This is a genomic window from Pantoea sp. KPR_PJ (assembly GCF_041386365.1).
Classification (GTDB): domain Bacteria; phylum Pseudomonadota; class Gammaproteobacteria; order Enterobacterales; family Enterobacteriaceae; genus Pantoea.
Genome location: NZ_JABMIK010000006.1, coordinates 57,672 through 115,342 on the forward strand (window position 1 = coordinate 57,672; position 57,671 = coordinate 115,342).

Annotated in this window: 42 protein-coding genes and 1 other RNA gene (2 of these 43 cut by a window edge); 12 read left to right on the forward strand and 31 right to left on the reverse strand. The window is 58.2% G+C overall.

Going from position 1 to position 57,671, the window contains the following annotated elements; all coding sequences use genetic code 11:
* Positions 1–623, forward strand: the 3' portion of a protein-coding gene (locus tag HP564_RS13835; protein ID WP_371243933.1) for a serine protease. Its footprint begins 4 nt before the window's first position; 623 of the gene's 627 nt are visible here — the last part of the coding sequence; its start codon lies beyond the left edge, outside the window; the stop codon is at positions 621–623.
* A gap of 127 nt (positions 624–750) precedes the next feature.
* On the opposite strand, the gene lysS is transcribed toward HP564_RS13835, so the two are convergent.
* Together lysS and prfB are read right to left on the reverse strand one after the other, a co-directional pair.
* The gene (lysS, locus tag HP564_RS13840) at positions 751–2,271 is read right to left on the reverse strand and encodes a lysine--tRNA ligase (protein ID WP_371243935.1); all 1,521 of its coding nucleotides are present in this window, start codon (positions 2,269–2,271) and stop codon (positions 751–753) included.
* A gap of 9 nt (positions 2,272–2,280) precedes the next feature.
* Positions 2,281–3,379, reverse strand: a protein-coding gene (gene prfB / locus HP564_RS13845; protein ID WP_371243937.1) for a peptide chain release factor 2 whose coding sequence is annotated in 2 segments (ribosomal slippage) — positions 2,281–3,303 and positions 3,305–3,379 — 1,098 coding nt in all. Because the reading frame shifts where the segments join, the coding sequence is not laid out codon by codon here.
* Between the two features lie 256 nt (positions 3,380–3,635).
* On the opposite strand from prfB, the gene HP564_RS13850 reads away from it, so the two are divergent.
* Positions 3,636–4,019 carry an Rpn family recombination-promoting nuclease/putative transposase gene (locus HP564_RS13850; RefSeq protein WP_371243939.1) on the forward strand — a complete coding sequence of 128 codons (384 nt, stop codon included), beginning with the start codon at positions 3,636–3,638 and terminating at the stop codon, positions 4,017–4,019.
* Here HP564_RS13850 and recJ read toward each other — a convergent pair.
* Genes recJ through xerD form a run of 3 tightly spaced genes read right to left on the reverse strand, consistent with a single transcriptional unit; the run spans position 4,016 to position 7,381 of the window.
* Positions 4,016–5,749: a single-stranded-DNA-specific exonuclease RecJ gene (recJ, locus tag HP564_RS13855; protein WP_371244254.1), complete on the reverse strand. Its 1,734-nt coding sequence runs from the start codon at positions 5,747–5,749 to the stop codon at positions 4,016–4,018. The two genes, HP564_RS13850 and recJ, sit on opposite strands and share 4 nt — an antisense overlap.
* A 6-nt stretch (positions 5,750–5,755) precedes the next feature.
* The gene (gene dsbC, locus HP564_RS13860; RefSeq protein ID WP_371243941.1) at positions 5,756–6,466 is read right to left on the reverse strand and encodes a bifunctional protein-disulfide isomerase/oxidoreductase DsbC; all 711 of its coding nucleotides are present in this window, start codon (positions 6,464–6,466) and stop codon (positions 5,756–5,758) included.
* 21 nt (positions 6,467–6,487) lie between these two features.
* Complete coding sequence (xerD, locus tag HP564_RS13865) at positions 6,488–7,381, reverse strand: site-specific tyrosine recombinase XerD (RefSeq protein ID WP_371243943.1); 894 nt, start codon at positions 7,379–7,381, stop codon at positions 6,488–6,490.
* A gap of 102 nt (positions 7,382–7,483) precedes the next feature.
* On the opposite strand from xerD, the gene fldB reads away from it, so the two are divergent.
* Entirely contained in the window at positions 7,484–8,002 is a 519-nt protein-coding gene (gene fldB / locus HP564_RS13870; RefSeq protein ID WP_371243945.1) for a flavodoxin FldB, read from the forward strand.
* On the opposite strand, the gene HP564_RS13875 is transcribed toward fldB, so the two are convergent.
* Positions 7,997–8,425, reverse strand: coding sequence for a protein YgfX (locus tag HP564_RS13875; RefSeq protein ID WP_371243947.1), 429 nt, complete (start codon positions 8,423–8,425; stop codon positions 7,997–7,999). The two genes, fldB and HP564_RS13875, sit on opposite strands and share 6 nt — an antisense overlap.
* On the reverse strand, positions 8,400–8,666 hold the full coding sequence (gene sdhE, locus HP564_RS13880) for an FAD assembly factor SdhE (RefSeq protein ID WP_371243949.1): 267 nt from the start codon (positions 8,664–8,666) through the stop codon (positions 8,400–8,402). The genes HP564_RS13875 and sdhE overlap by 26 nt, the downstream gene beginning before the upstream one ends.
* A gap of 216 nt (positions 8,667–8,882) precedes the next feature.
* On the opposite strand from sdhE, the gene ygfZ reads away from it, so the two are divergent.
* A complete protein-coding gene (gene ygfZ / locus HP564_RS13885; RefSeq protein ID WP_371243960.1) occupies positions 8,883–9,866 on the forward strand; it encodes a tRNA-modifying protein YgfZ in 984 nt (327 codons plus the stop codon).
* A gap of 41 nt (positions 9,867–9,907) precedes the next feature.
* Here ygfZ and HP564_RS13890 read toward each other — a convergent pair whose 3' ends face one another.
* Complete coding sequence (locus HP564_RS13890; protein WP_371243962.1) at positions 9,908–10,561, reverse strand: hemolysin III family protein; 654 nt, start codon at positions 10,559–10,561, stop codon at positions 9,908–9,910.
* A gap of 174 nt (positions 10,562–10,735) precedes the next feature.
* Between HP564_RS13890 and HP564_RS13895 the strand changes: the two genes are divergently transcribed.
* A complete protein-coding gene (locus tag HP564_RS13895; protein ID WP_371243964.1) occupies positions 10,736–11,455 on the forward strand; it encodes a MurR/RpiR family transcriptional regulator in 720 nt (239 codons plus the stop codon).
* Between the two features lie 112 nt (positions 11,456–11,567).
* A complete protein-coding gene (locus HP564_RS13900) occupies positions 11,568–13,007 on the forward strand; it encodes a 6-phospho-beta-glucosidase (protein ID WP_371243966.1) in 1,440 nt (479 codons plus the stop codon).
* Positions 13,008–13,039: 32 nt separating this feature from the next.
* Here HP564_RS13900 and HP564_RS13905 read toward each other — a convergent pair whose 3' ends face one another.
* From HP564_RS13905 to HP564_RS13940, 8 genes are all read right to left on the reverse strand, one after another.
* Positions 13,040–13,792, reverse strand: a complete 753-nt coding sequence (locus HP564_RS13905; RefSeq protein WP_371243968.1) for an SDR family oxidoreductase — start codon at positions 13,790–13,792, stop codon at positions 13,040–13,042.
* A gap of 56 nt (positions 13,793–13,848) precedes the next feature.
* Positions 13,849–16,722, reverse strand: coding sequence for an aminomethyl-transferring glycine dehydrogenase (gcvP, locus tag HP564_RS13910; RefSeq protein ID WP_371243970.1), 2,874 nt, complete (start codon positions 16,720–16,722; stop codon positions 13,849–13,851).
* Between the two features lie 82 nt (positions 16,723–16,804).
* A complete protein-coding gene (gcvH, locus tag HP564_RS13915) occupies positions 16,805–17,191 on the reverse strand; it encodes a glycine cleavage system protein GcvH (protein WP_371243972.1) in 387 nt (128 codons plus the stop codon).
* Positions 17,192–17,213: 22 nt separating this feature from the next.
* On the reverse strand, positions 17,214–18,308 hold the full coding sequence (gcvT, locus tag HP564_RS13920; protein WP_371243974.1) for a glycine cleavage system aminomethyltransferase GcvT: 1,095 nt from the start codon (positions 18,306–18,308) through the stop codon (positions 17,214–17,216).
* A 439-nt stretch (positions 18,309–18,747) separates the two neighbouring features.
* Positions 18,748–19,950 carry an FAD-dependent 2-octaprenylphenol hydroxylase gene (gene ubiI / locus HP564_RS13925; RefSeq protein ID WP_371243975.1) on the reverse strand — a complete coding sequence of 401 codons (1,203 nt, stop codon included), beginning with the start codon at positions 19,948–19,950 and terminating at the stop codon, positions 18,748–18,750.
* A 13-nt stretch (positions 19,951–19,963) separates the two neighbouring features.
* Positions 19,964–21,142 (reverse strand): 2-octaprenyl-6-methoxyphenyl hydroxylase, encoded by a 1,179-nt coding sequence (gene ubiH / locus HP564_RS13930; RefSeq protein WP_371243977.1) that lies wholly within the window; start codon positions 21,140–21,142, stop codon positions 19,964–19,966.
* Positions 21,139–22,461 carry a Xaa-Pro aminopeptidase gene (pepP, locus tag HP564_RS13935; RefSeq protein ID WP_371243978.1) on the reverse strand — a complete coding sequence of 441 codons (1,323 nt, stop codon included), beginning with the start codon at positions 22,459–22,461 and terminating at the stop codon, positions 21,139–21,141. The genes ubiH and pepP overlap by 4 nt, the downstream gene beginning before the upstream one ends.
* A gap of 51 nt (positions 22,462–22,512) precedes the next feature.
* Positions 22,513–23,091 carry a YecA family protein gene (locus HP564_RS13940; RefSeq protein ID WP_371243980.1) on the reverse strand — a complete coding sequence of 193 codons (579 nt, stop codon included), beginning with the start codon at positions 23,089–23,091 and terminating at the stop codon, positions 22,513–22,515.
* A 170-nt stretch (positions 23,092–23,261) separates the two neighbouring features.
* Between HP564_RS13940 and zapA the strand changes: the two genes are divergently transcribed.
* The 3 genes from zapA to HP564_RS13955 all read left to right on the forward strand — a co-directional run bounded on the left by zapA (position 23,262) and on the right by HP564_RS13955 (position 24,483).
* Positions 23,262–23,591 carry a cell division protein ZapA gene (gene zapA / locus HP564_RS13945; RefSeq protein ID WP_371243982.1) on the forward strand — a complete coding sequence of 110 codons (330 nt, stop codon included), beginning with the start codon at positions 23,262–23,264 and terminating at the stop codon, positions 23,589–23,591.
* 39 nt (positions 23,592–23,630) lie between these two features.
* A non-coding RNA gene (ssrS, locus tag HP564_RS13950) (6S RNA) lies at positions 23,631–23,814 on the forward strand.
* A gap of 75 nt (positions 23,815–23,889) precedes the next feature.
* A complete protein-coding gene (locus HP564_RS13955) occupies positions 23,890–24,483 on the forward strand; it encodes a 5-formyltetrahydrofolate cyclo-ligase (protein ID WP_371243984.1) in 594 nt (197 codons plus the stop codon).
* 77 nt (positions 24,484–24,560) lie between these two features.
* Here the strand turns inward: HP564_RS13955 and serA are convergent, their stop codons facing one another.
* Entirely contained in the window at positions 24,561–25,799 is a 1,239-nt protein-coding gene (gene serA / locus HP564_RS13960; protein ID WP_371243986.1) for a phosphoglycerate dehydrogenase, read from the reverse strand.
* 280 nt (positions 25,800–26,079) lie between these two features.
* Positions 26,080–26,739: a ribose-5-phosphate isomerase RpiA gene (gene rpiA, locus HP564_RS13965; RefSeq protein ID WP_371243988.1), complete on the reverse strand. Its 660-nt coding sequence runs from the start codon at positions 26,737–26,739 to the stop codon at positions 26,080–26,082.
* A 226-nt stretch (positions 26,740–26,965) separates the two neighbouring features.
* On the opposite strand from rpiA, the gene HP564_RS13970 reads away from it, so the two are divergent.
* Entirely contained in the window at positions 26,966–27,871 is a 906-nt protein-coding gene (locus HP564_RS13970) for a LysR family transcriptional regulator ArgP (RefSeq protein ID WP_371243990.1), read from the forward strand.
* Positions 27,872–27,937: 66 nt separating this feature from the next.
* On the opposite strand, the gene HP564_RS13975 is transcribed toward HP564_RS13970, so the two are convergent.
* The 6 genes from HP564_RS13975 to epd form a co-directional block, all read right to left on the reverse strand.
* On the reverse strand, positions 27,938–28,672 hold the full coding sequence (locus tag HP564_RS13975; protein WP_371243992.1) for an oxidative stress defense protein: 735 nt from the start codon (positions 28,670–28,672) through the stop codon (positions 27,938–27,940).
* 142 nt (positions 28,673–28,814) lie between these two features.
* On the reverse strand, positions 28,815–29,438 hold the full coding sequence (argO, locus tag HP564_RS13980) for an arginine exporter ArgO (protein WP_371243994.1): 624 nt from the start codon (positions 29,436–29,438) through the stop codon (positions 28,815–28,817).
* Positions 29,439–29,563: 125 nt separating this feature from the next.
* Positions 29,564–30,436, reverse strand: a complete 873-nt coding sequence (gene mscS, locus HP564_RS13985) for a small-conductance mechanosensitive channel MscS (RefSeq protein ID WP_371243996.1) — start codon at positions 30,434–30,436, stop codon at positions 29,564–29,566.
* A gap of 187 nt (positions 30,437–30,623) precedes the next feature.
* The gene (gene fbaA, locus HP564_RS13990) at positions 30,624–31,703 is read right to left on the reverse strand and encodes a class II fructose-bisphosphate aldolase (RefSeq protein WP_371243998.1); all 1,080 of its coding nucleotides are present in this window, start codon (positions 31,701–31,703) and stop codon (positions 30,624–30,626) included.
* Positions 31,704–31,804: 101 nt separating this feature from the next.
* Complete coding sequence (gene pgk / locus HP564_RS13995) at positions 31,805–32,968, reverse strand: phosphoglycerate kinase (RefSeq protein ID WP_371244000.1); 1,164 nt, start codon at positions 32,966–32,968, stop codon at positions 31,805–31,807.
* Positions 32,969–33,019: 51 nt separating this feature from the next.
* On the reverse strand, positions 33,020–34,039 hold the full coding sequence (gene epd, locus HP564_RS14000) for an erythrose-4-phosphate dehydrogenase (protein ID WP_371244001.1): 1,020 nt from the start codon (positions 34,037–34,039) through the stop codon (positions 33,020–33,022).
* 336 nt (positions 34,040–34,375) lie between these two features.
* On the opposite strand from epd, the gene HP564_RS14005 reads away from it, so the two are divergent.
* Positions 34,376–35,068, forward strand: a complete 693-nt coding sequence (locus HP564_RS14005) for a polymer-forming cytoskeletal protein (RefSeq protein WP_371244002.1) — start codon at positions 34,376–34,378, stop codon at positions 35,066–35,068.
* A gap of 44 nt (positions 35,069–35,112) precedes the next feature.
* On the opposite strand, the gene tkt is transcribed toward HP564_RS14005, so the two are convergent.
* Entirely contained in the window at positions 35,113–37,104 is a 1,992-nt protein-coding gene (gene tkt / locus HP564_RS14010) for a transketolase (RefSeq protein ID WP_371244004.1), read from the reverse strand.
* A 272-nt stretch (positions 37,105–37,376) separates the two neighbouring features.
* Between tkt and HP564_RS14015 the strand changes: the two genes are divergently transcribed.
* Positions 37,377–38,135, forward strand: coding sequence for a M48 family metallopeptidase (locus HP564_RS14015; protein ID WP_371244005.1), 759 nt, complete (start codon positions 37,377–37,379; stop codon positions 38,133–38,135).
* 41 nt (positions 38,136–38,176) lie between these two features.
* On the opposite strand, the gene HP564_RS14020 is transcribed toward HP564_RS14015, so the two are convergent.
* The 6 genes from HP564_RS14020 to HP564_RS14045 all read right to left on the reverse strand — a co-directional run.
* Positions 38,177–38,584, reverse strand: coding sequence for a YidB family protein (locus HP564_RS14020; RefSeq protein WP_371244007.1), 408 nt, complete (start codon positions 38,582–38,584; stop codon positions 38,177–38,179).
* Between the two features lie 52 nt (positions 38,585–38,636).
* Positions 38,637–39,557 (reverse strand): agmatinase, encoded by a 921-nt coding sequence (speB, locus tag HP564_RS14025; RefSeq protein WP_371244009.1) that lies wholly within the window; start codon positions 39,555–39,557, stop codon positions 38,637–38,639.
* 187 nt (positions 39,558–39,744) lie between these two features.
* Positions 39,745–40,965, reverse strand: coding sequence for an HlyD family type I secretion periplasmic adaptor subunit (locus HP564_RS14030; RefSeq protein WP_371244011.1), 1,221 nt, complete (start codon positions 40,963–40,965; stop codon positions 39,745–39,747).
* Positions 40,962–43,142, reverse strand: a complete 2,181-nt coding sequence (locus HP564_RS14035; protein WP_371244013.1) for a type I secretion system permease/ATPase — start codon at positions 43,140–43,142, stop codon at positions 40,962–40,964. The genes HP564_RS14030 and HP564_RS14035 overlap by 4 nt, the downstream gene beginning before the upstream one ends.
* Entirely contained in the window at positions 43,139–44,590 is a 1,452-nt protein-coding gene (locus HP564_RS14040) for a TolC family outer membrane protein (RefSeq protein ID WP_371244015.1), read from the reverse strand. Before HP564_RS14040 ends, HP564_RS14035 begins: the two co-directional genes overlap by 4 nt.
* A gap of 76 nt (positions 44,591–44,666) precedes the next feature.
* Positions 44,667–57,671: the 3' portion of an Ig-like domain-containing protein gene (locus HP564_RS14045; protein ID WP_371244017.1), read on the reverse strand. Its footprint extends 3,030 nt past the window's final position; 13,005 of the gene's 16,035 nt are visible here — the last part of the coding sequence; its start codon lies off the right edge, out of view; it ends in the stop codon at positions 44,667–44,669.

Here is a 57,671-nt window from a genome sequence, read left to right on the forward strand (position 1 = left end):
AGCGGCTAATCATCCTGATTGCGCTTGGCCTTAGCGGCTGTTCTGTCGGCCATTATGAGTACAGCAGCGAAGCACAGAAGCGTGTTGATATGACCTATACCGGTATTCCCACTGCGCTGGGACTGGGCACGCTGGGCACCACTATTCCACTGACGGCAGAGTACAGTCTGACCGCCGCGCACGTGGCGAAATTCTCGCTTTATCGCGTGAAAGCCTGGCACCCCGACTGCGATCTGGCCGTGGTTTACCATAAAAATGCTGAGGCTAACCTGCCACCGCGGTTCCGCAACAGTCACATCGGCGAGAAGGTGAATCTGTACGGTTACAGCTTTATTAGTGCGATGCCGGTCAGCTCCAGCGGCGAGAACCTGATTAATACCTCGCTGGCTAATAGCTGGAACAAGGCAACCTGCGTGGTGGTAGCAGCCAATGCGGGCGTGGTAAAAGGCATGTCGGGAGGGGCGGTCTATAACGTGTCGGACGATACCCTGACCGGGGTGATTGTGGGCTACAGCCGCCGTATCGACGACAACCAGAGTGGAAAAACGCTCTACCGCGACGTCGCGCTTTATGTGCCTTATGCGCGCTTTGAGGCCTGGCTGAACGGGGTATTGAAGTCGTGAGGATGTAAAAAGGCCGGAAAGCCCGGCCCGGATAGCGGTTCGCCCAGTGATGACGCGACGGGCCACGCCCGCCGCGTGAAGGCGGATGCGCTGCTGAAAAAACCGTCAGCGCCAGCCGCCGTCTTAATTACTTCGCCGTCGGACGCAGCGCCGGGAACAGGATCACGTCGCGGATGGTATGGCTGTTGGTGAACAGCATCACCATACGGTCGATACCAATGCCCAGCCCCGCCGTTGGCGGCAGGCCGTGCTCCAGCGCGGTGACGTAATCTTCGTCATAGAACATCGCTTCGTCATCGCCCGCATCTTTGGCATTCACCTGCTGCTGGAAACGCTCCGCCTGATCTTCCGCGTCGTTCAGCTCAGAGAAGCCGTTGCCAATTTCACGTCCACCAATGAAAAACTCAAAGCGGTCGGTAATGTCCGGGTTCTCGTCGTTACGGCGCGCCAGCGGTGAGACTTCAGCCGGGTATTCGGTAATGAAGGTTGGCTGAATCAGATGCGCCTCAGCGGTCTCTTCAAAGATCTCCGTCACCACACGTCCCAGACCCCAGCTCTTCTCGATTTTGATGCCGATTGACTGGGCAATGGCCACCGCTTTGTCGAAATCATCCAGATCCGCCAGGTCGGTTTCCGGGCGATATTTTTTGATCGCTTCGCGCATGGTCAGCTTTTCAAACGGTTTGCCGAAGTCAAATTCCTGCTCACCGTAAGGCACTTTGGTGGTGCCAAGCACGTCCTGCGCCAGCGTACGGAACAGGCTTTCCGTCAGCTCGATCAGATCTCTGTAATCCGCATAGGCCATATAGAGTTCCATCATGGTGAACTCAGGGTTATGGCGCGGTGAGATGCCTTCGTTACGGAAGTTACGGTTGATTTCAAAGACGCGATCGAAGCCACCCACTACCAGGCGCTTGAGATAAAGCTCCGGTGCAATACGCAGATACATATCGATATCCAGCGCATTGTGATGCGTAATAAACGGACGTGCCGATGCACCGCCCGGGATCACCTGCATCATCGGGGTTTCAACTTCCATAAAGTCGCGGCCTACCATGAACTGACGGATGCCAGCCATGATCTGCGAACGGACTTTAAAGGTGTTGCGCGATTCGTCGTTGGCAATCAGGTCGAGATAGCGCTGACGATAGCGGGTTTCCTGATCGGCAAGGCCGTGGAATTTGTCCGGCAGCGGACGCAGCGCTTTGGTCAGCAGGCGCAGTTCGTGACAGTGAATCGACAGCTCGCCAGTTTTGGTTTTGAACAGCTTACCGCGCGCGCCCAGGATGTCACCGAGATCCCACTTTTTGAACTGCTCGTTGTAGATCCCTTCAGCCAGATCGTCGCGCGCAACATAAAGCTGAATGCGGCCGCCAACGTCCTGCAGCGTGACAAATGACGCCTTGCCCATAATACGACGGGTCATCATACGACCAGCAACGCTGACTTCAACGCCTAAATCTTCCAGCTCTTCGTTGCTCTTTTCGTCATACTGCGCGTGCAGCACGTCTGAGGTGTTATCCCGGCGGAAGTCGTTAGGAAACGGCACGCCGTTTTCACGCAGCGCGCTGAGTTTTTCGCGACGCGCTTTCAGTTCGTTATTTAACTCAAGGGCGGCATCAGCGCTCTGCGGTTGTTGTTCAGACATGTCGGTTCCTTATAGCCCTGCTTTTAAACTTGCTTCAATAAAACGGTCGAGATCGCCATCCAGCACCGCCTGGGTATTGCGGGTTTCAACGCCGGTTCGCAGATCTTTGATGCGGGAGTCATCCAGCACATAAGAGCGAATCTGGCTCCCCCAGCCGATATCAGACTTATTGTCTTCCAGCGCCTGTTTCTCAGCATTTTTCTTTTGCATCTCAAGCTCGTACAGCTTTGCCTTCATCTGCTTCATCGCCTGATCTTTGTTTTTATGCTGAGAGCGGTCGTTCTGACACTGGGTGACGGTACCGGTCGGAATATGGGTAATACGCACCGCCGATTCGGTACGGTTAACGTGCTGACCGCCCGCGCCCGATGCGCGGTAGACGTCAATGCGCAGATCCGCTGGGTTGATGTCGATATCGATATCGTCATCCACTTCCGGATAGATAAACGCAGAGCTGAATGAAGTATGACGGCGACCGCCGGAGTCAAACGGACTCTTACGCACCAGACGGTGTACGCCCGTTTCGGTACGCAGCCAGCCAAACGCATAGTCGCCTGAAACGCGAATGGTCACAGACTTGATGCCCGCCACTTCGCCTTCTGACTCTTCGATGATTTCGGTTTTAAAGCCTTTGGCTTCGGCCCAACGCAGATACATACGCATCAGCATGCTGGCCCAGTCCTGCGCCTCGGTGCCGCCGGAGCCCGCCTGCAGATCGATGTAGCAGTCAGCGCTGTCATACTCGCCTGAGAACATGCGGCGGAATTCGAGCTCGCCCAGCTTGCTCTCAAGCTGATTTAGCTCGGCAACCGCTTCGTCAAACGTCTCTTCATCTTCGGCTTCTACCGCCAGTTCAAGCAGACCCTGCACATCTTCCAGGCCCTGCGACATCTGATCCAGCGTTTGCACAATCGCTTCCAGCGAGGAGCGCTCTTTACCCAGCGCCTGCGCGCGTTCAGGCTCGTTCCAGACGTCTGGCTGTTCCAGTTCGGCGTTTACTTCTTCAAGGCGTTCTTTCTTGGCATCGTAGTCAAAGATACCCCCTAAGAACGTCGCTGCGCTCGGTGAGGTCCTGAATACGGTTTTTGACCGGATTAATTTCAAACATGGCTTTGGCGTCTTTTCGCTAAATGTCGGGATGTAAACCCCGCAGTCTAACTGAAATAGCCGTGAGTTTGTAGGGTTTCAGTCGCGTGCCGCTTGCGCCTTTGCACGGTAAAAACGGCGGAACACGGCGCACTTTTACGGGTTTCGCTGAAACGGTACCTCATGGTCTGGATGATGCGCCACAGCGCGATCATTTGCACTCCCCGAAGGTGAGAAAGGGCGTGCTGGCCTGCCCGCAACAGGAAAAACGCAGAGAGATGAAAAATGGCAGCGAAAAGAGCATAACGCCGCACGATGCCCTCTTTAAAACCTTCCTTGCCCATACGCATATGGCGCGTAATTTTGTTGAGCAGCCTCTTCCCGACGGGTTGCTGCGCATCTGCGGCCTCGCCACGCTGCGCCTGACGTCAGGCAGCTTAAAGGAGGAACTGATGACGATTGCAGAACAGCTAAAGCAGACAGGGCGCGAAGAAGACCGTCAACAGAGGCTTGCGCAAGGAGTGAAGAAAGGCCAGCGCGAAGCCACGCTGGCCATAGCGCGCAACATGCTGGCCCGGAGCATTGACGTCTCGCTGATGCAGGGTATCACCGGGCTGTCAGCGGCGGATTTGCAGCAAGTTCACCACGAAAGCCAGTGCTAATTTAGCGGCCAGAGATGATCGATAATCAACTGAACCGATCGGTTGCCGCGAAACTCATTGATGTCCAGCTTAAACGCCAGTTCGACCTGGCGCACGCTGCTGTCGGGCCATAATGTGGTGTCGACGTTAAAAGCGATACCATCAATCAGCGGACCACCGCCCAGCGGCTCCAGCATCACCTTCAGGTGACGCTCGCCCACCAGACGCTGCTGCAACAGTTTAAATTTTCCATCAAACGCGGGCTCCGGGAACGCCTGTCCCCACGGCCCCGCCTCACGCAGCAGCTCAGCAGTCTGCAGGGAGAACTCGCCAGGCTGCAACACACCGTCTGACCAGACAACGCTTTGCAGCGCCTCTTCGCTCAGCCACTCACCCAGCAAATCGGCAAAGCGCTGGCGGAATTCATCAAAGCGTTCCTCCTTCAGCGACAGGCCCGCTGCCATGGCGTGACCACCAAACTTCAGCATCATGCCGGGATAAAGCGTATCGAGCCGCTCCAGCGCATCACGCAGATGAAGGCCAGGGATCGAGCGGCCTGAGCCTTTTAAGGTGCCGTCACCTGCTGGCGCAAAGGCGATGACCGGACGGTAAAATCGCTCCTTGAGGCGTGACGCCAGAATACCCACCACTCCCTGATGCCATTCGGGATGATAAAAGGCCAGCCCCAGCGGCAGTTCAGTCTGCTTGCGCTCCAGCTCCATGCACAGCGCCAGCGCCTCGCTCTGCATACCCTGCTCAATCTCTTTACGCGTCTGGTTTAGCGCATCCAGCTCGCTGGCCAGCATGCGCGCCTGGCTAATATCGTCAGTGAGCAACAGCGCCACACCCACGGACATATCATCCAGTCGTCCCGCCGCATTCAGGCGTGGCCCCAGCGCGAAGCCGAGATCGCTTGCCACCAGCTGGCGCGCATCACGGTTGGCAATCTCCAGCAGTGCGCGAATACCGGGACGGCATTTGCCGGCGCGAATACGGCTCAGCCCCTGCCATACCAGGATGCGGTTGTTGACGTCGAGCGGCACCACGTCAGCAACGGTACCGAGCGCAACCAGATCAAGCAGCTCCGCCAGGTTAGGTTCAGCACGCGTTGCGCCAAACCATCCCAGCTTGCGCAGATGGGCGCGCAGCGCCATCATCAGATAAAAGGCGACGCCAACGCCTGCCAGCGCGCGCGATGGAAATTCGCAGTCGTCCAGATTGGGGTTAACAATCGCGTCCGCCTCAGGCAGCGTTTCGCCAGGCAGATGGTGGTCTGTCACCAGCACGGGGATACCATACTGATGCGCACAGGCAACGCCGCTGTGGGAAGAGATACCGTTGTCCACCGTCAGGATCAGCTGTGCGCCGCGTGCGTGCGCCTGCTCGACCACTTCCGGACTCAGGCCGTAGCCATCGTCAAAGCGGTTGGGCACCAGGTACTGCACGTTGTGGCCGCCCATACTGCGCAGTGCCAGCACCGTCAGCGCGGTACTGGTGGCGCCGTCAGCATCAAAATCGCCCACCACCATGATGCGACGCCCGTCGAGCAGCGCCTGATGCAGCAGCTCAACCGCCTCGTCCACGCCTTTCAGCGTGGTAAACGGCAGCAGGTGTTTTGCCCCGCGCTCCAGCTCCGCCGCGCTGCGTACCCCGCGCTGCAAATAGAGTCGTTTAAGCAGCGGCGGAAGCGCTGCCGGGAGCCGATCCTCGACACCGATTTCACGCCGCCGCAGTTCTACCGATTTTATCACTGACAATTAGCCACCGCGCTTATGCTGATCTAATACCTGTTTGAGCTCCTGCGGCCCCTGATAACCCGGAATCATCATGCCGGAATCGGTCAGAATTGCAGGCGTGCCCTGAATGCCGTAGAGAATGCCCAGCTTGTAGTGCTGGTCGAGCGCAATGTTGCAGCTCTCCGGCGCGCTCATCTGCGGCGCGTTGCCCTTCATCGCTTCATCAAAGGCTTTATTGCGATCGGCGGCGCACCAGATTGCTTTCATCGCCTTCTCTACCTGACCATTCAGTCCCTCACGTGGGAAAGCAAGATAGCGAACCGTGATACCCAGCGCGTTGTAGTCGGCCATTTGCTCGTGCAGCTTGCGGCAGTAGCCGCAGGTGATATCGGTAAAGACAGTAATAACGTGCTGCTCTTTTGCCGCCTTATAGACGATCATTTGCGGTGCCAGCGCCTCAACCTTTTTGTCGAGCAGCTGATTGGTGACGTTGACCGGCTGCGCACCGCTGACGTCGTAGAGCGGGCCCTGAATCATATGTTTGCCGTCTTCGGTCACATAAATAACGCCGCTTTCGGTCAGCACTGTTTTAAAACCCGCCAGCGGCGAGGGGACGATTTCCGTCTGTTGCAGGCCCAGTTTTTTCAGGGATTGTAAAATAGCGCTATCATCGGCCTGAGCTGCGTTGCTGAAAGCTCCAGCCAGCAGAGCCAATAGAATAAATTTTTTCATTTATATTCCTTACTATCCGCGTCAGGCGCGCGGATGATGCTGTTGATGCAACTGACGCAGTCGCTCTGTCGCAACGTGCGTATAAATTTGTGTGGTCGAGAGATCGCTGTGTCCCAGCAACATCTGTACGACACGCAGGTCGGCACCGTGGTTCAACAAATGGGTGGCGAAAGCGTGGCGCAGCACATGTGGAGAGAGTTTTTCACTGTCAATGCCCGCCAGCACGGCATAGTGCTTGATGCGGTGCCAGAAAGTCTGACGCGTCATCTGCTGCGCGCGGCTGCTGGGAAACATCACATCCAGCGTCTGCCCGTTAAGCAGCCACGGCCGACCATGCTCAAGATAGTGCTCCAGCCAGTAAACCGCTTCTTCTCCCAGCGGCACCAGACGTTCTTTATTGCCTTTACCGATAACGCGCACCACGCCCTGACGCAGGCTGATATCGCTCAGCGTCAGTCCCACCAGTTCAGAGACGCGCAGACCGGTTGCGTAAAGCAGCTCCAGCATGGCTTTGTCGCGCAGTTCCAGCGGAATATCGGTCGCAGGAGCCTGTAGCAGCCGCTCAACCTGAGCCTCAGTCAGATCTTTCGGTAATCGTTGCGGCAGCTTCGGCGCGGAGAGTAGCGTACTGGGGTCGTCGCTGCGGATTTTTTCGCGGTAAAGATACTGAAAGAGGCGTCGCATCGCGCTCAACAGCCGTGCCGAACTGCTGGCTTTAAAGCCGCCCTCCAGCCGTTCAGCGAGAAACTGCTGTAAATCCGCCGTTTGCAACGTCAACAGCGTCAGTTTGTGATGCGTCAGCCAGTCAGTCAGGGTTTTCAGGTCCTGCCGGTAGGAGGACAAGGTATTTTGCGCCAGATTACGTTCAATCCAGAGCGTGTCCAGAAACTGTTCTGTCAGGTCGCTGTCTTGCACGGTATCTCCGCCGTTAAGGTGAAATCGTGCTCATTATGCCTTAATCCACCCTGCTTCTGGTACAATTGCGCCAAAGTCAGTCCTACTCAGAGCATTATCTGTATGAAAATTGGTCTTTTTTACGGCTCCAGTACCTGCTATACCGAAATGGCTGCCGAGAAAATTCGCGACTTTATCGGCGCTGAACTGGTCACGCTCCATAATGTGAAAGATGACGATCCGCAGCTGATGGAGCAGTACGATTTGCTGATTTTAGGTATCCCTACCTGGGATTTCGGCGAGTTGCAGGAGGACTGGGAAGCGATCTGGCCACAGCTGCCCACGCTTAATCTGCGCAATAAAATCGTCGCGCTCTACGGCATGGGCGACCAGTTTGGTTACGGCGAATGGTTTCTTGATGCGCTGGGCATGCTGCATGAGCTGCTACAGCCGATGGGCGTGAAATTTGTTGGTTACTGGCCGCTGGATGGCTATGAATTTACCAGCCCGAAGCCGCTCAGCGCCGATGGAAAACAGTTTGTAGGTCTGGCGCTGGATGACGTTAATCAGTTTGACGTCACCGATGAACGCATTGAACAGTGGTGTGAGCAGATACTGACCGAAACCGCTGAGCTGCTATAGCCTGCCGCTGGACGCTTTTTCCGTGCCGTGCAGCAGGCGCGCGCGGAACTGACGCCAGCGGCCAACTGACATCATATCCTGAAACAGCCACATCCTGAATATTCGTCCTTGTTCACTGCGTAATACCAGTAACGCCGCGCCCGGTAGCCAGCGAATCGGAGCCGTGATGCGCCATTGCACACCTTGCCAGCGCCAGCTGCCGTCGCTCTTACGCTGCAAAATCCCCTGCCGCTGCGCCAGCCGTCGCTGTTGTTGCACACCTTCCCGAAAAGTCAGCAGCAGCAGCGGCATTTTAATCAGCCAGAACAGCGCGGGCAAAGGCGCAGTGGCCACCATCAGCAGCGCGCCAGCCGTAAACGCGCCGTGCAGCATACGTGCCAGGCGCGAGGGTCGTAGCTTACAGTGCCACGGGGCCGCGTTCACGGTTGCGCTGCTGGATAACCCGGATGATACGCTTGAGTTCGGGATCGGCGGGTTCACCGTGGTCCATCATCCAGTTGAACAGATCGGGATCGTCAGCCTTGAGAAGAGCAACAAACGCCTTTTTGTCCGTGTCGTTAAGGGTGTCATATTCATACTTGAAGAAGGGCATGATGGCGACATCCAGCTCCAGCATGCCGCGACGGCAGGCCCAGTGAATGCGCGATTTTTCATGAATGTCCATGTGTTTTATTTCCGCTATTCAGACAGTGCGGCTAGTGTAACCTGGTTTTATTGTGCCTGCAGGCGTGCATTGCGCGGCTGTGCGATGCGCCGCACAACCTGAGCCAGCATGAGCGCCCCACTCGCGATTTGTGCGCCCGAGCCCGCAAACCTGTTGCAAAGCCAGTGCGCTCTTTTAACATTGAACTCAGGATTCACCTTCTAATCAGGACAGCCAATGCCTATTTTTAGCTTACCGCCTCGCCAGCCTGTGGCCTCTTCTCGTCTGCCGTTAACCCTGATGTCACTGGATAGCTGGGCGCTCGTGTCGGTGCAGGGTGTCGACAGTACCGCCTATCTGCAGGGCCAGCTTACGCTGGATGTCGCTGCGCTGGGATCGGATCAGCATCGCCCGGCGGCGCACTGCGACGCCAAAGGTAAAATGTGGAGCAATCTGCGTCTGTTCCATCGCGCTGAGGGCTACGCCTATCTGGTGCGCCGCGAGCTGCGCGACCAGCAGCTGGCTGAACTCAAGAAATATGCGGTCTTTTCTAAGGTAACGCTGGTGCCTGACGATGAAGCGGTGCTGCTTGGCGTGGCCGGTTTCCAGGCGCGAGCCGCACTTACCAGCCTGTTTGAGAGTCTGCCGGACAGTGAACATCCGGTCGTGCAGCACGGAGAGACCTCACTCCTCTGGTTTGCCACGCCCGCAGAGCGTTTTCTGATTGTCACTACTCGCGATCGGGCGCAGGCGCTGCAGAAGAAGCTGGCTGATGATGCCCAGCTTAACGACAGCGTGCAGTGGCTGGCGCTGGATATTGAGGCCGGGCTCCCGGTGATTGAACCCGCCACTACTGCGCAATTGATCCCCCAGGCGACCAATCTTCAGGCGCTGGACGCTATCAGCTTCAAGAAAGGCTGCTATACCGGCCAGGAGATGGTGGCTCGCGCCAAATTCCGCGGTGCAAACAAGCGTGCACTCTACTGGCTGGCAGGTCAGGCAAGTCGGGTTCCCGCCGCGAACGATTCGCTGGAGTTACAGATGGGCGAGCGCTGGCGTCGTACCGGTACCGTGCTGAACGCTGTCCAGCTTGAAGATGGTGAGGTCTGGGTTCAGGTGGTGATGAACAACGATCTGGAGCCGGACAGCGTGCTGCGGGTGGAAGGGGATGACAACGGACGTCTGCTGATTAAGCCGCTGCCCTACTCGCTGGAAGGCTGATTCTCATCTGCAACCTTCCCTGCCGGGAAGGTTGCAGCTGCTCACATGACGTAAAAGTAGATGGCACAGAAATGGCAGGCGCTGCCGCCCAGCACAAAGCCGTGCCAGATGGCGTGATTATAAGGGATGCGTCGTGCCACATAGAAAACGACGCCGAGCGAATAGACGATGCCTCCCGCGGCCAGTAGCCACACGCCCCCTGCCGACAGCTTCAGCGCGAGCTGGTAAATAACAATCAGCGACAGCCATCCCATGCAGAGGTAAGTCACCAGCGACAGCGCCTTAAAGCGGTGCGCAATGGTGAGCTTAAAAATAATGCCCGCCAGCGCCAGGCTCCAGATCACGACCATTAACCCATGCGCCAGCGGCGACTTCAGCCCCACCAGCAAAAAAGGAGTATAGGTCCCGGCAATCAGCACATAGATTGCACAGTGGTCGAGTTTTTTCAGCCAGCGCTTAGCGCCGTGATGAGGGATAGCATGATAAAGCGTTGAGGCGAGAAACAGCAGGATCATACTGCCGCCGTAGAGACTGTAGCTGGTGATGGCGGTCGCGGTGGCGCGCATCTCAACCGCCTGCACCAGCAGCAGTACCAGTCCAGCAATGCCAAACAGACAGCCCACACCGTGACTGATGCTGTTGGCGATCTCCTCAGCCAGGGAATAACCCGGTGCAAGTAAGCGATTTTTCATCATGTAACGTCCTGGGTCTTGCGGTAAGTGGAGATTTTCTGACCACCAGCATAACCAGGAAAATTTTCAGTGTACACTTGTACGCTTAAATTAATCTGTGAGTGCGTGTTACAGACAGGCCAGCCTGCAAATCTGGTACACTGTCCGCCGATCTTTTTTCAACGAGCGCATGCAACGATGTTCTCTCATCACGATCTTGCCAGCCTGAACGATCTGGAAATGCAGGTCTATCACGACATCATTAAACAACCGGAAAGTGTCAGCTATATGACCATCCGCGAGCTGGCAGAGCGGGCCGGCGTCTCCACCACGACCGTGCTGCGCTTCTGCCGCAAAATGCAGTGCGACGGCTGGTCTGAATTTCGCATTCGTTTCCGTCTGGCGCAGCAGCAAAGGCAACCCGTTCAGGTCAACAGCGGCGTCAGTGAGATGCTGAGTTTTTTCAAAAGTATTCATAACGATGAATTCAGCGCGCTTATTTCGCGCGCCGCTGAAATGGTTAATCAGTCAGAACAGATCTTTTTTATTGGTGCAGGCACCTCAGGTAGCCTTGCGAAATATGGCGCGCGCTTTTTCTCTAACGTCGGTAAATTCAGCCATTACATTGATGATCCCTATTATCCCGTCAGCGGTAATGTAGACAGTCATACACTGGCTATCTTGCTTTCTGTTTCTGGCGAAACGCCGGAGATACTGCGCCTTGCCAGCCAGTTCAGCCTGCACCACTGCCGGACCCTGGCGATTACCCACTCGGAAAGCAGTTCACTGGCAAAAATGAGCGATTTTACGCTGGCCTGTCATGTGCCGGTGATCCGCCTGAATAATAATTACGATATCACCACGCAGGTGCCGGTGATGTATATCCTTGAAGCTATCGGCCGTCTGCTGATTAAATAAAACAGGCTGTTTTTGCCGCGTAACATATTACCCGGACGCGTCGGTGTTATATCGTGACTTCATTGTTTGCTTTGCTACACTCGCGGCAATCTTTATTTGGCTGCGAGGAAATATGCAAAACGCATCAGGCTTTCCACAGAACTTTTTATGGGGCGGCGCGGTAGCAGCGCACCAGGTTGAAGGCGGCTGGGATCAGGGCGGCAAAGGCGTAAGCATCGCTGACGTACTGACCGGCGGCGCGCACGGCGTTAGCCGAACGATTACCGACGGCGTACAGCCGGGCAATCACTATCCTAACCATCAGGCGGTTGAGTTCTATTCCCGTTACAAAGACGATGTCGCGCTGTTTGCCGAGATGGGCTTCAAATGCTTCCGCACCTCCATTGCCTGGACGCGTATTTTCCCCAATGGCGATGAGCCAGAACCGAACGAGGCTGGTCTGCAGTTTTATGACAATCTGTTTGACGAACTGCTGAAGTATGGCATTGAGCCGGTTATCACCCTTTCCCACTTTGAGATGCCCTATCACCTGGTAAAGCAGTATGGCGGCTGGCATAACCGCAAAGTCGTGGAGTTCTTTGTGCGCTTTAGTGACGTAGTAATGCGCCGCTATCAGCATAAAGTGAAGTACTGGATGACCTTCAATGAAATCAATAACCAGCGCAACTGGCAATATCCCCTGTTTGGTTACTGTTGCTCCGGGGTGGTGTTTACCGGGCATGACAGGCCAGAAGAGGTCATGTACCAGGTGATGCACCACCAGTTTGTCGCCAGTGCCAAAGTGGTAAAGCTCGGACATGACATTAACCCCGACTTTCAGATCGGCTGCATGATTGCCATGGTGCCCGTCTATCCTTACTCCTGCCATCCTGATGACGTGATGCTGGCGCAGGAGGCGATGCATCAGCGCTATGTATTCAGCGACGTGCAGATGCGCGGCTACTACCCGGCCTACACGCTAAAAGAGTGGGCGCGCAAGGGCTACCATATTCAGATGGATGCGGATGATGCCGAGACGTTACGCAACGGCTGCGCCGACTATGTTGGTTTTAGCTACTACATGAGCAACGCGGTAAAACATGACGCCAGCGGCGTTGACGACCCTATTACGGGCTTTGACGGCGTAGTGAAAAATCCGCACGTGGGCGCATCGGACTGGGGCTGGCAGATCGATCCGGTTGGGCTGCGCTATACGCTGAATGCACTCTATGAGCGTTATGAAAAGCCGCTGTTCATCGTTGAGAACGGCTTTGGTGCTATTGATAAAGCTAATGCCCAGGGCGTGATTGACGATGATTACCGCATCGACTACCTGCGTGCACATATCACAGAGATGAAAAAAGCGGTGGTACAGGATGGCGTCGCGCTGATGGGCTATACGCCCTGGGGCTGCATCGACTGCGTCTCCTTCACCACCGGCCAGTATGACAAGCGATATGGCTTTATCCATGTGAACAGGCACGATGACGGCAGCGGCGATTTTGCCCGCTCGCGCAAGAAGAGCTTTGGCTGGTATCAGCAGGTGATCGCCAGCAATGGTGAAACCCTCTGAAAGATTACGGCCGCAGGAATGCGGCCCGTTTATTAACGACCGCCAGCGGCGTCAATAAAGGTGCCGGTAATATAGGAGGCGGCCTCGCTTGCCAGCCAGACGATGGCCTCGGCAATCTCTTCGGCTTCCCCGCCACGTCCCATCGGAATGACGCCAGCCGCAGCCGCTACCCGATCCACACGTCCCGGCTCACCGCCATCCGCATGCATATCGGTATAGATAAAACCGGGCCTGACGCTGTTAACGCGAATGCCCTGCGCGGCAACTTCCAGCGACAGGCCTTTTGTCAGTGAATCCATTGCCCCTTTCGACGCAGCATAATCGACATATTCTCCCGGCGCGCCGAGGCGTGAAGCTGCGGAAGAGACATTAACGATAGAGCCGCCCAGGCCACCGTGGTGTGTGCCCATGCGTCGAACCGCCTCGCGACAGCAGAGAAATGTGCCGGTAACATTGGTGGCAAAGATGCGTTGCAGGCGCTCCGCGCTGAGATCCTCCACGCGGCACTGAACCGAAAGAATACCGGCATTGTTCACCAGCACGGTGAGCGGCATCGCTTCTGCATCCAGCCGTTTGAACAGTGCCATCACCTGCGCCTCATCGGCGATATCTGCCTGAACGGTAAACGCCTCACCGCCCTGTTCGCGGATCTGCGCTACCACCCGCTGCGCCTCGTCAGCACGCTGGCGATAGTTGACCGCCACGCGATATCCCTGCTGCGCCAGCTTTAGCGCCGTCGCGCGGCCAATTCCCCGGCTTGCGCCGGTCACCAGTGCCAGAGTCATCTGTTTCTCCATAAAAAGGACCGGATAACCGGCCCTGTTTCAATCTGGTGGGATGTTTACTGGTAATCGCTCATCGGCACGCAGGAGCAAAACAGATTGCGATCGCCAAATACATCATCCAGACGTTTTACCGTTGGCCAGTATTTATTGTCGCTGCCCGCCGGGAAGACCGCCAGCTCGCGGCTGTACGGGTGCGCCCACTCGCCCACGACTTCCCGCTGCGTATGTGGCGCGTTCACCAGCGGGTTATCGTCAGCTGGCCATTCACCGTCAGCAACGCGATCGATCTCCATGCGGATAGCCAGCATCGCATCAATAAAGCGATCCAGCTCGATTTTGCTCTCAGATTCAGTGGGCTCCACCATTAACGTTCCTGCCACCGGGAACGACATCGTGGGGGCGTGGAAACCGTAATCAATTAACCGCTTGGCGATGTCGAGTTCGCTGATGCCGGTCTGCTCTTTCAGCGGGCGAATATCGAGGATACATTCGTGCGCCACGCGGCCATCGCGACCGGCATAGAGAATCGGAAAGGCTGACTGCAGGCGGCTGGCGATATAGTTCGCGTTAAGAATAGCGACCTGACTGGCGCGCTTCAGTCCTTCGGCTCCCATCATCCGGATATACATCCAGCTGATGGGCAGGATTGAGGCGCTGCCAAATGGCGCGGCAGAAACCGCGCCCTGCTGCGTCAGTACGCCATCAATCTGCACCACGCTATGGCCCGGCACAAACGGCGCAAGGTGCGCTTTGACGCCGATGGGCCCCATGCCCGGACCGCCGCCGCCGTGCGGAATACAGAAGGTTTTATGCAGATTGAGATGTGAAACGTCTGCACCAATGTAGCCCGGCGTGGTAATCCCCACCTGTGCGTTCATGTTGGCGCCGTCGAGATAGACCTGGCCACCGTGCTGGTGCACGATCTGACACACTTCGCGGATGGTTTCTTCATAGACACCGTGAGTCGACGGGTAAGTCACCATGATACAGGAGAGCTGCTCACCCGCCTGCGCCGCTTTCTCGCGCAGATCGCCCAGATCGATGTTGCCCTGCTTGTCACAGGCGACCACCACCACTTCCATGCCCGCCATCTGCGCCGAAGCCGGGTTCGTACCGTGTGCGGAGCTGGGGATCAGGCAGAGGTGACGAGCACCTTCGTTGCGGCTTTCATGGTAGCGGCGAATAGCCAGCAGCCCGGCATATTCCCCCTGTGCACCCGAGTTTGGCTGCATGCAGAGCGCATCATAGCCGGTCAGCTGTACCAGCCACTGCGACAGCTGGCCAATCATCTGCAGGTAGCCGGAGGCCTGTTCTGCCGGACAGAAGGGATGTAACTCAGCGAATTCTGGCCAGGTAATGGGGATCATCTCCGCTGCCGCGTTGAGTTTCATGGTGCAGGAGCCAAGCGGGATCATCGCCTGATTCAGCGCCAGATCTTTCTTCTCCAGGCTATGCATATAACGCATCATTTCCGTTTCGCTGTGATGGCGGTTGAAGACCGAATGCGTCAGGATCTCACTCTGCCGCTGCTGGGCCGCCGGGATCGCCTGGCTGTCGGCCGCTGCGCTGGCATCCAGCGTGTCGATATCCTGACCGTGATCATCGCCCAGCAGGATAGCAAACAGCGTCTGCAGATCCTCACGACGCGTGGTTTCATCCAGCGTAATGCCCACCGCATTGTGAATATCGCTGCGCAGGTTGACGCCAAAGCTCAGTGCGCGATGCAGAACGGCGCCCTTGTCCGCGACTTCGACCGTCAGGGTATCGAACCAGCTGTGGTGACGCAGCTTCAGCCCGCCGTTTTGCAGACCGGCAGCCAGAATAGTGGTCAGGCGATGAATGCGCGAGGCGATGCGCTTCAGTCCTTTCGGACCGTGATAAACCGCATAGAGTCCGGCGATATTGGCGAGCAGTACCTGTGAAGTACAGATATTAGAGTTCGCTTTTTCACGGCGAATATGCTGTTCGCGCGTCTGCATCGCCATACGCAGTGCGGTATGACCCGCCGCATCGCGCGAAACCCCAATGATACGTCCTGGCATTGAGCGCTTGTGCTCGTCGCGGCTGGCAAAGAAGGCAGCATGAGGTCCGCCGTAGCCCATGGGTACGCCAAAGCGCTGCGCCGAACCGAAAACAATATCCGCTCCCTGTTTACCGGGCGCTTCCAGCAGCACCAGCGCCATAAAGTCAGCTGCGACGCTGACGATAATTTTGCGGCTTTTGAGTTCAGCGATCAGGGCACTAAAGTCATGGGCTTCACCGGTTGTCCCTACCTGTTGTAGCAGTACGCCGAAAACGTCAGCGTGCTCCAGCACTTTGTCCGCACGATCGATAATCAGTTCGAAGCCAAAGGTTTTCGCACGGGTACGCACGACGTCGAGCGTCTGGGGATGAATATCTTCAGCAATAAAGAATTTATCCGCGTTTTTAAGTTTGCTGACGCGCTTCGCCATTGCCATTGCTTCCGCTGCCGCCGTCGCCTCATCCAGCAGCGAGGCAGAGGCTACGTCCAGGCCCGTAAGATCCAGCGTAACCTGCTGGAAGTTAAGCAGGGCTTCAAGGCGACCCTGCGACACTTCCGGCTGATAAGGAGTGTAAGCGGTATACCAGCCCGGATTTTCCAGCATATTGCGCAGGATCACCGGCGGCGTCACCACGGCGCTGTAGCCCATGCCAATCCAGGATTTAAAGCGCTGATTCTGGCCCGCAATCGCTTTCAGCTCAGCCAGCGCCTGCTGCTCGGTGGCGGCATCACCCACCGCGGGCGGGCCAGGCAGCTGAATATCGGCAGGCACGATGGAACCGATCAGGGCATCCAGCGAGCTGGCACCAATCGCTTTCAGCATCAAAGCCTGTTGTTCCGGAGAGGGGCCGATATGACGTTCAATAAAGGCACCGTGGTGTTCGAGCTGGCTCAAAGTCTGGGTCATTAGCAGTCAATCCTGGATCGGGCTGGAATAGAGAGATAGCAAGGGAATTAAAGCGGTCAGTTAACCCCGACCGCCGTCATGCTTATTCGTCGATAGACGCTTTGTAAGCGTCTGCGTCCAGCAGTGAATCGAGTTCAGATTCGTCGCTGGGTTGGATTCGGAACAGCCAGCCGGTGGCATAAGGTTCGCTGTTCACCAGTTCTGGCGCATCGCCCAGTGCCTCATTAACGGCCACAATCTCGCCGCTGACGGGCGCATAAATATCAGACGCCGCTTTTACCGATTCTGCTACCGCACACTCGTCGCCAGCTGCATAGCTGTTGCCCACCTCAGGCAGGTCAACAAACACCATATCGCCTAACAGCTCCTGCGCATGCTCGGTGATGCCAACGGTCAAGGTGCCGTCAGCTTCCTTACGCACCCACTCGTGGCTGTCACGATATTTCAATTCATTTGGCACATTGCTCATCGCCCTTTCTCCTGACATTTAATTACTGAACCGGCTTACCGCCGCGGACAAAAACAGGTTTGGTGACTTTTACCGGCATTTCACGCTGGCGGATCTCAACCACAGCGCTGTCGCCAATGCCTGCCGGAACGCGAGCCAGCGCGATGCTGCAGCCAAGCGTCGGCGAGAACGAGCCGCTGGTGATAATGCCCTGCTGCAACTGATCGCTAGCGTCGATGAAACGAACCGGCTGGCCGTGACGCAGCACGCCTTTTTCGGTCATGATCAGGCCAACCAGTTTTTCAGTGCCTTTCTCACGCTGCACCTCCAGCGCCTCGCGCCCGATAAAGTCACGATCGGCAGGCTCCCAGCACACCGTCCAGCCCATATTGGCCGCCAGCGGCGAAATACCTTCATCCATCTCCTGACCGTAAAGGTTCATTCCGGCTTCCAGACGCAGCGTGTCGCGCGCGCCGAGGCCGGCAGGCTTAACGCCTGCTGCCAGCAAACGCTGCCAGAAATCAGCCGCGGCGGCGGCAGGCAGCGCAATCTCATAACCCGCCTCGCCGGTATAGCCGGTGCTGGCGATAAACAGTTCACCGGACACGACGCCGAAAAAGGGCTTCATCCCGGCGACCGCTTCGCGCTGTTCGGCGCTAAATAGCGTCTGCGCTTTTTGCTGCGCCTGCGGCCCCTGCACGGCAATCAGCGCCAGATCGTCGCGCTCCGTCAGGGCGACGTCGAACGCTTCGGCGTGCTTAGCAATCCATGCCAGGTCTTTTTCACGCGTTGCCGAGTTAACAACGAGACGGAAAAAGTCCTCGGTCATAAAGTAAACAATCAAATCGTCAATGACGCCACCGGAGGCGTTTAGCATGCCGGAGTAAAGCGCTTTGCCCGGCTGTGTCAGTCTGGCGACATCATTGGCCAGCAGGTGGCGCAGGAAATTGCGCGTCTGTGCCCCGTGAAGATCAACAATCGTCATATGCGACACGTCAAACATTCCGGCATCCTGGCGCACGGCATGGTGCTCATCTATCTGTGAGCCATAGTGCAGCGGCATCATCCAGCCGTGGAAGTCCACCATGCGGGCACCGCAGGCCTGATGCTGTTCAAACAAAGGGGTTTGCTGAGTCATAACCATCCTGTTGCGAAGCGAGTAAATTTCAGGCTAACGCGAACCGTGGTATCGACCCGCGCAAACGTTCTCTTTTGCCTGACGTTACCACTGAAAAAGCGATTTAACCATAAGCTGTACAGGGTCGAATTGAAACATGGTCATTACGGTGCAGGCAAAGCAAACAGCATAAATAACTACGATTTTGTGATTTGTTACGCACGAAATCGGATTAGAGCATCGAATAGCAGCAAAATATTGAGCAAGGTCGCGCAGAATGTTAATAAGCAGCTCGAAGCGAACGCCATTGACATAAATAAAAGTAATGCGAATAGCGACGTAAAATTAGAATAAATCAAACGAGGCGCGCTAAAGGGGCAGGAGCGCACCTTCATAGTGCAGAGCGGACTGGCAGGCATAAAAAAGCCAGCTCAGGGCTGGCTAAGAAAAGTGAATGGCGCTAACGCAACCAGTCAGGCATGTCGTGCAGTCCCATGGCCTGGCGCAGCATCGCTGGCTTGACCCCGGGCAGTGTGTCCGCCAGCTTCAGCCCCAGATCGCGCAGCAGCTTTTTCGCCGGGTGAGTGCCGGCGAACAGCTCACGGAAGCCCTGCATACTGGCCAGCATCAGCGCCGCACTGTGTTTGCGGCTGCGCTCATAGCGACGCAGATAGAGGTGCTGACCAATATCTTTGCCCTGCTGGTGTAAACGACGGATTTCGCCTGTCAGCTCTGCCGCGTCCATAAAGCCCAGATTCACGCCCTGCCCCGCCAGCGGATGGATGGTATGCGCCGCATCGCCTACCAGCGCCAGACGGTGCGCGGCAAAGTTACGTGCGTAACGCGCCATCAGTGGAAAAGCTTTGCGCTCACTTTCCAGCTGGCAAAGTCCGAGGCGCATATCAAAGGCAACGGCCAGCTGCTGGTTAAACAGCGCCTGCGGCATACTCTCCAGGCGGCTGGCTTCCTGCGGCGGCAGCGACCAGACGATAGAGCAAAGATGGGGATCCTGCATCGGCAGGAAGGCCAGAATGCCATCGCCGTGAAAGACCTGACGCGCCACCGCCTCATGCGGTTTTTCGGTACGAATATTGGCGACCAGCGCGTGGTGATCGTAGTCCCAGAAGGTTAAGGGAATATCGGCTTTGTTGCGCAGCCATGAGTTTGCGCCGTCGGCAGCAATCAGCAGGCGTGCGGTGAGCATCTCACCGTTTTGCAGCGTTACAAACGCCTCGTTTTCGCCGAATGCAACCTGCTGAAGCTGTGCGGGTGCCATCAACGTTACATCACTACAGCGGCTGGCACGCTGCCATAGCGCGCTGTGAATCGCCGGATTTTCGACAATGTGCCCCAGATGCGTCAGCCCCTGCTGTTCGTCATCAAAGCGGATGGCGCCAAAGCTGTCGCGATCCCACACTTCCATACCGTGATAGGCACTGGCGCGGCGTGACAAAATATCTGACCAGACGTCAAGCCTCTGCAGCAGCCGTTCGCTGGCGGCATTGATCGCCGAAACGCGAATCGATGGCGCAGCGCTGGCATCGAAGTGCGGCTCCGCCGTTTTTTCCAGCACGGCGATACGTAGCCCACTGCCCTGTAAACCGCAGGCAACCGCCAGTCCGACCATGCCACCACCGGCGATAACCACATCAAAACTTTGCATCGGTGCCCCTTAGTTAACGCTTAACCCAGCCAAGCGTGCGCTCAGCCAGTTGATTTCGCAGCCCCGGCAGATGATCCATTGCCATTAGCCCCAGATTGCGGCCTGCCACAAGCGGCACATAGCGATTCGCAAACAGCCGCACCAGCCCGTCGGTAATACCAATCGTCGCGTCGCGGTCAGGCTGGCGACGCTGCTGGTAGTGGTGCAGCACGCCATAGCTCCCCACATCCTGCTGCTGGCGGTGCGCAGCCGCCAGCGTTTCCGCCAGTGACATAACGTCGCGCAGCCCCAGGTTGAAGCCTTGTCCAGCGATCGGGTGCAGCGTTTGTGCAGCATTGCCAACCAGCGCCAGACGGTGTGAAACCTGCTGCGTAGCGCTTTGCAGCGCCAGCGGGTAGCTTTCACGCTGGCCAGTATGGGTAAAGCGTCCCAGCCGCCAGCCGAACGCACGCTGCAGCCGGGTAAGAAACTCATTGTCGCTCCAGCGTTCAACCTCTTCACGTGCCGACAGCGGATGGCACCAGACCAGCGACAGACGATTATCCGCCATTGGCAGCAGCGCCAGCGGGCCGTGCTCGGTAAAGCGCTCAAAAGCGCGGCCCTGATGAGGTAGCTGGGTAGAGACGTTAGCGATAACCGCCAGCTGTTGGTAGTCCTCGCGCTGCCACTGAATGCCAAGCGAAGCGGCGAGCGGCGAGCGCGCCCCGTCGGCGGCCACCAGCAGTGCGCCTTCCAGCTGCTCGCCATTCTCCAGCGTGACCTGCACGCCCTCTTGCCTCCGCTGCGCATCCATCACGCGCGCAGGACAGCGTAACGTCACACCCGGCGCCTGCTGCAGACGCTCAAACAGCCGCTGCCCCACGTCGAAAAGCTCAACCACATAACCGAGCGCCGGGATTTGCCAGGAGGCCGCACTCATCGTGACAAAACCGGCATGTCCGCGATCGGAAACATGAATGTCAGTAATGGGCGTGGCGCATTTTTCAATGCTGCGCCAGAGGTTAATGTCAATCAGCTGCTGGCGCGTGCCGGCAGCCAGCGCGATAGCACGGCTGTCATAGCCTGGATGCACGCGGCTATCGGGCGCACTGTTTTCGATGAGCGTGACCGGCAGCTGACCTTGCGTGAGATGGGAGATCGCCAGCGCAAGCGTTGCGCCGGTCATACCGCCGCCGACAATGATAATGCTCATGCCTGACGCGCCGCTGCCATCAGCGCCTCGATAGCCTCTGCGTCTTTTACCACGCTGTCGGTGAGATTTTCGTTGCCCGTTTCGGTGATTAAGATGTCATCTTCAATGCGGATACCAATGCCGCGATACTCCACGGGCACATCGGCATCAGGCGCAATATAGAGACCGGGTTCGACGGTCAACACCATGCCCGGCTCCAGCAGGCGGTCGCGTGAAGGTGTGCCGTAATGACCGACATCGTGCACATCCAGCCCGAGCCAGTGGCTCAGGCCGTGCATAAAGAACGCGCGATGCGCCTCTTCGGCAATTAACGCGTCCACGTCGCCCTGCAGGATGCCGAGATCGACCAGCCCGCTGACCATGATACGCACAACGTCCTCATTGACCTCGCGAATACTCACGCCCGGACGGAACAGCGCCAGCGCCCGGTAGAGTGAAGCCAGCACGATGTCATAAATGGCACGCTGCGGTGCGGTAAACTTGCCGCTTACCGGGAAGGTACGGGTAATGTCTCCGGCATAGCCATGAAATTCGCACCCTGCATCGATCAGCACCAGATCGCCGTCGCGCAGCTCACTCTCATTTTCGGTGTAGTGCAGAATGCAGGCGTTTTCGCCGGAACCGACAATGGTGTTGTAGGAGGGAAAACGCGCGCCATGACGGTTAAAGACGTAGTGAATTTCCCCTTCCAGATGATATTCAAACAGCCCGGGACGGCAGCTTTCCATTGCACGGGTATGCGCCAGCGCGCTGATTTCTCCGGCACGACGCAGCAGCGCTATCTCTTCCGGCCCTTTAAACAGACGCATTTCATGCACCCAGGGACGCCAGTCGGTCAACGTCGCGGGTGCGTTGAGATTCTGGCGAAAGCCACGGCGCAGTTTATCGAGCGCAGCAAAGACCAGCTTGTCCGTATCTGCATATTCACCCTGCGCGTGATAAATCACATCAAGTCCGTTGAGCAGCAGGTGCAGCTGCTCGCCAACCGTATCCCAGGGTAGCGCGCGGTCAACGCCTAATTTTTCAGGCGCAGCATCCTGGCCCAGCCGACGTCCAAACCAGATTTCTGCCGTCAGGTCGCGTACCCGGTTGAATAACACGCTGTGATTATGGGTGTCGTCACTTTTAATCAGCACCAGTAACGCCTGCGGCTCATTAAAGCCGGTGAAATACCAGAAGTCGCTGTGCTGACGAAACGGGTACTCGCTGTCATTACTGCGGGTCACCTCCGGCGCGGCAAATATCAACGCGGCGCTGCCCGGAGCCATTTTTGCCAGCAACGCCTGACGACGCTGCTGGAACGTGTCCAGAGAAATCATGTTTGCACTCCCTGTAGAAACGGGCACGTCCGCGCCCTGAGATACCTGGGCTTAGTGTAGCGTGGGTTTTTTCACTTCAGGAGCCGTCGGCTGAGGGCGATTGAAGGTGTCATGGCACAGCAGCGCCGCAACGCGCACATATTCAATCACCTCTTCCAGCGACTGCTCCAGCTCATCCTGATCTTCATCTTCGTCGTAGCCGAGCTGAGCAATAGTGCGCAGATCGTCAATTGCTTCGCCGGTTTCGCCAGTGACTTTATCCAGTTTAGGCTGCGTCACGCCCAGGCCGAGCAGAAAATGGTTCACCCACCCTGCCAGCGCATCGGCACGATCGAAAACGGTGATGTCTTCGTCATCTGGCAGCATAAGCTGAAACATAAATCCTTCATCTTCCAGCGTGTTAGCTGTGCTTTCGTGCAGTGCCTGAAGAGGCTGAGCCAGGCCTTGCGAAAACGCCATACCTTCGTTGGTGAGATCGTGCACCAGCGTTTTCCAGCTGTTGTCCTGATTGCCGCCGCACAGAATACCGCTAATCAGGCCATGCATTTCTGCTGGGGTCATCCCTACGCCCTGCTGAGAGAGCGCCGAAGCCAGCGCATTGTAATTGGGAGTTGCGTTCTGTAAAGACATAAGGATTCGTCGTCGTTGGCAGAATAAGTTCGTGTTATGCTACCACTAGCTGCCTCAAGGTTTCCAGAAAAGGGGTTGTAACTTATTTCGCGGGTCTATATAGTTGCCCGCCTCCCAGGGCATTGACAGCAAAGGGAGCTGCGGGCGAAGTAAACAGTCAGGAAGGTGGCATGTCTGCACAACCGGTAGATATACAAATTTTTGGTCGTTCATTGAGAGTGAATTGTCCGCCTGAACAGCAAGATGCGCTGAATATGGCTGCCGAGGATCTCAATCAGCGGTTGCAAGATTTAAAAGTTCGCACTAGAGTCACAAATACCGAGCAACTGGTGTTCATCGCCGCGTTAAACATCTGCCATGAGCTGGCACAAGAGAAAGTGAAAACGCGCGATTATGCTGCTAATATGGAACAACGCATCCGTATGCTGCAGCAGACCATAGAACAGGCTCTTGTTGAGCAAGGTCGCATAACTGACCGACCAGGTGCGAAGTTCGAATAATACTTTATGGTTGCTGTGATACAGTAACGGTGAAGTCCATTTTCTCTGAGATGTTTGCAAGCGGGCCAGTCCCCTGAGCCGATATTTCATACCAACAGAGTGTGGCGCTCTGTAACCTGTGAGCATGCTCGGTCCGTCCGAGAAGCCTGATGGTTGCGACGGCACATTCACCTTGAACCAAGGGTTCAAGGGTTACAGCCTGCGGCGGCATCTCGGAGATCTCTCTACCTTTTCTATCTGTTCTTCCCCGCACTGAATGATATAGTTGCTCAAACAGCAACTTGTCTGCGGGGTTCTTATGTCCCAGCCCTCCCCTCTCGATCGACACTCTGTTCGCCAGCACGTGCGCCATCTGCGCCGCGCCCTGACGTCGGAACAGCAGGAACAGGCCGCCGATCGTCTGGCGGAACACGCGGTTAATTTTGCTCCCCTTGCCAGCGCCGAGCATGTTGCGCTGTTTCTCTCAGTGGATGGCGAACTCAACACGCGCCCGCTGATTGCCAGGCTCTGGCAGCAGAAAAAGCAGCTCTATCTGCCCGTGCTGCACCCTTTCGCTTCAGGACATCTCCTTTTCCTGCGCTTTACACCTGACACGCCACTGGCGCTCAACAAGCTACGTATCCCTGAACCACCGCTCGATATTCGCCAGATGATTACGCTGGACAGACTGGATGTGATGATGGTGCCGCTGGTGGCGTTTGATGCAACCGGACAACGACTGGGTATGGGCGGCGGCTTTTATGACCGCACCCTGCAGAACTGGCGGCAGCACGGTTTTTTACCGGTTGGCCTGGCGCACGACTGTCAGCAGGTGGATCGTCTGCCCGCGGCTGAATGGGATGTGCCTTTACCTGCGGTGCTGACACCGTCCCGCCTGTGGCAGTGGGAGTAGCGGAAAAAGCTAAGGTGCGGAACAGTGTGACCGCCTGCGCGGATGCAGCAGGCGGCACATCATTATCTCGGGCTCAGTTAGTAGAGCAGACGGGCGCGGATGGTGCCCGGGATCGCTTTCATCAGCTGCAGTGCTTTATCTGCCAGATCCTGCGGCGCATCAATATCGATAACCACGTAGCCCATCAGCGGTGAGGTTTGCAGGAACTGTGCAGCAATGTTGATACCCTGCTCAGCGAAGATCTGGTTAATCGCCGTCAGAATGCCCGGACGGTTTTCATGAATGTGCAGCAAGCGGCTGGCGCTGGCACCATGCATCGGTAGCGACACTTCCGGGAAGTTGACTGCCGACAGCGTGGAGCCGTTGTCAGAATATTTTGCCAGCTTGCCCGCCACCTCAATACCAATGTTCTCCTGGGCTTCCTGGGTAGAGCCACCGATGTGCGGCGTCAAAATCACGTTATCAAACTCACACAGCGGCGAATTGAACGGATCGGTATTGGTCGCCGGTTCCACCGGGAAAACGTCGATTGCGGCACCCGACAGGTGTTTACTCGCCAGCGCATCGCACAGCGCCGGGATCTCAACGACGGTGCCGCGTGAGGCGTTGATCAGCAGCGCGCCCTTCTTCATCTGCGCCAGTTCCTGAGCACCAATCATATCCTGAGTGGACGGGGTTTCCGGCACGTGCAGGCTCACGACGTCACTCATATTGAGCAGATCGGCAAGATGACGCACCTGCGTGGCGTTGCCCAGCGGCAGCTTGTTTTCGATGTCATAGAAATAGACGTGCATACCCAGGCTTTCAGCCAGTACGCCAAGCTGCATACCGATATGGCCGTAGCCCACGATGCCCAGCTTTTTACCGCGTGCCTCAAAAGAGCCGACGGCATTTTTGTTCCAGATACCGCGATGCGCTTTGGCGTTCGCCTCAGGAATGCCGCGCAGCATCAGCAACATCTCACCGATGACCAGCTCAGCAACCGAACGGGTATTGGAGAACGGGGCGTTAAAGACCGGAATGCCGCGCGTGGCCGCCGCGTTAAGGTCAACCTGATTGGTGCCGATGCAGAAGCAGCCTACGGCAACCAGTTTCTCGGCTGCGGCAAAGATCTCTTCGGTCAGTTGGGTGCGGGAGCGGATGCCGATAAAGTGCGCATCGCGAATGGAGGATTTCAGCGCGTCGGCATCCAGCGCACCTTTGTGGAATTCGATATTGGTATAACCCGCCGCACGCAGGTTCTCAAGCGCACTCTGATGTACGCCCTCCACCAGCAGGAACTTAATCTTGTCTTTATCCAGTGATACCTTTGCCATTTCCCCGACCCTATTGTGATTTCAACAATGGCCGCCATAAGCGTGCCTTCTGTCAAAATATCAAAAATTACGCCTGCGGCAAGACAACCGTTTGCGGTGCTGGCAGCACGGGGCAGCCTGAGCCCAGCACATTGCCACAGAAAATCGGGAGCTGAGGGACGAACAAAGGATGAACTTGCTGCAGATAACGGTTATGTGACATAAGTCACCGAATTTAGCCGTAGTCAGAAAAGATGTTTTCTGCCAGGAAATAACCGGCGCGCCAGACGCGCCGGACAGATCATTTTTCGATGGTTTTTACGCCGTCTGGCGTGCCAATCAGGGCGATATCCGCACCGCGCGTAGCAAAAAGCCCCACGGTGACAACACCTGGCAGCGCATTGATGGTTTTCTCCATCGCAACCGGATCGAGAATACGCAGGTTGTGCACATCGAGAATGATATTGCCGTTATCGGTGACGACGTGCTGACGGTACTCTGGCAGACCGCCCAGCTTTACCAGTTCACGGGCAACGTAAGCGCGCGCCATCGGGATAACTTCAACCGGCAGCGGGAAACCTCCCAGCACATCGACTTCCTTAGATGCGTCAGCGATACAGATAAACTTGTCCGCAACCGCCGCCACGATTTTCTCGCGCGTCAGGGCTGCACCGCCGCCTTTGATCATCTGCATCTGCGGGTTGATCTCATCCGCGCCATCAACATAGATCGCCAGATCGTCGATCTCATTAAGATCGAAAACCGGAATGCCCAGCTCTTTTAGCTTTAACGTTGAGGCTTCCGAGCTGGAGACCGCACCTTCAATCTGATGTTTCATGGTGGCAAGCGCATCAATAAAGTGCGCGGCGGTGGAACCGGTGCCGACGCCGACAACGGTGCCCGGCTGCACATATTTCAGTGCAGCCCAGCCTACGGCTTTTTTCAGTTCATCCTGGGTCATGGTATGTTTAAAACCTGTGCGACAACGAAGTGGGCGTAGTATAAAGCAACGCTTGCCGAATGTGCGCGGCTGTTTCGGCTGGAATTATCGCTTTGGAAGCCAGCCCGCAAAAACGGCCGGTGCTGCTGCGTTTCTGCGGCGCGCTCTGCGGAAAAATCGGTGCGAAACGCGTCGGATGTAATTTTTGTGGCATAGTAACGCCCATCCTGAAGGAGAGAAAACAACAATGAAACGCCCCGATTATCGAACGCTTCAGGCGCTGGACGCAGTGATTCGCGAACGCGGTTTTGAGCGCGCCGCACAGAAGTTATGTATTACCCAGTCAGCTGTATCCCAGCGCATAAAGCAGCTGGAAAACCTCTTTGGCCAGCCGCTGCTGGTGCGTACCGTACCGCCGCGCCCCACCGAACAGGGGCAGAAACTGCTGGCGTTGCTGCATCAGGTTGAGCTGCTGGAAGAGGAGTGGCTGAGCGACGAAAATGGCGGTACGACGCCCCTGTTACTGTCGCTGGCGGTTAACGCCGACAGTCTGGCGACCTGGCTGCTGCCTGCGTTGAAAGATGTGCTGGCAGATTCGCCAGTACGCCTCAATTTGCAGGTTGAGGATGAAACCCGTACTCAGGAGCGTTTACGCCGTGGCGAAGTGGTAGGTGCAGTCAGTATTCAGCCGCAGCCGCTGCCGAGCTGCCTGGTGGATCAGCTTGGCGCACTCGACTATCTCTTTGTCGCTTCGCCTGAGTTCGCAGCGCGCTATTTCCCTAACGGCGTCACGCGTTCGGCGCTACTGAAAGCGCCAGCGGTCGCCTTCGACCATCTTGACGATATGCATCAGGCTTTCCTGCAGCAGAATTTCGACCTTTCGCCGGGCAGTGTGCCTTGCCATATCGTTAACTCGTCAGAAGCCTTTGTGCAGCTGGCGCGACAGGGATCCACCTGCTGCATGATCCCGCATCTGCAAATTGAGCGTGAATTAGCGGCTGGTGAGCTGCTGGATCTGACGCCAGGCCTGTGCCAGCGCCGCATGCTTTACTGGCACCGCTTTGCGCCGGAAAGCCGCCTGATGCGCCGCGTCACCGATGCGTTAATTTCTCACGGCCATCGCGTGCTGCGCCAGGATACGCTGGCAGCCTGATCAGCAGGCGGCCAGATAGCGGGAACAGACCCGCCATAAAAAAAGGGCGCCAGGCGCCCCTTATTCTTACTGCGCAGGTGTATTCGGCTTGAGGTCGAAGACCACATCCACCTGATCGTCAAAATGAATACTTTGCTGCTCATAGGTCTGCTGCGCGGACGTGTCCGCAGACTGCGCCGTCGCTTTATACATGCGCGCCATCGGCATGGGCTGATAGTTCGCAACGTGATAGCGAATGCTGTAAACAGAGCCAAGTTTAGCGTCAAAGCCTTCCGCCAGCGCCGCCGCCTGCTGCCTGGCATTGTCAATCGCAGCCTTCAGCGCCTGCGCCTTGTAGCTATCCGGATTCGTCACGCCCAGCTCCACCGAGCGAATCTCGTTCAGGCCGCTCTTCAGCGCACCGTCCAGTAATTCGTTCAGCTTATCCAGCTGGCGCAGCGTGACCTGCACCTGGCGAACCGCCCGGTAGCCCTTCAGCACCGATTTGCCCTCTTTGGTGTAGTCATACTCCGGCTGGGTGCTGAGATTAGCGGCATCGATATCTTTTTTCTCAATGCCGTTTTTCTGCAGGAAATCAAAATACTGGGCAACGCGATCGTCAGCCTGTTTTTTAGCATCCGCCGCGTCTTTTGATGAGACATTGACCACAATAGAGAGCGTGGCGATATCCGGTCGCGCATCAACGGTTGCCTGGCCCGACGTTACCACATGCGGGCCGTTCGGTAGCTCACCCGCCAGGGCGCTGAATGGCAGCGCCGATGCGCTCATCATGGCGACCAGCGCCAGTGCTTTCAGTTTCACGAAAGTCCTCCTTGAAGTCTCTGTTTTGCTGCGGCATCAAAGACGCAAGCTTGAACGCAATAGTGTGCATTGCTCAGAGCGTTTTATACCGTAAAAGTTCGTACTTTGCTTATCCTGTTCTGCTGCTTTCAGACAATTCAAATCAGATATTCGCTATCCCCTGCCGTGCCAGCTGACTGGCGATGATCCACATTACGGCACCGACCAGCAGATTAATCACCCGCTGCGCCCTGGCCGTACGCAGGCGAGGCGACAGCCAGGCTGCCATCACAGCCAGCCCAAAGAACCAGATCACTGACGCGCTGATGGTGCCCAGAGCAAACCAGTGGCGCGCCGTCTGGGTGGGAAGCTGACCGCCCAGGCTGCCCAGCACCACGAAGGTATCAATATAGACATGCGGATTGAGCCAGGTGACCGCCAGCATTGTGGCGACAATCCGCCATCGGCTCTGCTTTAGCTCACTGCCGGTTGCCAGATCGACCTGGCCGCTAAAAGCCGTGCGCAGGGCGTTCCAGCCATACCACAGCAGAAAAACAACGCCAGCCCAGGTAATAAGCATCAGCAGCAGCGGTGACTGATGGAGCAAGGTGCTGCCACCGAAAATACCGCCACAGATGAGGGCAATATCGCTCAGGGTACAGAGCGACGCCGTCATCAGATGGTATTGACGCCTGACGCCCTGATTCATGACAAACGCATTCTGCGGTCCCAGCGGCAGAATAAGCGAGGCCCCAAGAGCAAGCCCTTGTAAATATATGGATAACACGGGATTTTCCTTACATCGGTGTGATGCAGGCAGTATAGTGAAGCGAGATTATTAGCGGAAATGCAAAGATTTAATCGGGCATTAGAGCGGGTAATACAGGCGGCACGAACGCCGCCCGACAGAGATTACTGCGCCTTCACTTCTGTTTCAGGCTGCCTGACGCGATGCAGATGCACATCCATCTGCGGATAGGGGATACCGATACCCTTCGCATCCAGCGCACGCTTAAAGTTTTTCAGCAGATCCCAGTAGACGTTTTGCAGGTCACCGCTGTTGCTCCAGCAGCGCACCACAAAGTTCATTGATGAAGCTGCCAGCTCGTTAAGGCCAACCTGCACGCCTCTGTCCTGCAGAACGCGCGAATCGTTTTTAACCACCTCTTCCAGCAACGCAATGACCTCATCAACATCCGCATCATAGGCAACGCCAATAATAAACTCATTACGGCGCACGGGCTCACGCGAGAAGTTAACAATGTTGCCGGTAATGATTTTGCCGTTCGGCACTACAACCATTTTACCGTCCGCGCTTTTTAGCGTGGTGGAAAAAATCTGTACGTTAATCACCGTGCCCATGATACCGCCCAGGTCAACAAACTCGCCGGCACGAAAGTGGCGGAAAATCACCAGCAGCACCCCGGCAGCCAGGTTAGAGAGCGAGTCTTTTAACGCCAGGCCTACGGCCAGACCGGCGGCACCCAGAATGGCAATCACTGAGGTGGTCTGTACGCCGATACGGCCCAGCGCGGCGATAAGCGTAAAGGCGATGATGCCATAGCGAACCAGCGCAGACAGAAAGTCCGCCACGGTAGGATCGATATGGCGCGAGCGCAACAGACGGTTTGCCGCATTGGCAACAATGCGCGCAATCATCAGGCCAATCAGCAGAATGACAACCGCCGCCACAATGTTGACGGTATAGCTGATCAGCAACTCCTGATTGCGGACAATCCAGTTGCCCGCATTATTGAGGTCGTCGACCACGTTCAAATGTTCCATTTACTTACCCTGTTGAGAAATTTCCCTAAGGAAAAGACAAAACATTGTCAGACACCTTCCGACAATCCCTTACAAGAGGGTAAACAAAAACAGGCCAGCTGCCAAATCAGCCTTGAATTTCCTTACATTTCGCCAGCAAAATGCAAAAAAAAAGGCCCCTCAGGGCCTTTTTGCAGCATAAAGCCGCTTACAGACGATCGATAGCATTCAGCTCTTTGAAAGCCTGCTCCAGGCGCACGACCATTGAGGCCTGTGCAGAGCGCAGCCAGACGCGCGGATCGTAGTATTTCTTGTTCGGGCTGTCCGCACCCTGTGGGTTACCAAGCTGGCCTTGCAGATACTCTTCGTTCTTTTTGTAGTACTGCAGGATGCCGTCCCAGGTTGCCCATTGAGTATCGGTATCGATGTTCATCTTGATCACGCCGTAGCTGATAGACTCTTCGATTTCAGCGGCAGAAGAACCGGAACCGCCGTGGAAAACGAAGTCCAGCGCGTTGTGCGGCAGGCCATGTTTTTCACAGACGTACTTCTGCGAATCGCGCAGAATGGTCGGTGTCAGTTTAACGTTACCCGGCTTGTAAACACCGTGTACGTTACCGAAAGAGGCAGCGATAGTGAAGCGCTTGCTTACTTTGCTCAGTTCGGTGTAAGCATAATCCACGTCTTCTGGCTGGCTGTAGAGTGCAGACGCGTCAACATGACTATTGTCCACGCCATCTTCTTCACCGCCGGTCACACCCAGTTCAATTTCCAGCGTCATGCCCAGCTTGTCCATACGCGCCAGGTATTTGCTGCAAATCTCGATATTCTCTTCCAGCGACTCTTCTGACAGGTCAATCATGTGAGAAGAGAACAGCGGCTTGCCGGTTTTCTTGAAGTGCTCTTCACCCGCATCCAGCAGACCATCGATCCACGGCAGCAGTTTCTTCGCACAGTGGTCGGTATGCAGGATCACCGGCACGCCATACTGCTCAGCCATCAGGTGAACGTGCTGAGCCCCTGAGATGGCACCGAAAATGGCTGCGCCCTGCGGCTTGTCGGTTTTGAAACCTTTGCCTGCGATAAAGGCTGCACCGCCGTTAGAGAACTGAACGATAACCGGTGCTTTTACTTTCGCAGCGGCTTCCAGCACGGCGTTGATTGAGTCAGTGCCGACGCAGTTTACCGCTGGCAGTGCGAACTTGTTCTCTTTCGCGACCTGGAAGATCTTCTGAACGTCATCACCAGTGACAACGCCGGGTTTAACGAAATCAAAAATTTTAGACATGATTGTGTCCTGTTTCGTGACCGACTATCCCATAAGGGACAGCGCTTTAAACGCCCTAGGGGCAAGTCTTCAGGCGACGCATCAGCGTCGCCCCCAAAGGATTACTGCTTAGCACGCTCTTCCAGCATGGCAACCGCAGGCAGTTTTTTGCCTTCTACGAACTCAAGGAACGCGCCGCCACCGGTCGAGATGTAAGAGATTTTGTCTTCGATGCCGAACAGGTCGATAGCCGCCAGGGTATCGCCGCCGCCAGCCACAGAGAACGCTTCGCTGTCAGCAATCGCGTTCGCCACGATCTCGGTGCCCTTGCGGAAGTTCGGGAACTCAAATACGCCGACCGGGCCGTTCCACAGAATGGTTTTCGCTTCTTTAAGAATCTTCGCCATGTTCTGTGCAGTTTCATCGCCGAAGTCCATAATCTCTTCGTTATCCGCCACTTCGGAAACCTTTTTCACGGTTGCCGGGGCAGTTTCAGAGAATTCCGTGCCAACGCGTGAGTCGGTTGGAACCGGAATACCGTACTGATCGCGCAGGCCTTTTGCTGCATCAACGAAGTCGGGTTCGTAGAGTGATTTACCCACCTTGTTGTCAATCGCTACGAAGGTATTTGCAATGCCGCCGCCCACAATCACGGTGTCCGCGATTTTCACCAGCGACTGCAGCACGTCAAATTTGGTTGAAACTTTGGAACCGCCAACCACAGCGACCAGCGGACGCTCCGGATTGCTCATCACTTTGCCCAGCGCATCCAGCTCAGCAGACAGCAGTGGGCCCGCGCAGGCGATCGGCGCGAATTTACCTACGCCGTGAGTAGACGCTTGTGCGCGGTGCGCCGTACCGAACGCATCCATGACAAATACGTCGCACAGTGCCGCATATTTTTTCGACAGCGCCTCGTCGTCTTTCTTCTCGCCTTTGTTAAAGCGAACGTTTTCCAGCACGACCAGCTCACCTGCGCCAACCTCAACGCCGTCGAGGTAATCTTTTGCCAGGGTAACACGGGTACCGTTCAGTTTTTCTTTCAGATAGTTAACAACAGGCAGCAGGGAGAACTCTTCGTTATATTCACCTTCGGTCGGACGACCCAGGTGAGAGGTGACCATCACTTTTGCGCCCTGTTTCAACGCCGATTCGATGGTAGGCAGAGAAGCACGAATACGTGCGTCTGACGTCACTTTCCCTTCTTTCACTGGTACGTTGAGATCGGCACGGATCAGAACGCGCTTACCAGCCAGATCCAAATCGGACATCTTAATTACAGACATGGTGAACCCTCTCGTTGATTCTCATAAGTTTTGCCAGACGCAAACCGCGCCTTACCTGAAACCGCTTGCGGCCATCGCTAACGTCGTGTCGATCATTCGGTTAGCAAAGCCCCATTCGTTGTCGCACCAGACCAGGGTCTTGATCAGGTGCTGACCGCTGACCCGCGTTTGGGTGCCGTCCACAATGGCACTGTGCGGATCGTGGTTAAAATCTACTGAGACTAACGGTAATTCCGTATAGTCAACTATACCACGAAATGCCCCCTCTGACGCTTTTCGCAGCAGGGCGTTGACCTGCGCAGCTCTTACCGGCTCCCGCACCGAGACGCTCAAATCGATGGCGGTGACGTTAATTGTTGGCACGCGCACCGCAATCGCTTCAAAGCGATCGTTAAATTTCGGAAAAATGCGGGTAATGCCAGCGGCAAGTTTGGTATCGACCGGAATGATCGACTGGCTGGCTGCGCGCGTGCGGCGCAGATCGCTGTGGTAGGCGTCAATTACCTGCTGATCGTGCATCGCTGAATGAATCGTTGTGACCGTTCCTGACTCAATACCAAAGGCGTCGTCCAGCAGCTTGATCACCGGAATAATGCAGTTTGTCGTGCAGGAGGCGTTAGAAACAATCCGGTCAGTTTGTTTAAGAGCCTGCTCGTTGACGCCAAATACCACGGTGGCGTCCAGGTCGCTGCCGCCAGGATGAGAAAACAGCACCTTCTTTGCGCCCGCCTGCAAATGGGCTTCGCCATCGGCTCGGCTGCCGTAGACGCCCGTGCAGTCGAGCACCACATCGACATTGAGCTCACGCCATGGCAGCATCCCAATATCGGCATGGTGCAGAATACGCAGAGTGTCATCGCCGACAAAGAGCAGATCGCGTTCCTGACGTACGTCAAAAGCGAAACGGCCATGGCTGGTGTCATATTTTAGCAGATGCGCCATACCCGCTGCTTCTGCCAGCTCATTGATCGCCACAATGGTTATTTCTGCCCGTCGGCCGGTTTCATAAAGCGCACGCAGCACGTTGCGTCCAATACGCCCAAATCCATTTATGGCAATGCGAACCGTCATATCACCCCGCAGTTAAATTCAGCGCAAAATCGGAGCGTAAGCCTGAGCCAGACGTTAGCGTTTGTACAGGAAATTATTGTACTTTTGCCGGGTCACGTTGGCTAAAAAAAGCCGCTACAGCGCCTACTGAAACGGTTCAGCTACAATAATGAGAACGGGTAATAATTGGAATGCGTCAGATCAAATGAGAATCCAAAAATCCGACTTCGATCACACTAAAAAGTTAAATATGAATATAAAACGACCGTCGGACGCGGCTTCGTTTAACCGCGTAACGGGAAAGTTTGCCGCTCAACCGAATAGCGGTAACCGACGCTTCCTTATGACAAACAATCTATGAATTACAACCTGCTTTGGTATCTCTGGTTTATCTGGTCTTTCGCGTTGGTAATTTATCTGCTGGGCTGGAGCCTTACGCTGACGCTTGTACGTCAGTATCGCGGGCTGCTGCTGGCGCTGGGCTTAGCGCTTATCGCCGGGGCCGCTTTCAGGGGAGTACAATTCAATAAAGGAATAACGATGTTTAAACGCAAAGAGAACAGTTTGCACTCTGGATACGGTGAAACAGCAAACGCAGCTGCTGCACGCCCACCAGAAGAGGACTTTGAGGAAAGCGTCTCTGTCGCCACGGTAGTCAAAACGACGGTGGACACCACGACCACTATTCCGGAAACCTGCACCATCACGGGGGAAATTGATGCGGAAGGCGACGTCCACATTAATGGCTGCGTGACGGGTAAAATTAATGCCCGTAAAACGGTATTTGTTCAAAAACATGGCCGCGTGGACGGTGAGATCTATGCGCAGCGCATAGAGATAAGTGGAGAGCTAAAAGGACTGGGTCGCAGCCGCGAAGTGGCTGTCAACGCCGAAGGCTTTATGGATGGCACCGTTGAGTGCGAATCTCTGGCCGTTCATCACCAGGGCCGCTTTTATGGCTCTTCCAAGCCGTGGCAGGAAGAGAAAACTGACCAGGTGAAAATACCCGGCCAGGAGTTCCAGCTGCATAAAGCGCTGTTACCGCAGTAGTCTTCAGGGGTCGCCTGCCCTTTCAGACAGGCGACCCGCATCGCTTACAGCACCGCTTTCGCCTGGGCGACAACGTTATCCACGGTAAAGCCAAACACTTCAAACAGCTTCTCAGCCGGCGCAGATTCGCCGAAAGTGGTCATGCCGACCACCGCGCCGTGCAGGCCGGTGTAGCGCTGCCAGTAGTCAGCAATACCCGCTTCGATAGCGACGCGTGCACCGATGGCTTTCGGCAGTACTGCTTCGCGATAAGCCGCATCCTGCTTGTCGAAGGCGTCGGTAGAAGGCATAGAGACGACGCGCGCCTGGATGCCTTCGCTGCTCAGCTTGTCCCAGGCCGCTACCGCCAGCTCAACTTCAGAACCGGTTGCGATCAGGATCACCTGCGGCTGGCCGTCACACTCTTTCAGAATGTAGCCACCACGCGCAATGTTGGCCAGCTGCTCCGGCGTGCGCTCCTGCTGCGCCAGGTTCTGGCGAGAGAAGATCAGCGCGCTTGGGCCATCTTTACGCTCGATAGCGTACTTCCACGCTACCGCTGACTCAACCTGATCGCACGGACGCCAGGTGCTCATGTTCGGTGTGGTACGCAGGCTGGCCAGCTGCTCGACCGGCTGGTGCGTCGGGCCATCTTCGCCGAGACCGATAGAGTCGTGGGTGTAGACCATGATCTGACGGATCTTCATCAGCGCCGCCATACGCGCCGCGTTGCGCGCATACTCAACGAACATCAGGAAGGTCGCGGTGTAAGGCAGGAAGCCGCCGTGTAGCGCAATACCGTTCGCGATGGCGGTCATACCGAACTCGCGCACGCCGTAGTGAATATAGTTACCCGCCGCGTCGACGTTGACTGGCTTAGAGCCGGACCACATGGTCAGGTTGCTCGGCGCCAGGTCGGCGGAGCCGCCCAGGTATTCTGGCAGCAGCTTGCCGAACGCTTCGATGGCGTTCTGCGAGGCTTTACGGCTGGCGATTTTTGCCGGGTTCGCCTGCAGCTGCTCAATAAATTTCTGCGACTCTTCCTGCCAGTTAGCCGGCAGTTCGTTGCTGACGCGGCGTTTAAACTCGGCCGCCAGCTCCGGGAAAGCCTGCGCATAGGCAGCGAATTTCTCGTCCCACTTCGCCTCTTTTGCCTTGCCCGCTTCTTTAGCGTCCCACTCGGCGTAGATCTCAGACGGGATAACAAACGGCGCGTGTTCCCAGCCCAGCTGTTTGCGCGTCAGCGCCACTTCGTCATCGCCCAGCGGTGCGCCGTGCGAATCATGGGTGCCCGCTTTGTTTGGCGAACCGAAGCCGATAACGGTTTTGCACATCAGCAGTGAAGGCTTGTCGCTTACGGCTTTCGCCTCTTCAATCGCTTTGGCAATCGCGTCGGCATCGTGACCGTCTACGCCACGCACCACGTGCCAGCCGTAGGATTCGAAGCGCTTCGCCGTGTCGTCAGTAAACCAGCCGTCGATATGACCGTCGATAGAGATGCCGTTATCGTCGTAGAACGCGACCAGCTTGCCCAGCTTCAGCGTGCCAGCCAGCGAGCAGACTTCGTGCGAGATCCCTTCCATCATGCAGCCGTCGCCCATAAACACATAGGTGTTGTGATCGACGATCTCATGGCCCGGGCGGTTGAACTGCGCGGCGAGCGTGCGCTCGGCGATAGCAAAGCCAACGGCGTTAGCGATACCCTGGCCCAGCGGGCCGGTGGTGGTTTCAACGCCTGGGGTATAGCCGTATTCCGGGTGACCTGGAGTTTTTGAGTGCAGCTGACGGAAGTTCTGCAGTTCGCCCATCGGCAGATCGTAGCCGGTGAGGTGCAGCAGGCTGTAAATCAGCATGGAGCCGTGGCCGTTGGAGAGCACGAAGCGGTCACGGTCGGCCCACAGCGGATTCGTCGGGTTATGGTTCAGGTAGCCACGCCACAGTACTTCGGCAATATCTGCCATACCCATCGGGGCCCCCGGATGTCCCGATTTGGCTTTCTGTACTGCATCCATACTTAACGCGCGAATGGCGTTGGCAAGCTCTTTACGAGAGGGCATTTTCTACTCCAGGTCGGATGAATGATTCACCTTCTTAACTCATTGTTATTAATGATTTATCAGGCAAAACAAGGAAAAAGTCGCTGATCAATGTACATGAAAATCGGGGCAAAAGTACATGCTGTGCCGTGCTAAATCTCGCCGCTCCGTCTGGCATTTACGGTTATGTCTGCTAGCGAAGTTCGCTGTCGCACGCTATAACCCTTTCGTTAGGGTGCCTGACCTTTTTTCAGGTGCCTGTTTTTCTTACCTTGTTACTCACGGGATTTACTATGAAGATTCAGACAGGAATCGTGGCAATCGGTCTTGCGGCGCTGCTCAGCGGTTGCCAGGGAATGGACAACAATGCGCTGCTGCAGTCAGGCGCGCAGGCTTTTCAGGCCTATACCCTCAACGATGCTCAGGTGAAACAACTAAGCGATCAATCCTGCGCGCAGATGGACAAAGAGAACCAGCTTGCGCCTGCTGACAGCACCTACCAGCAGCGTCTGAACAAAATTGCGGCCGCGCTGGGCGACAACATCAACGGCACCCCAGCCAACTACAAGGTCTACCTGACCAAAGATGTTAATGCCTGGGCGATGGCGAACGGCTGTATCCGCGTTTACAGCGGCCTGATGGATATGATGGACGACAACGAAGTGGAAGGTGTGCTGGGCCATGAGATGGGACACGTCGCGCTGGGCCATACGCGCAAAGCGATGCAGGTCGCCTTTGGCACCACCGCCGCGCGCACTGCGGCCTCGTCGGTTGGCGGCATTATTGGCTCGCTGTCGCAGTCGCAGCTGGGTGATATGGGCGAACAGCTGGTTAACGCACAGTTCTCGCAAACCCAGGAGTCGCAGGCAGATGACTACTCCTACGATCTTCTGAAAAAGCGCGGCATTAACCCCATGGGACTGGCAACCAGCTTCGAAAAGCTGGCGAAAATGCAGCAGGGTCAACAGAGCAGCCTGTTTGACTCCCATCCTGACTCCGCAGCGCGAGCGCAGCATATTCGCGAGCGCATTGCGGCAGACAGCGGAAAATAAGCGGATGCGCGCTGTAATGGTACAGTGCGCATCATCCTGGTTTAACGCTTGAACAGCTGATCGACCATTGAGCCTAAATCAAATGGCTTGTTTTGCACTGCCTGCGCGTCAACTTCGCCCTGCGGTGAAAGGCGATCGATCAGATGCGGCAGCAGATCGGCCAGCGTGCCGGAAGCGCCGTTGATGTCGGTGCCCAGCTTCTGCGCCAGCGACTGCAGCGCCTCTTCTCCAAACGCTGACTTGATTTCGCCACCGCTCACCGACTGGTTGCTGCCATTGCCGATCCATGAGGCTAAAATCTCGCCCAGGCCGCCCTGCTGGAACTTATTCAGCAGCACTTCCACACCGCCCTGCTCCTGCACCCAGTTCCAGACCGCCTCCAGCTCGCCCAGCGTATTACGTCCGTTACCGTTGCCTAACGCGCCAACAAGTTGATCGAGTAATCCCATGATGTTCTCCTGATGTAATAAAAGGGCGCATCGCGCGCCCTGTGATGATGTTTTAGCCCTTATTCGCTGCCTGAACGTGCAGCATATCCAGCGCCAGCGTTGCCGCCGCCAGCGAAGTCAGATCGGCATGATCGTACCCTGGTGCGACCTCAACCAGGTCCATACCAACGATGTTTAGCCCCTGTAGCCCACGCACCAGTTTGGTCGCTTTATCGGTGGTCAGGCCGCCAATAACCGGCGTGCCGGTGCCAGGCGCGTGCGCCGGATCCAGACAGTCGATGTCAAACGTCAGGTAGACCGGCAGATCGCCGACGGTGCGCTTCACTTCGGCCAGGATATCGTCCACGCTGCGATCGTTAACCTGCGCCGCATCCAGAACGTTAAAACCCAGGCTCTTATCGAACTCGGTACGGATACCGATCTGCACGGAGTGCTGCGGATCGATTAGCCCCTCTTGCGGCGCGGTAAAGAACATAGTGCCGTGATCGAACGTCGGCCCGTTAGAATAGGTGTCGGTGTGGGCATCAAAATGGACCAGCGCCAGCTTGCCAAAATGTTTTGCATGGGCGCGCAGCAGCGGCAGCGTCACGTAATGATCGCCGCCAAAGGTCAGCATGCGTTTGCCGTTCGCCAGCAATTTTTCCGCGTGTGCCTGGAGCTTGTCGGAGAGATCCTGCGAGTCGCCAAAGGCGTAAACCAGATCGCCACAGTCCACCACGTTCAGGCGCTGACGCAGGTCGAAATCCCAGGGCCAGCGGCAGCCTTCCCAGGCCAGGTTGGTGGAGATCTGGCGGATGGCGCCTGGCCCTAAGCGGCTGCCCGGCCGGCCTGAGGTAGCAGCGTCAAAAGGCACGCCGGTGATCACCCACTCGGCGTCGCTGTCGTAAGGCTGGAAGTTCACCGGAAAACGCATAAAACCGAAGGCGTTGGAGACCAGCGAATTGTCGTACTGATTGCCCAGGGTATTGTACATAACTCATCCTCTCTGCCGCATGGCACGAAGTTACAGGGGGGTAATAACGCAATAAAAAAAATCCCCTCCGCGTCGTTAAGCCCGACGAGGAAGGGATCTCTGCGTTGCTGCATTTTAAGCAATTATTGCGAAGAACGCCGCGCGCTGCAATCCATACGGCAACAGATTGCCGGTTGTTGAGCCTGCATTAACGCTCACGCAGCGCCTCTTTCGCGCGGTTAAACGGTTTAATCAGGTAATCCATTACGGTTTTTTCACCGGTTTTGATATCTACCGTCGAAACCATGCCCGGGCTGATAGAGAAGCGGCGTCCCGCTTTGTTCTGCACATAGTCGGTATCAGTGCGAATAAAGACGCGGTAGTAGTAAATTTCCGGCTTCACCTCATCCTGAATGGTATCAGGCGAGATACTCTCGACGACGCCTTGCAGACCGCCATAAATGGCGTAGTCGTAGGCGGAAATCTTCACCAGCGCCTTTTGCCCCGGATGAATAAAGGCAATATCGCGCGGCGACAGGCGCGCTTCAATCAGCAGGCGATCGTCTATCGGCACGATGTTCATCAGTTCCCCGTTCGGTGGGATAACGCCGCCGACGGTGGTCACCTTGATATTTTTAACGATGCCGCGCATTGGCGAACGCAGCGTCAGGCGGCTCACGGTATCCTCACGCCCCTTCACCGTCTGCGCCAGGCTATCGGCTTCCGCCGACGCCTTCGCCAGATCCTCGCGCGCCTGCACATAGTACTGCGAGCGCATGTCGGTCAGCTTTAGCTCCAGATCGGACTTATCGCGCTGAAGCCGCAGCACCTCGACGCTGCTGGCCGCGCCGGTTTTCGCCAGCCGCTGGGTAATCGCCAGCTCGCGGTTCGCCAGGCCAAGCGACGCCTGGATCTGCGCGCTGGAGTCTTTTAGCTGGGCACGCCGGGTGGTGTAGAGCCGGGTTTCTGAGGCGATAAGATCGGGAAACGCCTTTAGCTCATCAGGGAAGCTCAACGGCCGATCGTTCACTTCAGCGTAGAGGCGCGCGCTGGCCGCCAGCGCAGCCCGGTAGCGCGCCGCACTTTCACCGACGCTGGAGACCGATCGCGTGGGATCAAGCTTTGCCACGATCTCACCCGCCTGTACCCGATCCCCTTCGTGCACGTTCAGCTCGGCGAGGATCCCGCCCTCCAGCGAGCTGAGAACCTGATCGCGCGAGCTGGGGATCACTTTGCCGGTGCCGGTCGAGACCTCATCAAGCACGCCAAACCACGCCCAGACCAGCCCGGCCAGCAGCAGAAAGGCGCTGATAACAATCAGGCGCACCGCCCCGGTATAGTAGCTTTCCGAATGCAGATCGCCGTTAAGATCGTCGGAGGTTTCCCTTTCCGGTGCGACCAGCCGCAGCTTTGTTGACAGCTCACTCATGCCTGATCCTCCGGACGGTTCAGCGCCGCACGTCCCGGCGGCAAGGCGCTCTCTTTCGGGCTGTCCATAACCAGCTGCCCCTCTTTCAGTACCAGCACGCGATCCACTAACGCCAGGATCGCCGCGCGGTGCGTGGCGACAATCAGCGTGCGGCCATTCAGCCACTGCCCGAGCCGTTCGATAAACTCTTTTTCGGTATGATCGTCCAGCGAGGCGGTGGGTTCATCCAGCAGTACAATATTGGGATCGCGCAGCAGCATGCGCGCCAGCAGCAGCGACTGCCGCTGGCCGCCGGAAAGCCCTACGCCCCCCTCCATCACCGGATGATCGAGGCCCAGCGGCAGCCGGCGGATAAAGTCTGCGCCTCCGCTTACCGTCAGCGCGGCGAAGATCGCCTCGTCGCTGGCATGTGCCGCCCCCATAGTCAGGTTTTCACGCAGGGTGCCGTGGAACAGACGCGCATTCTGCGTCATTAAGCCTACGTTGCGCCGCACGTCCGCCAGATCGATATGCGGCAGGCTCAGGTTGTCGAGGCGCAGCTCGCCACCCACCAGATCCATTCCGCCGATCATCGCCTGTAGCAGCGTTGATTTACCCGATCCGTTACGACCCAGCACGGCCACGCGCTCCCCAGGTTTAATGGTCAGACTCTTAATCCGCAGCGCGATGGTGGTGGAATCGCTGTAGTAGCGAAACATCGCCTCGCTAAACTGATAGTGGCCGAACAGCACCGGCGCATGAATGCGGGTTTCATCTTTGCTGTTCTCAACCGGCAGCGCCATCAGCGCGTCCAGACTGGTTTTCGCTGCCTTGACCTGCTGCCAGCGCGCCAGCACGCCGCACAGGGTGCCCATTGGCGCAATCATGCGCGAGGAGAGCAGCGAGGCGGCGACAATCGCACCGGTAGTGATATCGCCATTGATGACCATCGGCGCGCCGATGACGATAACGCTGGCGTAGACCAGCCCCTGCACCGTTACACCCCAGCTGATCAGCGAATGCATCACTTTGCGCATTTCCACGCCAGACTGCGCGGTGATGCGGATATAGCTGTTCCACTGTTGCAGGAAGCGATCCTCTGCCTGCATCAGCTTGATATCCTCCAGCCCCTGCACGCTCTCAACCAGCACCGCATTGCGAAGCGTTGACTCCTTGAGCGCCTGGTGCGCCAGCTTCGCCAGCGTTTTTTGCTTGAGCAGGCCGGGCAGGATCATCAGGATCACCGCGACTGGCGCAATCCACGCCAGCTGCGGTGCAATGATCGCCATCACCAGCAGGAACAGCAGGAAAAACGGCATATCGACAATAGAGGTGACCGTGGTCGAGGTCACCATTTCGCGGATGGCCTCCAGCTCCCGAAGCTGGGAAATAAAGGTGCCGGTGGAGCGCGGAACGGCGCTGTTGCGCAGCCGTAGCGCGTGACCAAACACCCGATCTGATACACGCATATCGGCGCGTTTGCCAAGTAGATCGGTGACGTGATCGCGCCCGACGCGCAGGATATAGGTAAAGATGACCGAGATGATGACTCCGCCGTAGAGCACGTAGAGCGTGGGATAGGATTGCGCCGGAATCACCCGATCGTAGACCTGCATCGAGAAAATAATGCCCACCAGCGCCAGCAGGTTGATCAGAAAAGATCCCAGCATCACATAGCCGTAAGGCCGCAGATCGCGCAGCACAAGGCGACGCAGCCAGTCAGGCTTAATGGTTTCCAGATAGCGATCGACGCGGCTGTCTTTCGCCGCCGTAAGCGGACGAAAGGCGGCGGCGAAGCGGATATCCGGCAGCAGCGCCGCCAGCGACAGCGGGGTCGGCTGCTCGTCGCCGCTGAAGTGCACCCGCACCTCATCCTCGCCGTCAAAGCTGACAAGTACGCCAACCTGCCCGTCCGTCAGCTCTACCGCCAGCGGCAGACGCCAGTGGTTGATCTCCCACTTTTTCTCTTCATAAAGCTGCAACGAGAGACCGGCCTGTCGCGCCAGGTGGCGCAGCGCCTTGTCACGCGTCTGTTTACCCTGCCACTCGCTGGCGGCAAGGATCATGCCGGGGGAACAGGGCAGCCGGTAGTGAGCGGCGATCAGGATAATGGCTGTCGCCCAGCCCTGGAGCGGCACCCCGCTGTCGGCCCGTTCAGGTTTGCCCGCGGGTGAATCTGGAAGCTGCATTTGCGTCATGGCTGGATCTCCACGGACTGGATCCGCTGATTGTTCAGGGCGAACGCCGAGCGCATATGCCCGGTGCTGTAAAGGCAGTCGAGCTGTAGCGACCGTAGCTGGCTGATAGTCTGTTGAAGCGTGAAGCGCGTCTGGAACACTTCCTGTTCCGCGTTGAGCACATCAAGCAGCGGGCGGGTACCGAGTTGCAGGTATTGATCCTGGTAAAGCTCCTGCGTCTTCTCGCCGAGCCGCTGCTGCCGCGCCTGAATTGCCAGGCTGAGCGCCAGGCTCTGCGACTCGCTCTGCGACTCGGTCAGCTGCTGGCGCGCCTTTAGCCGCGCCGAGTTCATCGCGGCGTTGGCGGCGTTGACCGCGCTCGCCGCGGCGTCACGACTGGCGGTCAGGCCGCCGCCCTGATAGAGCGGCATTTCCACTTTAACCCAGGCGGAATATTGCGTGCGATCGACCGTCTGGCTGTTGGCGTAGTGGTCATTAAGATAGTGCGTTACCTGCGGTTCCAGCGAGATGGTGGGCAGCATCTGTGCATTGGCGTTATCGAGCTTCGCCTGTGCCTGGTTCGCCTGCGCCCAGGCGGCAAGCACCGCCGGAATAAGCCGATCGTCCGCCTTTGACGTCTCACAGGAGCGCATCAGACTGGCTGGAAAATCGTCACTGACCTGCTTCACGTTCGGCCAGCCAAGGTAAGTTGCCAGCGTGGCGCGCCAGCGATCCAGACTCGCCTGATACTGGGTGAGCATGGTGCGTGCCCCTTCGATACGGGCGTCGGTTTGGGTCGCGTCGGAGAGCGAGGCCGCCCCTTCATCGTTGCGCTGGCGGGCGAGATCGCCAATTTTCATCAGCGCCGTGAGCTGCTGGCGGGCGATTTTCACCAGCTGCTGATAGCCCTGCACCTGAATCAGCGCGGCGGCCGTGTCGTGCGCCACGGTATCAATACTCACCAGCACGTTGGCCTGCTGCTGGGCTACGCCCGCTTCGGCGGAGCGTACGGAACTGCTGACCTTGCCAAAGTCGTACAGCATCTGAGAAACCGACAGCACAAATGAAGGGCTGAATCCCTTCTCGCTGTAGGCATTGCTGTAGCCGTTGTTCATACCGGCGCTGATTTGTGGATAGTATTTGGCTTTCGCCACGTCAACCTGGCTGGCCTGTTCCAGCAGCTTTCCCACCGCCTCGGCAATATCGGGATGCCACTGAATCGCACGCTGCACCGCCTGACTCACGGTCAGCGTGTCTGGCACGTTCGCCAGCGCGGGTTCCGCACTGGCCCCGGTCAGAGAAGGAAGGTCCTGCTGCTGCGCCAGGCCGGTTGCGTTGATCTGGCGGGCCGTTTGCATGACGTCGCTGGCGGCCGCCAGAGGAGAAGTTGTCAATAAAGCGATGCCAGCACAGAGAACGCTGAGCGTAAAAGAACCGCGATATGTTGCGCTTAAATGCATCCGATCCATCGTATTCCACTCGTCAGTTAGAGAAAGGGGCGCATCCCTGCGCCCGATAATGCTTCCCTGCCAGACATAACGGTGCTTACACCGTTGGGTTCTGGTGCGGTTGTTGCAGTAGCTCCTCCAGTGAAACGTTAACGCCCTCCAGCGTGATCAGCTGCGTGCTGCTGTAGGCTGTCCCGGTGCCGTCGCGGTCGATCGACAGCACGGTATTGCCGTCAGCGGTATGGTCTACCTTCACGAAATCGTTGACGTTGCTGCTGTCGTTCCAGCCGATAAGCAGGTCACTGATATCCACTTTGTCGCCGTCGGCAACAGAGAAGTCGGTCCAGGTGTCCTGCCCGTTGCCGCCGACCGCATCCGCACTGTTGAGCAGGTGATACACCAGGGTATCGCTGCCCGCGCCAGTGGTGAGGGTGTCATCGTAGGCGCTGCTGATGAGCGTATCCGCATCCGCTGTTCCGATAAGGGTCGGATGCAGCTCAATGGTGAAGCTGTTGGTGGTAAGGGTGCCGTCAGCCGCTACCAGGCTGTAGCTGAACACCTCTTTATGCGTGATCTCCTGTGGGTTGACGCCCGTATTCAGCGCGTAGGTATAGAAACCATCAGCGGAGATACTCAGGGTGCCGTAGTCGCCTGCCACCAGCGTGATGCCGCTGCTGCTGATGGCGGTGGTTAGCCCGCTCTCATTGGTAATGCTCAGCTCACCGCTGTGGGCTGCCGTGCTGTCACCGTAGATGCTGCCGCTTGCCGTGGTGCCATCATCCACGCTGGTTTCGGCAAACAGGCTGTTGACTGACAAGAGCGTGGTCGCCGGACCGTTATGCAGATCCACCGTCAGGGTCGCCGAGGTCACCGTTCCGCTGGCGTCGCGCACCGAATAGGTGAAGACATCGCTCGCCGGAACCCGGTCGATATCCAGACCCGCCTTCAGCGCATAGGTGTAGTTACCTTTAGCGTCGATAGTCAGGGTGCCGTAGGTGGTGTTAACCACCGTATTCCCCGTGCTGGCAACCGCACCGCCTGAGACCGTCGTCACCACCGTGCCTGCCGGAATCGTCCCGGCGACTGAGCTGGTGTCGTTGGTCAGCAGGTTGCCCGTGACAGAAGCCGCTACCGTCACCTCCAGTCGGGTGATGTCTGACGTGGTTGTGATAGTCGTGGTCGGCAGGACACCGACGCCTGAGCTGGTTCCCAGCAGCACGGCGTAGTTACCGGTGCCGAGATTGCTATAGGTCACGTTGCCCCCGCTCTGCGTCCCCACCGTCAGGAAAGTGGAGATGTAGTTAGCGTTAGTGGATTTCACTGCCCAGCTACCGTCCGCCTGCTGCTGATAGAGATAGAGCGTATAGGTCGATGTCAGCGCCACCAGGCTGGTTGCTGACGCATGCAGCGTGACGGTACGGGTATCATTGGTGCCCACGCTGAACTGATAAGCCCCGGCGCTCTGGAGCACGCTCAGACTCAGCGTGCCGCCCAGGTTAACGCTCAGCAGGGCAATACCACTCTGGCTGACATTGGCGTTGGTCACGGTGCCGAACGTGGTGGAGTAATCCACTTCATTGACATCGTTGACCGCCGTTACGCGGATGGCACCCAGAACAGATGCGCCTGGCGATACGTTGCCTGCGCTGTCGGCCTGGGTGACGGTCAGCGTTGCACCGGTCGTCTGCGCCGTGGTCAGCGTCACCGAGAAGCTGCCGTTAGCGGCCACGGTGCTGCTGCCGATGGCGTTGCCGCCTGCGTCACGCACCGTGACCGTTGCGCCCGCCTCACCAAGGCCGGTCAGCGTGGTGCCGGCGGCGTTGACCGCCAGGCCGCTCACGGCCGTTGGGGCCACGCTGTCAACGATTACGCTGGCAGAGGTGGTCGCGCTGACGTTGCCTGCGGCATCGGTCGCGGTCACGCTCAGCGGATGGGTCCCCTGCGTCAGCGTGCCGGTCGTGAAGCTCCAGGCACCGCCGGTACCAGCCGTGACGCTACCCAACAGCGTCGCGCCATCATAGATCCGCACGACGGCACCCGCTTCCGTCGTCCCGCTCAATACCGGCGTGGTATCGCGCGTCGCTCCGCCGCTCGGCACCGTGACGCCAGGCGTCACCGTGTCGTTGGTGATCACCAGCGTACTGGCCACAGGCGCGACCGTATCGACCGTCAGCGTGACTGACGCGCTCGGGCTGACGTTGCCCGCCACGTCAGTGGCGGTCACATTCAGGGTATGCGGACCGTTGCTCAACGTCGGAGAGACAAAGCTCCACTGGCCGTTGCTGCCGACCGTGGTGGTGCCCAGCAGGCTGGTGCCGTCAAAAACGCTGATCCTGGCCCCCGCTTCGCCGACGCCACTCAGCAGCGGCGTACTGTCGTTGGTAATGCCGCCGTTAGGGATAGTCACCGGCGTGCTGCCGTTGTTGTTACTCGCCGTCAGGGCGGTGACCGCCACCGGCGCCACCGTATCGATAAGGATGCTGGTCGAGGTGGTGGTACTGACGTTGCCCGCCACATCCGTTACCGTGACATTGAGCGGATGGGTGCCGTTGCTCAGCACACCAGTGGTAAAGCTCCATGTGCCCCCGCTTCCCACGGTGGCCGTGCCCAGCAGCTGCGCGCCGTCATAGATGGTAATGCGACTGCCCGCCTCCGCCGAGCCGCTGAGGGTTGGCGTATTATCGTTGGTGGCACCACCATTCGCGACAACGGTGCCGGTCACGTCATTGGTGACCACCAGCGTAGAAGCGCCAGGTGCGACCGTATCAACCGTAATGGAGACCGTGGCCGATGCTGCACTGGTGTTGCCCGCGACATCGCGCACCGTCACGCTCAGCGGATGGACGCCGTTATTCAGCGCCGCGGTGGTAAAGCTCCATGCGCCGTCCGCGCCCGCTGTAACCGATCCGAGGGGGGTGGTGCCGTCAAAAATCGTCACTACCGCGCCCGCTTCGGCGGTGCCGCTCAGCGTTGGCGTGTTGTCATCGGTGATCGCGCCGTTCGCCAGCACGCCCTGTATCGAACCAACGTTATCCCTGACTTCCAGGTTGGCCACTGCCGCAGGCGGCGTGGTATCCACGTTTAACGTCAGCGAAACGGGCGCACTGATGTTGCCCACTGCATCCGTTGCCGTGACGCTCAGGGTATGTGCACCGTCCGCCAGCGTTGGGGTGACAAAGCTCCACTGGCCGCTGCTGCCTACCGTGACGCTGCCGATAACGGTGGTGCCGTCGGAGATCGTCAGGCGACTGCCCGCCTCGGCCACGCCACTCAGCGCTGGCGTGCTGTCGTTGGTAAGACCGTTATTCGCTATCGCCACCGGCACGGTGCCGTTGTTGTTGCTGGCGGTAAGCGTGACCTCCGGCGGCGTGGTGTCGATAATCACGCTGGCAGAGGTTGAACCGCTGACGTTACCGGCCGCGTCCGTGACCGTGACGCGCAGCGAATGCGCGCCCTCGCCTAGCGCAGTGGCGGGGGTAAAGCTCCATGCCCCTCCTGCGCCCACGGTAACGGTGCCCAGCGTGGTGGTTCCGTCATAGAGCGTGACGACGCTGCCTGTTTCGGCCGTTCCGCTCAGCACGGGCGTACTGTCGTTGGTGGATCCCCCATTCGGTACCACCACGCCTGCGGCGTCGTTGGTGATAACCAGCGTTGAGGCTGCCGGTGCCACTGTATCAATCGTCAGGTTGAACGGTGTCGCCGTACTGACGTTGCCCGCCGCATTGGTAACCGTGACGTTGAGCGTATGTGGCCCCTGTGCCAGCGCACCGGTCGTGAAGCTCCATGTTCCGTCCGTGGCGGTGACCGTGCCAAGCAGCGTCGTACCGTCATAAACGGTAATGATGTTGCCTGCGCCGGTGGTACCGCTCAGCGTTGGCGTGGTGTCATCGGTGACAGCCCCGCTGGTCAGCGCGCCCTGCACGGTGCCCACATTGTCAGTGACTACCAGGTCAGCGACAGGGGCTGGTGCAGCCGTGGCGACCGTCAGCGTCAGCGTAGACGGCGTGCTGCTGTTGCCTGCCGCATCGGTGGCCACCACGCTCAGCGTGTGCTCACCGTCTGCCAGCGTCGGTGAAATAAAGCTCCACTGGCCGTTGCTGCCCGCCGTTACGCTACCAAGCACACTGGTGCCGTCGGAAATGGTGATGCGGCTGCCCGCCTCTGCCGTTCCGCTCAGCGCTGGCGTACTGTCATTGGTAATCCCGTTGTTGAGAACTGGCGTGGCCGTCGCACCGTTATTGTTGCTGGCGCTCAGCGTCGGGGCGACAGGTGCAACGGTGTCAACCACCACCGTTACCGTGCCGGACGGTACACTGCTGTTACCGGCGGCATCTGACACCCGGACATTCAGGCTATGCGGCCCCTGCTCCAGCGTCGGCGAGGTAAAGCTCCAGTTGCCCTCTGCGCCCGCAGTAACGGAACCGAGCACCACGCTGCCGTCGTACACGGTCACCAGGCTGCCTGCCTCCGCACTGCCGCTCAGCACTGGCGTGCTGTCGTTGGTCGTTCCGCCATTCGGCACCGGCGTACCGGTGGCGTCGTTGGTGAGGATCAAACCGGTTGCCGTCGCCGGCGCAATGGAGTCAACGGTAAAGGCCACGGTTGCTGAACGTTCACTGACGTTGCCCGCCACGTCGGTTACCGTAACGCTCAGCGCATGGCCGCCGTTGGTCAGGAACGGTGTATTGACGCTCCATGCACCTTGCGCGTCCGCCGTCACCGAGGCAATGGCGCTGTTGCCGTCATAGACGGTGACCAGCGCTCCCGCTTCGGTGGTGCCGTTGAGCAGCGGCGTGTTGTCGTTGGTGATGCCACCGTTAGCGATGCCTACTGGCGTGGCTGCCGTATCGTTGCTGACCAGCAGATCGGCCACTGTAGCGGGTACGGTGGTATCCACGGTGATAGTAATGGTGTCCGAGGTCTGGCCCGGGTTGCCCGCCGCATCGACGGTGGTGATAAAGATCGCATGGGGCCCTTCAGCCAGCGCCTCAGGCGTAAAGCTCCAGATGCCGTTTTCGCCAACCGTCACCTGTCCCAGAACGACCTCGCCGTCATTGATGGTGATCACGTCGCCCGCCGTCGCGACGCCGCTGAGCACCGGCGTATCGTCATTGGTAAATGAGCCGTCGGTGAGTGTCACCAGCGTACTGCCGTTGTCATCCGTGATTTGCAGCGTACTGGTAGTGGGCGGCAGTCCGTTGGCAATATTGAGCAGGAAGGCATCTGTCGCCGGGCCGACGTTGCCTGCCGCATCCGTCTGGGTAAGGGTAAAGCTGTGCGGACCGTTGCTCAGCGCCGCTGGCGTAAAGCTCCAGCTACCGTCTGCCGCCGTAGCGACGCTGCCCAGCAGCGTCGAACCGTCGTAAAGCGTGACCACGCTACCCAGCTCTGCCGTTCCGCTCAGCGTTGGGGTATTGTCATCGGTGGTTGCGCCGCTTAACAGCGGACCGGTGGTGGCTCCCGCATTGTCACTAACCAGCAGATCGCTGATGGCAGCCGGTGGCGTAATATCGATGTTGATAGTGTACGGCTGGGCTTCGACGCTGGTATTGCCTGCCGCATCGGTAACCGAAACCGTGAAGATATACTGCCCTTCAGCCAGGGTGCCGGTTTCAAAACGCCAGATGCCGTTTTCATTGACCGTCGCCGTGCCGAGCAGCGTCTCCCCTTCATAGACATTGACCGTTGCGCCCACTTCGGCGTTGCCGCGCAGCACCGGCGTCTGGTCGTCGGTATAGCTGCCATCGGCGATCGCCACCGGCGTCGCGCCCGCAGTGTCATAGATGGTAAAGGTTGCTGCTGCCGGTGCGGTGGTGTCCACCGTGATGGAGCCCAGCGATGCCGTGGCGCTGACGTTGCCTGCCGCATCCGTGACCGTCACGCTCAGTGCATAAGTCGCATCACCCAGCGCGGCAGGCGTAAAGCTCCAGTTGCCGTTCCCGTCTGCCGCGACTGACCCAATCTCGGTCTCACCGTTGTAGACACGAACGATGCTGTTCGCCTCCGCAGTGCCGGCGATCGTCGGGGTACTGTCGCTGGTGACTGCGCCATCCGTCAGCGTGATGCCGCCGCTGGCCTGTAGCGTCAGGTTGCCAGCCGGCTCCGGTGGCGTTACATCGACGATGACAGTGAAAGAGTCAGAGCGTGGGCTGACATTACCAATCTCGTCAGTCACCGTGGTGCTCAGCGTGTGGCTGCCATCCGCCAGCGCAGGTGCCTGGATGCTCCACGCGCCGGTGTCGCTGGCAGTGGTGGAGCCAATCGCGATGTCGCCGTCGTAGAGGGTCACCAGGCTGAAGGCTTCAGCAGTACCCGTTACCAGCGGCGTATTGTCGCTGGTGGTTTCGCCCGGGGTGAGAATGATCGCCTCGTCACCGCTATCGTTGATGACCGTCAGCGTAGAGGGATCGGGCGCCAGGGTATCAACCGTAAAGGCGACAGGCGTGGAAGCGGCGCTGATATTGCCTGCAGCATCGGTGACGGTCACGCTCAGGAGGTGACGGTCGTCACTCAGCGCAGGAACCGTAAAGCTCCACTGGCCGTTTTCACCCACCGTGGTGGTGCCCAGCGAGGTTTCACCATCAAACACGGTAATAATGCTGCCTGCTTCAGCCGTACCGCTCAGCAACGGCGTGCTGTCGCTGGTGATATCGTCATTACCAATCACCACCGCAGTGGTGCCGTTATCACTGCTGAGCGTAATCGCCTCTGCTGCTGCCGGTGCAGTGGCATCCACCACCAGGCTAACCGTTGCCGCGGCGCTGATGTTACCCGCCGCATCAACGGCGGTCACGCTCAGCGTATGGCTGCCATCCTCCAGCACGGGTGAGGTGAAACGCCAGGTGCCGGTATCGTCTACCGTGACGGATCCCAGCGGCGTGTCGCCGTCAAAAATCGTGACGACGGTTCCCGCTTCTGCCGCGCCGCTGACCACCGGCGTGTTGATATTGGTCAGGCTGCCATCGGTAATATTCGCCAGCGTCAGCCCGGTGACGGCGGCAGGTGGCTGAGTATCAATGGTCAGCGTGGTGGCCTCGCTGGCCGGACTGGTGTTACCCGCCTTATCGGTAACGGTCACGCTCAGACTGTGATCGCCATCGTTCAGGGTGGGTGACGTAAAGCGCCAGGTCCCCTCATCATTGACCGTAGCGGTCCCCAGCAGCGTGTCGCCGTCAAAGACGCTCACCGTGCTGCCTGCTTCAGCTGTGCCGCTCAGGACTGGCGTGCTGTCATTGGTCAGATCGCCATCCGCAATGACCACGCCGCTGACGTCATTGGTAAGCAGCAGATCGTCCACGGCGTCAGGCACAGCGGTATCAACCGTAAAGCTGACAGCAGTGGTGTTGCCGCTCACGTTACCCGCCGCATCGGTAACGGTAACGCTGAGGTTATGCGTCCCCTCACCCAGCGTCGATGTCTCATAGCTCCAGTTGCCTTCTGCGTTGACCAGCACGGTGTCCAGCACGCGGTCACCGTCGTAAACGGTAACGATGCTGTTCGCCTCCGCCGTACCGGTTAACAGCGGCGTGGCGTCATTGGTTACGCTGCCCTCAACCACAGGGATCAGCGTCGTGCCGTTGTTATTGTTGAGCAGCACATTCTCAGCCAGCGCCGGTGCAGTGAGATCGACGCTGAAACTGTACGGCTCTGACGCTGCGCTGACGTTGCCCGCCGGATCGGTGACAATGGTGGTCAGGCTATGGGTGCCCTCATCCAGCGCTGGCGAGGTGAAGCTCCAGATCCCCTCCGCGGTTGCCGTGACGCTACCCAGCACCGTGTCGCCGTCATAAATGGTGATGAGGCTGTTTGCCTCGGCTGTTCCATTCAATACCGGCGTCGTATCGTTGGTGACGCCGCCCACGACAATGGGGTTGCCGTTATCGTCACGGCTCAGCTGCAGCTCAGCCGCCGTCGCCGGTGCGGTAATGTCAATGGTAAAGGCAACGGGTTCTGAAGGGGCGCTGCTGTTGCCGATCGGGTTAGTCACCACCACGCTCAGGCTATGCGCTCCCTCGCTCAACGCTGGCACACTAAAGCTCCAGCTGCCGTCGCCGTTCACCGTGGTGGTGCCCAGCACCGCATCACCGTCAGACACGGTAATGATGCTGCCTGCCTCGGCGGTACCGCTTAGCAGCGGGGTGGTGTCATTAGTAACACCGCCCGCAGCGATGGCCACCGGGGTGCCGCTGGCATCGTTACTGATTTGCAGATCAACCGCTGCGGCTGGCGGGGCAAGATCCACGGTAAAGGCAAAGGCCTCTGAAGGCTGCCCGGTATTGCCTGCTGCATCGGTAACGAGGGTGGTCAGGGTGTGGTTGCCGGCGTCCAGCGGCGTATTGGGCGTAAAGCTCCAGTTACCGTCGGCGTCAACGATGACGCTGCCCAGTTCCTCACCCCCATCAAGGATGGTCACCGTCGCGCCCGGCTCGGCGGTGCCGCTGAACACCGGGGTGGTGTCGTTGGTCACGCCTCCGGCAACAATCGCCGTTCCGTTCTGATCGTTGTTCAGCGCCAGATCGGTTGCGATTGCAGGCGGCTGCGTATCGACGGTGAAGCCCAGCGCCTCGGTGGGCGCGCTGACGTTGCCTGCCGCACTGGTCACGGTTGCCGTCAGGCTGTGGCTGCCGTCATCCAGTGCCGGTGAGGTAAAGCTCCAGTTGCCGTCCGCGTCAGTGGTTGTGGTGCCCAGCAAAGCCTCGCCATCATAGACCGTGATGGTGCTGCCCGCCGCTGCCGTGCCGCTCAGCACCGGTGTCGCATCATTGGTCAGCCCGCCGGAGAGCACGGGCGCACCGCTCTGATCGTTAGTGAGCAGCACATCAGCTGCCGCCACGGGTGGCGTGGTATCAATGGTAATTACCAGCGCCGCGGTCGGCTGACTGCTGTTGCCTGCCGCATCGGTGACCGTGGCTGTCAGGCTGTGATCGCCTTCGCTGAGCGCAGGCGTGATAAAGCTCCAGCTGCCGTCGCTGCCGACCGTGACCGAACCGAGTACCGCCTCGCCGTCGAAAACGGTGACGATGCCGCCTGCTTCAGCCGTGCCGCTCAGTACCGGCGTCGGATCGTTGGTAAGCCCGCCCACAACCGCAACCGGCGTGCCGCTCTGATCGTTGCTCAGCAGCAGATCGGCAGCCACGGCCGGCGGCGTGGTATCCACGGTGATCAGTACCGGTGCAGAAGGCGCGCTAACGTTGCCCGCAGCGTCGGTAACGGTGGCAGTCAGGCTGTGCTCGCCTTCATCCAGTTCAGGTGTGGTGTAACGCCAGTTGCCGTCCTGATCCGCCGTGACGCTACCCAGTACATTGTCGCCGTCAGAAACGGTAACGAGGCTGCCTGGCTCGGCGCTGCCGCTCAACACCGGCGTGGTATCGCTGGTGACACCGCCTGATGCCACTGGCACTACCGTTCCGCCCTCATCGCTGCCGAGCAGCAGATCGGTAGCCGTCGCCGGAGGAAGCGTATCGACGGTCAGAGTGATGGCCTCACCTGATGCGCTGACGTTGCCCGCCCGATCGGTGACGGTCGTTGTCAGGCTGTGGTCACCTTCGGTTAGCGCTGGCGTCGTAAAGCGCCAGCTGCCGTCAGCGGCTGCCGTGGTCGATCCCAGTACGGTTGTACCATCAGAAATGGTGACGATACTGCCCGCCTCGGCGTTACCGCTGAGCACAGGTGCATTGACACTGGTTGTGGTTCCGGGAGCCACCGCGTCGCCATTTGCATCCGTCAGGGTAATGCCCGTTGCCGCCTGCGGCGGCGTGGTGTCGATGGTCAGAGTCAGCGGCGCTGAATCCGTCACGTTGCCCGCCGCATCGGTAAAGGAAGCGAGGACGGTATAAGTTCCCTCCGCCAGCGTCGCCGGGGTGAAGCGCCATTGCCCGCTGGCATCGGCCGTTACACTGCCCAGCACCGTGTCACCGCTGTAGAGGGTCACCAGCGATCCGGCGGCGGCCAGGCCGCTCAGAATCGGCGTAGTATCCTGCGTGGTGGCGCCATCCACCAGTGACACAAGGGTTGTGCCGCTATCGTCGGTCGCCTCCAGCGAGGTGGTTGCTGGCGGCAGACCGGCCTGCACATTCAGGTTGATGGCCGGCGTAGCCTGGCTGACGTTACCGGCTGCATCGGTGACGGTCACCGACAGGCTATGAAGACCGTTGCTCAGCGCTGAAGTGGTCAGGCTCCAGTTTCCGTCCCCGTCCGCCGTTACCGTGCCGAGCAGCACCTCACCGTCATAGACGCTGACGACGCTGCCCGCTTCCGCCTGACCGCTCAGGGTTGGGGTGTTGTCATCGGTGGTCGCGCCCGAGGTGAGCGGCCCTTGCAAATCGCCAGCGTCATCGCTGACCACCAGCCCGCTTGCCGCGGCTGGTGCAGTGGTATCAATCGTGAAGTCGAACGGCGTAGAGGGCGCACTGACGTTGCCCGCGACATCCGTCACGGTAGTGGTCAGACTGTGCGCGCCTTCCGCCAGTCCCGGCGTGGTGAAACGCCAGCTGCCGTCGGCGTTAACCGTTGTGGTCCCCAAAAGCGTAGCGCCATCGGAGACCGCAACCGTACTGCCCGGCTCAGCGGTGCCGCTCAGCACCGGCGAGGCGTCATTGGTTGCACCGCCCGCGCTTATCGGCAGCGTGATGCTGCCTTCATCGTTGCTGAGTTGCAGATTATCTGCGGCCTCAGGCGCAACCGTATCTACCGTAATGGTGAGCGGACCGGCATTGGTGGTACTGCCGTTCGGACTGTTAATCACGGCAAGGAAAACATGCTGACCGTCAGTGAGCGAGAAGAGGCGGAAGAACCACTGTCCACTGGCATCCGCCGTCACGCTGCCCAGCTGCGTCGTGCCGTCATAGAGCGTCACCAGGCTATTGGGATCGGCCACCCCGCTCAGAATCGGGCTGTCTTCATTGGTAATGCTACCGTCAACCAGCGGCGTCAGGGTATTACCTGCTTCTCCGGTCACTTCCAGCGGCGCTGTAGCTGGCGGCAGTCCCCCCTCAATGGTCAGATCGAAAGCGTCAGTCGCCGGGCTGACGTTGCCGGCTGCATCGGTCACGGTCACGGTCAGGCTGTGCGCACCGGTGCTCAGCACGGGCGTGGTGAAACTCCAGTTGCCGTCGACGTCAGCGGTGGTATTCCCCAGCAGCGTCTCGCCGTCGTAGACAGCAATGATCGCGTTGGGTTCAGCCTGGCCGCTCAGGGTCGGTGTGCGGTCATCGGTGGTATCGCCGGAGGTCAGCGTACCCTGTCCGGTGCCGAAGTCGTCGCTGACAATCAGCCCGCTCACTGCTTCAGGTGCTGCGGTATCGACGATGAAGCTTAACGAAGAGGAAGCCGCGCCGACATTGCCTGCCGCGTCGGTGACGGTCGCGGTCAGGCTGTGGCCTCCGTCCTCCAGCGTCGGAAGGGTAAAGCTCCAGCTACCATCACTGCCTACCGACACGCTACCGAGCACGGTCTCGCCATCAGAAAGGGTAACGATACTGCCCGGCTCCGCCGTTCCGCTCACAATCGGTGAGGTATCATTGGTCGCGCCGCCTGGCGCAATCGGCAGCAGAATGCCACGGTTATCGCTTAGCAGCAGATCGGCCACCACGGCGGGTGGAGTGGTGTCCACGGTAAAGGTTACCGGTGCAGAGGGCTGGCTGACGTTGCCCGCCGCATCGGTCGCGGTGGCGGTCAGGCTGTGCGCACCTTCAGCCAGCGCTGGCGTCGTGAAGCTCCAGCTTCCGTCCTGGCCTGCGGTCACGCTGCCCAGCACGGTAGTGCCGTCCGACACGGTGATGAGTGCGCCAGGTTCGGCACTGCCGCTGAGCACCGGAGAGACATCATTGGTGGCGCCGGTGGTGACTGGCACCGCCGTACCGCTGGCATCGCTGCTCAGCAGCAGATTACTCACCGCATCGGGCGCGGTGGCATCAATGGTAATGGTTAGCGTGCCGGAATCGGTCACCGTGCCTGACGCATCGGTACTGGTGGCGTGAAAATCATAGGTGCCGTCTGCCAGCGTCGCTGGCGTAAAGCTCCACTGCCCGTTTGCATCTGCGGTCACGCTGCCCAGCACCTGCTCGCCGTTATAAATGGTCACCAGCGCATTAGCCGTCGTCAGGCCACTCAAAATCGGCGTGTTATCCGGCGTTGTCGCGCCGTTAGTCAACTGAACCAGCGTGCTGCCGCTGTCGTCGGTGATCTCCAGCGACGCGGTGGCAGGCGGCAGATCGGCCGCGACAATCACCGTGAACGCGTCGGTTGGCGCACTGACGTTGCCTGCGGCATCGGTGACGGTAACGGTCAGACTGTGGCTGCCATTGCTCAGCGCTGGCGTGGTAAAACGCCAGCCGCCCTCAGCGTCTGCCGTCACCGAGCCGAGCAGCGTGTCGCCATCGTAGACGCTAACCAGACTGCCCGCTTCGGCCTGGCCGCTCAGGGTAGGCGTACTGTCATCAGTGGTATCACCGGAAGTCAGCACGCCCTGGTCATCGCCAACATCATCAGTGACGATCAGGCCGCTGGCGGCATCCGGCACGGTGGTATCCAGCGTAAAGTTGACGGGCGCTGATGCCGGTCCGGTGTTGCCTGCCGCATCGGTCACGGTGGTGGTCAGGCTGTGGCTGCCTTCGTCGAGCGTCGGTACGGTGAAGCTCCAGCTGCCATCACCGCCTGCAGTGACGCTGCCCAGCACGGTGTCGCCATCAGAAATGGTGACGATAGCGCCGGGTTCAGCGCTGCCGCTCAGTATGGGTGAAGCATCGTTAGTGGCCCCGCCCGCACCAACCGGAACGGAAACACCCCCGCTGTTGCTGTTAAGCACCAGATCGGCGGCGGCCGCTGGCGGTGTGGTATCAACGGTAAATACAACGGGTGCCGAGGGGGCGCTGGCGTTGCCTGCCGCATCGGTCGCGACAACGGTAAGGCTGTGACTGCCTTCGGTCAGCGCAGGCGTGGTGAAGCGCCATGTGCCATCCTCCCCTGCCGTTATGCTGCCCAGCACGGTGGTGCCGTCAGAAACCGTGATCAGGGTGCCGGGTTCGGCACTGCCGCTCAGTACCGGGGTAACATCATTCGTTACGCCTGAAGTGACAGCAACCGGCGTTCCGCTGGCATCGCT

Coding starts and splice junctions, on each gene's coding strand:
- HP564_RS13955 (WP_371243984.1), top strand. CDS start 23,890: ATGTCCCAGCCCTCCCCTCTCGATCGACACTCTGTTCGCCAGCACGTG.
- fbaA (WP_371243998.1), bottom strand. CDS start 31,703: ATGTCTAAAATTTTTGATTTCGTTAAACCCGGCGTTGTCACTGGTGAT.
- HP564_RS14035 (WP_371244013.1), bottom strand. CDS start 43,142: ATGACGCAAATGCAGCTTCCAGATTCACCCGCGGGCAAACCTGAACGG.
- HP564_RS13895 (WP_371243964.1), top strand. CDS start 10,736: ATGTTCTCTCATCACGATCTTGCCAGCCTGAACGATCTGGAAATGCAG.
- ygfZ (WP_371243960.1), top strand. CDS start 8,883: ATGCCTATTTTTAGCTTACCGCCTCGCCAGCCTGTGGCCTCTTCTCGT.
- dsbC (WP_371243941.1), bottom strand. CDS start 6,466: ATGAAAAAATTTATTCTATTGGCTCTGCTGGCTGGAGCTTTCAGCAAC.
- gcvH (WP_371243972.1), bottom strand. CDS start 17,191: ATGAGCAATGTGCCAAATGAATTGAAATATCGTGACAGCCACGAGTGG.
- HP564_RS13900 (WP_371243966.1), top strand. CDS start 11,568: ATGCAAAACGCATCAGGCTTTCCACAGAACTTTTTATGGGGCGGCGCG.
- gcvP (WP_371243970.1), bottom strand. CDS start 16,722: ATGACCCAGACTTTGAGCCAGCTCGAACACCACGGTGCCTTTATTGAA.
- speB (WP_371244009.1), bottom strand. CDS start 39,557: ATGTACAATACCCTGGGCAATCAGTACGACAATTCGCTGGTCTCCAAC.
- HP564_RS14030 (WP_371244011.1), bottom strand. CDS start 40,965: ATGAGTGAGCTGTCAACAAAGCTGCGGCTGGTCGCACCGGAAAGGGAA.
- fldB (WP_371243945.1), top strand. CDS start 7,484: ATGAAAATTGGTCTTTTTTACGGCTCCAGTACCTGCTATACCGAAATG.
- zapA (WP_371243982.1), top strand. CDS start 23,262: ATGTCTGCACAACCGGTAGATATACAAATTTTTGGTCGTTCATTGAGA.
- pgk (WP_371244000.1), bottom strand. CDS start 32,968: ATGTCTGTAATTAAGATGTCCGATTTGGATCTGGCTGGTAAGCGCGTT.
- epd (WP_371244001.1), bottom strand. CDS start 34,039: ATGACGGTTCGCATTGCCATAAATGGATTTGGGCGTATTGGACGCAAC.
- sdhE (WP_371243949.1), bottom strand. CDS start 8,666: ATGGACATTCATGAAAAATCGCGCATTCACTGGGCCTGCCGTCGCGGC.
- mscS (WP_371243996.1), bottom strand. CDS start 30,436: ATGGAACATTTGAACGTGGTCGACGACCTCAATAATGCGGGCAACTGG.
- HP564_RS13905 (WP_371243968.1), bottom strand. CDS start 13,792: ATGACTCTGGCACTGGTGACCGGCGCAAGCCGGGGAATTGGCCGCGCG.
- serA (WP_371243986.1), bottom strand. CDS start 25,799: ATGGCAAAGGTATCACTGGATAAAGACAAGATTAAGTTCCTGCTGGTG.
- HP564_RS14005 (WP_371244002.1), top strand. CDS start 34,376: ATGAATTACAACCTGCTTTGGTATCTCTGGTTTATCTGGTCTTTCGCG.
- HP564_RS13890 (WP_371243962.1), bottom strand. CDS start 10,561: ATGATGAAAAATCGCTTACTTGCACCGGGTTATTCCCTGGCTGAGGAG.
- tkt (WP_371244004.1), bottom strand. CDS start 37,104: ATGCCCTCTCGTAAAGAGCTTGCCAACGCCATTCGCGCGTTAAGTATG.
- HP564_RS14020 (WP_371244007.1), bottom strand. CDS start 38,584: ATGGGATTACTCGATCAACTTGTTGGCGCGTTAGGCAACGGTAACGGA.
- HP564_RS13970 (WP_371243990.1), top strand. CDS start 26,966: ATGAAACGCCCCGATTATCGAACGCTTCAGGCGCTGGACGCAGTGATT.
- pepP (WP_371243978.1), bottom strand. CDS start 22,461: ATGATTTCTCTGGACACGTTCCAGCAGCGTCGTCAGGCGTTGCTGGCA.
- HP564_RS13940 (WP_371243980.1), bottom strand. CDS start 23,091: ATGTCTTTACAGAACGCAACTCCCAATTACAATGCGCTGGCTTCGGCG.
- ubiI (WP_371243975.1), bottom strand. CDS start 19,950: ATGCAAAGTTTTGATGTGGTTATCGCCGGTGGTGGCATGGTCGGACTG.
- HP564_RS13850 (WP_371243939.1), top strand. CDS start 3,636: ATGAAAAATGGCAGCGAAAAGAGCATAACGCCGCACGATGCCCTCTTT.
- HP564_RS14040 (WP_371244015.1), bottom strand. CDS start 44,590: ATGGATCGGATGCATTTAAGCGCAACATATCGCGGTTCTTTTACGCTC.
- ubiH (WP_371243977.1), bottom strand. CDS start 21,142: ATGAGCATTATCATTGTCGGCGGCGGTATGACCGGCGCAACGCTTGCG.
- HP564_RS14015 (WP_371244005.1), top strand. CDS start 37,377: ATGAAGATTCAGACAGGAATCGTGGCAATCGGTCTTGCGGCGCTGCTC.
- lysS (WP_371243935.1), bottom strand. CDS start 2,271: ATGTCTGAACAACAACCGCAGAGCGCTGATGCCGCCCTTGAGTTAAAT.
- gcvT (WP_371243974.1), bottom strand. CDS start 18,308: ATGACTCAGCAAACCCCTTTGTTTGAACAGCATCAGGCCTGCGGTGCC.
- rpiA (WP_371243988.1), bottom strand. CDS start 26,739: ATGACCCAGGATGAACTGAAAAAAGCCGTAGGCTGGGCTGCACTGAAA.